The 57,671-nt window shown below is 65.9% G+C and carries 50 protein-coding genes and 1 pseudogene (1 of these 51 running past the window's edge); 38 read left to right on the top strand and 13 right to left on the bottom strand.

The window, feature by feature from the left end; genetic code table 11:
* The 21 genes from hisB to ABZW74_RS10470 form a co-directional block, all read left to right on the top strand.
* Window positions 1-510 carry the 3' portion of an imidazoleglycerol-phosphate dehydratase HisB gene (gene hisB, locus ABZW74_RS10570; RefSeq protein WP_240855880.1) on the top strand. The gene continues 114 nt to the left of window position 1, outside the view, so the window shows 510 of its 624 coding nt (coding positions 115-624); the start codon falls outside the window, past its left edge; the stop codon is at window positions 508-510.
* Window positions 507-1,145, top strand: a complete 639-nt coding sequence (gene hisH, locus ABZW74_RS10565) for an imidazole glycerol phosphate synthase subunit HisH (RefSeq protein WP_240855879.1) — start codon at window positions 507-509, stop codon at window positions 1,143-1,145. The genes hisB and hisH overlap by 4 nt, the downstream gene beginning before the upstream one ends.
* Entirely contained in the window at window positions 1,142-1,414 is a 273-nt protein-coding gene (locus ABZW74_RS10560) for a hypothetical protein (protein WP_240855873.1), read from the top strand. The genes hisH and ABZW74_RS10560 overlap by 4 nt, the downstream gene beginning before the upstream one ends.
* A 50-nt stretch (window positions 1,415-1,464) precedes the next feature.
* Window positions 1,465-2,208 (top strand): bifunctional 1-(5-phosphoribosyl)-5-((5-phosphoribosylamino)methylideneamino)imidazole-4-carboxamide isomerase/phosphoribosylanthranilate isomerase PriA, encoded by a 744-nt coding sequence (priA, locus tag ABZW74_RS10555; RefSeq protein WP_355276096.1) that lies wholly within the window; start codon window positions 1,465-1,467, stop codon window positions 2,206-2,208.
* Entirely contained in the window at window positions 2,205-3,053 is an 849-nt protein-coding gene (locus ABZW74_RS10550; protein ID WP_240855867.1) for an inositol monophosphatase, read from the top strand. Before priA ends, ABZW74_RS10550 begins: the two co-directional genes overlap by 4 nt.
* Window positions 3,050-3,823 (top strand): imidazole glycerol phosphate synthase subunit HisF, encoded by a 774-nt coding sequence (hisF, locus tag ABZW74_RS10545; RefSeq protein ID WP_240855865.1) that lies wholly within the window; start codon window positions 3,050-3,052, stop codon window positions 3,821-3,823. The genes ABZW74_RS10550 and hisF overlap by 4 nt, the downstream gene beginning before the upstream one ends.
* Before the next feature lie 18 nt (window positions 3,824-3,841).
* Complete coding sequence (hisI, locus tag ABZW74_RS10540; protein ID WP_355276093.1) at window positions 3,842-4,192, top strand: phosphoribosyl-AMP cyclohydrolase; 351 nt, start codon at window positions 3,842-3,844, stop codon at window positions 4,190-4,192.
* Between the two features lie 132 nt (window positions 4,193-4,324).
* Entirely contained in the window at window positions 4,325-4,504 is a 180-nt protein-coding gene (locus ABZW74_RS10535; RefSeq protein ID WP_240855852.1) for a 4-oxalocrotonate tautomerase family protein, read from the top strand.
* On the top strand, window positions 4,501-6,117 hold the full coding sequence (locus ABZW74_RS10530) for an anthranilate synthase component I (protein WP_240855850.1): 1,617 nt from the start codon (window positions 4,501-4,503) through the stop codon (window positions 6,115-6,117). Before ABZW74_RS10535 ends, ABZW74_RS10530 begins: the two co-directional genes overlap by 4 nt.
* The gene (locus ABZW74_RS10525) at window positions 6,114-6,932 is read left to right on the top strand and encodes a TIGR02234 family membrane protein (protein WP_240855848.1); all 819 of its coding nucleotides are present in this window, start codon (window positions 6,114-6,116) and stop codon (window positions 6,930-6,932) included. The genes ABZW74_RS10530 and ABZW74_RS10525 overlap by 4 nt, the downstream gene beginning before the upstream one ends.
* Window positions 6,933-7,125: 193 nt before the next feature.
* A complete protein-coding gene (trpC, locus tag ABZW74_RS10520) occupies window positions 7,126-7,944 on the top strand; it encodes an indole-3-glycerol phosphate synthase TrpC (protein ID WP_240855846.1) in 819 nt (272 codons plus the stop codon).
* A 55-nt stretch (window positions 7,945-7,999) separates the two neighbouring features.
* Window positions 8,000-9,313: a tryptophan synthase subunit beta gene (trpB, locus tag ABZW74_RS10515; RefSeq protein ID WP_355276090.1), complete on the top strand. Its 1,314-nt coding sequence runs from the start codon at window positions 8,000-8,002 to the stop codon at window positions 9,311-9,313.
* The gene (gene trpA, locus ABZW74_RS10510) at window positions 9,310-10,110 is read left to right on the top strand and encodes a tryptophan synthase subunit alpha (RefSeq protein WP_240855842.1); all 801 of its coding nucleotides are present in this window, start codon (window positions 9,310-9,312) and stop codon (window positions 10,108-10,110) included. Before trpB ends, trpA begins: the two co-directional genes overlap by 4 nt.
* Before the next feature lie 84 nt (window positions 10,111-10,194).
* Complete coding sequence (gene lgt / locus ABZW74_RS10505; protein ID WP_355276087.1) at window positions 10,195-12,072, top strand: prolipoprotein diacylglyceryl transferase; 1,878 nt, start codon at window positions 10,195-10,197, stop codon at window positions 12,070-12,072.
* Between the two features lie 453 nt (window positions 12,073-12,525).
* Complete coding sequence (gene gltB / locus ABZW74_RS10500) at window positions 12,526-17,097, top strand: glutamate synthase large subunit (protein WP_355276085.1); 4,572 nt, start codon at window positions 12,526-12,528, stop codon at window positions 17,095-17,097.
* Window positions 17,090-18,595, top strand: coding sequence for a glutamate synthase subunit beta (locus tag ABZW74_RS10495; RefSeq protein WP_240855826.1), 1,506 nt, complete (start codon window positions 17,090-17,092; stop codon window positions 18,593-18,595). The genes gltB and ABZW74_RS10495 overlap by 8 nt, the downstream gene beginning before the upstream one ends.
* 131 nt (window positions 18,596-18,726) lie before the next feature.
* The gene (pyk, locus tag ABZW74_RS10490; RefSeq protein WP_355276083.1) at window positions 18,727-20,160 is read left to right on the top strand and encodes a pyruvate kinase; all 1,434 of its coding nucleotides are present in this window, start codon (window positions 18,727-18,729) and stop codon (window positions 20,158-20,160) included.
* 114 nt (window positions 20,161-20,274) lie between these two features.
* On the top strand, window positions 20,275-21,150 hold the full coding sequence (locus ABZW74_RS10485; RefSeq protein WP_240855819.1) for an acyl-CoA thioesterase II: 876 nt from the start codon (window positions 20,275-20,277) through the stop codon (window positions 21,148-21,150).
* 65 nt (window positions 21,151-21,215) lie between these two features.
* Window positions 21,216-21,794, top strand: coding sequence for a hypothetical protein (locus ABZW74_RS10480; RefSeq protein WP_240855817.1), 579 nt, complete (start codon window positions 21,216-21,218; stop codon window positions 21,792-21,794).
* A gap of 164 nt (window positions 21,795-21,958) precedes the next feature.
* Window positions 21,959-23,893, top strand: a complete 1,935-nt coding sequence (locus tag ABZW74_RS10475) for an ABC transporter ATP-binding protein/permease (protein WP_308221002.1) — start codon at window positions 21,959-21,961, stop codon at window positions 23,891-23,893.
* A 518-nt stretch (window positions 23,894-24,411) separates the two neighbouring features.
* Entirely contained in the window at window positions 24,412-26,247 is a 1,836-nt protein-coding gene (locus tag ABZW74_RS10470; RefSeq protein WP_240855815.1) for a long-chain fatty acid--CoA ligase, read from the top strand.
* Here the strand turns inward: ABZW74_RS10470 and ABZW74_RS10465 are convergent.
* The gene (locus ABZW74_RS10465) at window positions 26,205-26,930 is read right to left on the bottom strand and encodes a DUF998 domain-containing protein (protein WP_240855814.1); all 726 of its coding nucleotides are present in this window, start codon (window positions 26,928-26,930) and stop codon (window positions 26,205-26,207) included. The two genes, ABZW74_RS10470 and ABZW74_RS10465, sit on opposite strands and share 43 nt — an antisense overlap.
* Before the next feature lie 210 nt (window positions 26,931-27,140).
* Here ABZW74_RS10465 and ABZW74_RS10460 point away from each other — a divergent pair, with 210 nt between their 5' ends.
* Both ABZW74_RS10460 and ABZW74_RS10455 read left to right on the top strand, forming a co-directional pair.
* Complete coding sequence (locus ABZW74_RS10460) at window positions 27,141-27,587, top strand: DUF6325 family protein (RefSeq protein ID WP_240855812.1); 447 nt, start codon at window positions 27,141-27,143, stop codon at window positions 27,585-27,587.
* 60 nt (window positions 27,588-27,647) lie between these two features.
* Entirely contained in the window at window positions 27,648-27,962 is a 315-nt protein-coding gene (locus tag ABZW74_RS10455) for an SHOCT domain-containing protein (RefSeq protein WP_355276079.1), read from the top strand.
* 59 nt (window positions 27,963-28,021) lie between these two features.
* Here the strand turns inward: ABZW74_RS10455 and eutC are convergent, their stop codons facing one another.
* From eutC to eat, 3 genes are read right to left on the bottom strand one after another with little or no spacing between them, the layout of a single operon-like run.
* Window positions 28,022-28,792, bottom strand: a complete 771-nt coding sequence (gene eutC, locus ABZW74_RS10450) for an ethanolamine ammonia-lyase subunit EutC (protein ID WP_355276078.1) — start codon at window positions 28,790-28,792, stop codon at window positions 28,022-28,024.
* Window positions 28,789-30,198: an ethanolamine ammonia-lyase subunit EutB gene (locus ABZW74_RS10445; RefSeq protein ID WP_240855806.1), complete on the bottom strand. Its 1,410-nt coding sequence runs from the start codon at window positions 30,196-30,198 to the stop codon at window positions 28,789-28,791. Before ABZW74_RS10445 ends, eutC begins: the two co-directional genes overlap by 4 nt.
* Window positions 30,195-31,637 carry an ethanolamine permease gene (gene eat / locus ABZW74_RS10440; RefSeq protein WP_240855804.1) on the bottom strand — a complete coding sequence of 481 codons (1,443 nt, stop codon included), beginning with the start codon at window positions 31,635-31,637 and terminating at the stop codon, window positions 30,195-30,197. Before eat ends, ABZW74_RS10445 begins: the two co-directional genes overlap by 4 nt.
* Before the next feature lie 1,651 nt (window positions 31,638-33,288).
* Between eat and ABZW74_RS10435 the strand changes: the two genes are divergently transcribed.
* The 6 genes from ABZW74_RS10435 (at window position 33,289) to ABZW74_RS10410 (ending at window position 39,978) form a co-directional block, all read left to right on the top strand.
* Entirely contained in the window at window positions 33,289-34,080 is a 792-nt protein-coding gene (locus ABZW74_RS10435) for an enoyl-CoA hydratase-related protein (RefSeq protein ID WP_240855802.1), read from the top strand.
* Window positions 34,081-34,109: 29 nt separating this feature from the next.
* Complete coding sequence (locus tag ABZW74_RS10430) at window positions 34,110-34,859, top strand: SDR family oxidoreductase (protein WP_240855800.1); 750 nt, start codon at window positions 34,110-34,112, stop codon at window positions 34,857-34,859.
* 105 nt (window positions 34,860-34,964) lie between these two features.
* Window positions 34,965-36,665, top strand: coding sequence for an AMP-binding protein (locus ABZW74_RS10425; protein WP_355276075.1), 1,701 nt, complete (start codon window positions 34,965-34,967; stop codon window positions 36,663-36,665).
* Window positions 36,662-37,885, top strand: a complete 1,224-nt coding sequence (locus ABZW74_RS10420; protein WP_240855796.1) for an acyl-CoA dehydrogenase family protein — start codon at window positions 36,662-36,664, stop codon at window positions 37,883-37,885. Before ABZW74_RS10425 ends, ABZW74_RS10420 begins: the two co-directional genes overlap by 4 nt.
* Before the next feature lie 22 nt (window positions 37,886-37,907).
* Window positions 37,908-39,053, top strand: coding sequence for an acyl-CoA dehydrogenase family protein (locus ABZW74_RS10415; protein WP_355276073.1), 1,146 nt, complete (start codon window positions 37,908-37,910; stop codon window positions 39,051-39,053).
* 250 nt (window positions 39,054-39,303) lie between these two features.
* Window positions 39,304-39,978 carry a TetR/AcrR family transcriptional regulator gene (locus tag ABZW74_RS10410; protein WP_240855786.1) on the top strand — a complete coding sequence of 225 codons (675 nt, stop codon included), beginning with the start codon at window positions 39,304-39,306 and terminating at the stop codon, window positions 39,976-39,978.
* On the opposite strand, the gene ABZW74_RS10405 is transcribed toward ABZW74_RS10410, so the two are convergent.
* Window positions 39,960-40,565, bottom strand: a complete 606-nt coding sequence (locus tag ABZW74_RS10405) for a TetR/AcrR family transcriptional regulator (RefSeq protein ID WP_240855785.1) — start codon at window positions 40,563-40,565, stop codon at window positions 39,960-39,962. The two genes, ABZW74_RS10410 and ABZW74_RS10405, sit on opposite strands and share 19 nt — an antisense overlap.
* Window positions 40,566-40,635: 70 nt before the next feature.
* On the opposite strand from ABZW74_RS10405, the gene ABZW74_RS10400 reads away from it, so the two are divergent.
* Complete coding sequence (locus ABZW74_RS10400) at window positions 40,636-41,481, top strand: alpha/beta hydrolase (RefSeq protein WP_355276071.1); 846 nt, start codon at window positions 40,636-40,638, stop codon at window positions 41,479-41,481.
* Window positions 41,482-41,573: 92 nt separating this feature from the next.
* Window positions 41,574-42,364, top strand: a pseudogene (locus ABZW74_RS10395) (SDR family NAD(P)-dependent oxidoreductase).
* A gap of 17 nt (window positions 42,365-42,381) precedes the next feature.
* On the opposite strand, the gene ABZW74_RS10390 reads toward ABZW74_RS10395, so the two are convergent.
* Window positions 42,382-43,224 (bottom strand): MBL fold metallo-hydrolase, encoded by an 843-nt coding sequence (locus ABZW74_RS10390; protein ID WP_240856033.1) that lies wholly within the window; start codon window positions 43,222-43,224, stop codon window positions 42,382-42,384.
* A gap of 62 nt (window positions 43,225-43,286) precedes the next feature.
* Window positions 43,287-43,508, bottom strand: coding sequence for a dodecin (locus tag ABZW74_RS10385; protein WP_355276069.1), 222 nt, complete (start codon window positions 43,506-43,508; stop codon window positions 43,287-43,289).
* 156 nt (window positions 43,509-43,664) lie between these two features.
* Here ABZW74_RS10385 and ABZW74_RS10380 point away from each other — a divergent pair, with 156 nt between their 5' ends.
* On the top strand, window positions 43,665-44,072 hold the full coding sequence (locus ABZW74_RS10380) for a YchJ family metal-binding protein (RefSeq protein WP_355276067.1): 408 nt from the start codon (window positions 43,665-43,667) through the stop codon (window positions 44,070-44,072).
* A gap of 5 nt (window positions 44,073-44,077) precedes the next feature.
* On the opposite strand, the gene ABZW74_RS10375 is transcribed toward ABZW74_RS10380, so the two are convergent.
* The 4 genes from ABZW74_RS10375 to ABZW74_RS10360 form a co-directional block, all read right to left on the bottom strand.
* Window positions 44,078-46,201, bottom strand: a complete 2,124-nt coding sequence (locus ABZW74_RS10375) for a glucose PTS transporter subunit IIA (RefSeq protein WP_240855777.1) — start codon at window positions 46,199-46,201, stop codon at window positions 44,078-44,080.
* Between the two features lie 467 nt (window positions 46,202-46,668).
* Window positions 46,669-47,301 (bottom strand): DUF2461 domain-containing protein, encoded by a 633-nt coding sequence (locus ABZW74_RS10370; protein ID WP_355276064.1) that lies wholly within the window; start codon window positions 47,299-47,301, stop codon window positions 46,669-46,671.
* A gap of 50 nt (window positions 47,302-47,351) precedes the next feature.
* A complete protein-coding gene (locus ABZW74_RS10365; protein WP_355276062.1) occupies window positions 47,352-48,254 on the bottom strand; it encodes an NmrA family NAD(P)-binding protein in 903 nt (300 codons plus the stop codon).
* Between the two features lie 4 nt (window positions 48,255-48,258).
* On the bottom strand, window positions 48,259-49,683 hold the full coding sequence (locus tag ABZW74_RS10360) for an FAD-binding oxidoreductase (protein WP_355276060.1): 1,425 nt from the start codon (window positions 49,681-49,683) through the stop codon (window positions 48,259-48,261).
* A 73-nt stretch (window positions 49,684-49,756) separates the two neighbouring features.
* Between ABZW74_RS10360 and ABZW74_RS10355 the strand changes: the two genes are divergently transcribed.
* The 6 genes from ABZW74_RS10355 (at window position 49,757) to ABZW74_RS10330 (ending at window position 55,692) form a co-directional block, all read left to right on the top strand.
* The gene (locus ABZW74_RS10355) at window positions 49,757-51,364 is read left to right on the top strand and encodes an alpha/beta fold hydrolase (protein ID WP_355276058.1); all 1,608 of its coding nucleotides are present in this window, start codon (window positions 49,757-49,759) and stop codon (window positions 51,362-51,364) included.
* An 85-nt stretch (window positions 51,365-51,449) separates the two neighbouring features.
* Window positions 51,450-52,292, top strand: coding sequence for a DUF5995 family protein (locus ABZW74_RS10350; RefSeq protein ID WP_240855769.1), 843 nt, complete (start codon window positions 51,450-51,452; stop codon window positions 52,290-52,292).
* A 127-nt stretch (window positions 52,293-52,419) separates the two neighbouring features.
* Window positions 52,420-52,686 carry a BatC protein gene (locus ABZW74_RS10345; RefSeq protein WP_240855766.1) on the top strand — a complete coding sequence of 89 codons (267 nt, stop codon included), beginning with the start codon at window positions 52,420-52,422 and terminating at the stop codon, window positions 52,684-52,686.
* Window positions 52,687-52,711: 25 nt separating this feature from the next.
* Window positions 52,712-53,974, top strand: a complete 1,263-nt coding sequence (locus tag ABZW74_RS10340) for a cupin domain-containing protein (RefSeq protein WP_355276056.1) — start codon at window positions 52,712-52,714, stop codon at window positions 53,972-53,974.
* Entirely contained in the window at window positions 53,974-54,864 is an 891-nt protein-coding gene (locus ABZW74_RS10335; RefSeq protein WP_355276054.1) for a sucrase ferredoxin, read from the top strand. Before ABZW74_RS10340 ends, ABZW74_RS10335 begins: the two co-directional genes overlap by 1 nt.
* Window positions 54,865-54,945: 81 nt before the next feature.
* The gene (locus ABZW74_RS10330; protein WP_240856030.1) at window positions 54,946-55,692 is read left to right on the top strand and encodes a glutamine amidotransferase; all 747 of its coding nucleotides are present in this window, start codon (window positions 54,946-54,948) and stop codon (window positions 55,690-55,692) included.
* 16 nt (window positions 55,693-55,708) lie between these two features.
* Here the strand turns inward: ABZW74_RS10330 and ABZW74_RS10325 are convergent, their stop codons facing one another.
* On the bottom strand, window positions 55,709-55,996 hold the full coding sequence (locus ABZW74_RS10325; protein WP_240855761.1) for a hypothetical protein: 288 nt from the start codon (window positions 55,994-55,996) through the stop codon (window positions 55,709-55,711).
* 847 nt (window positions 55,997-56,843) lie between these two features.
* A partial coding sequence (locus tag ABZW74_RS10320; RefSeq protein WP_355276052.1) for a DUF5685 family protein occupies window positions 56,844-57,671 on the bottom strand: 828 nt, incomplete at its 5' end.

The following is a 57,671-nucleotide window of genomic DNA, read 5'->3' as shown; positions in this document are numbered from 1 at the left end:
GCGTTCTTCGACCACATGCTCAACGCATTCGGCCAGCACGGCAGCTTCGACCTCACCGTCAAGGCGCAGGGCGACGTCGACGTCGAAGGCCACCACACGATCGAGGACACCGCGATCGTGCTCGGTCAGGCGCTCCGCGAGGCGCTCGGCGACAAGAAGGGCATCCGCCGCTTCGGCGACGCCTGGATTCCGATGGACGAGACCCTCGCGCAGGCCGTCGTCGACGTGTCCGGCCGGCCCTACTGCGTGCACACCGGCGAACCCGACCACATGCTTGCCGCGGTCATCGGCGGATATCCCGGTGTGCCGTATTCGACGGTCATCAACCGGCATGTGTTCGAGTCGATCGCGCTGAACGCCCGGATCGCGCTGCATGTACGGGTCCTCTACGGCCGCGATCAGCACCACATCACCGAGGCCGAGTTCAAGGCTGTCGCGCGGGCGTTGCGCGCGGCCACCGAATACGACGCACGAGTCAGCGGCGTGCCGTCGACGAAGGGCGCCCTGTGAGCCCAAACGTCGTCATCCTCGACTACGGGTCGGGTAACCTGCGCTCGGCTCAGCGGGCGCTCGAACGGACCGGTGCCGACGTGACGGTGACCTCCGACTTCGATACCGCGCTCAACGCCGACGGACTCGTCGTCCCGGGCGTCGGAGCGTTTGCGGCATGCATGGAGGGCCTACTCGCGGTGAAGGGCGACCGCATCGTCGGACGACGACTCGCCGGCGGGCGCCCGGTGCTGGGCATCTGCGTCGGCATGCAGATCCTCTTCGACCGCGGGGTCGAATTCGAGGTCGAGGCCGACGGGTGCGGCGAATGGCCCGGCACGGTCAGCCGACTGCCGGCACCCGTATTGCCGCACATGGGCTGGAACACCGTCGAGGCACCCGCAGACTCTGTGCTGTTCGCCGGCATGGAAGCCGACACCCGCTTCTACTTCGTGCACTCCTACGCCGCGCAGACCTGGGAGATGGACAACGTCGGCTCGCCGCTGGCCTCGCCCAAGCTGACCTGGGCCGAACACGGTGGGCCATTCCTCGCCGCGGTCGAGAACGGTGCGCTGTCGGCGACCCAGTTCCACCCCGAGAAGTCCGGCGACGCCGGCGCGCAACTACTGCTCAACTGGGTGACCTCGCTGTCATGACCGACCGGTCCCGTCCCCGCTTCTCCATCGCCAAACTCGCCTTCTACTCGCTGGGTGCCGGGGTGATCGTCCTGGTGGTCTCCGTGCCGATCATCGCGCTGGCCGCACACTGGAACCCGATCGCCGGTCTGGTCGCCGTGCTCCTCGCGGTTGTCGCCGTGATCGCCGCGATCGGTACTGTGTCAACGCGCATGGTCAACGCCGTGCGCGACGAGCATCTGGCAGCGCTCGACGAAGCGTCCCGCGTCGACCCTCCGCACGCGCAGTGACCGCCACCCGGACATTCGAAACCACACGACAGACAGGACAACCGACACTGATGGGCACCACCCTTGAACTCCTTCCCGCAGTCGACGTCGCCGACGGGCAGGCGGTCCGTCTGGTGCAGGGCGCGGCCGGCTCGGAGACCTCGTACGGGTCCCCGCGCGACGCGGCGCTCGCCTGGCAGGCCGACGGTGCGGAGTGGATTCATCTGGTGGATCTCGACGCCGCGTTCGGGCGTGGCGACAACCGCGAACTGCTGGCGCAGGTCGTGGGGGAACTCGACGTCAAGGTGGAACTCTCCGGCGGCATCCGCGACGACGATTCCCTTGCGGCCGCGCTCGCGACCGGCTGCACCCGGGTCAATCTCGGCACCGCTGCGCTGGAGAACCCGGAGTGGTGCGCCCGCGCCATCGCCGAACACGGTGATCGGATCGCGGTGGGACTCGACGTGATCCGCGAGGGTGAGTCCTACCGGCTGCGCGGTCGGGGTTGGGTCACCGACGGCGGCGACCTCTGGGAGGTGCTGACCCGGCTGGACCGCGACGGATGCGCGCGCTATGTCGTCACCGACGTGTCCAAGGACGGCACCCTGAAGGGCCCGAACCTCGACCTGCTGTCCGAGGTCGCCGCGGCCACCTCGGCGCCGATCGTCGCCTCCGGCGGGGTGTCGGCGGTCGCCGACCTGGTGGCCATCGCCGGGCTCGTCGACCAGGGCGTCGAGGGCGCGATCGTCGGCAAAGCCCTCTACGCAGGCCGGTTCACCTTGCCCGAGGCATTGTCGGCCGTCTCGGGCACATGACCTCGGTCGCCACCCTCGACTACCCGAGGCTTCTCGACGTCGCCGGGTCGGTGCTCGACGCGGCGGCCGACGATTTCGTGGCCGGAGTGGGCGCTCCCAGCGCGGTCACCAAGAGTCCCACCGACTTCGCCACCCAGGTCGACCTCGACCTCGAGCGCCGGATAGCCGCTGAGCTCGCCGAGACCACCGGACTGCCGGTACACGGCGAGGAGTTCGGTGGCCCACCGGTCGACGAGGGCGTGGTGTGGGTGCTCGACCCCATCGACGGCACCTACAACTACTCGACCGGTGTGCCGCTGACGGGCATCCTGCTGGGGTTGCTCGTCGACGGTCATCCGGTCCTCGGTCTCACATGGCTGCCGCTTCAAGGGGTGCGGTACGCGGGTCACGTCGACGGTCCGTTGCTGGTCGACGGTCGGCCCGCACCGCCGCTGCGTGACGCCGAGCTGGCCCGGGAAGCCATTGCCTACGGGCCGTTCAACGCGTCGCACGGCGGTCGTTACGCCGGTGCGCGCCGCGCCGACGTGATCCGGGCACTGAGCAGTCGGGCCGCCCGATTGCGGATGACCGGCAGCACCGGGGTCGACCTCGCCTACACAGCTGCCGGGATCTTCGGCGGTGCCATCGCCTTCGGGCGTCATGCCTGGGACAACGCAGCCGGAGCCGCCCTGGTGCGTGCCGCCGGAGGCGTCGCCACCGATCTGGGTGGGACACCCTGGACAGCGCGATCGGTGGGAATCGTCACCGGGTCTCCCGGGTTGCACGACGAGTTGATGGCGGTCATCGCCGAGACCGTCGGCGACGAATGGGAGACGCGACCAGAAGAACTCGGAGGACCCCGATGACCCTTGCGACCCGAGTGATTCCCTGCCTGGATGTGGACGCCGGCAGAGTGGTGAAGGGCGTCAACTTCACGAATCTCCGCGATGCGGGGGACCCGGTCGAGCTGGCCGAACGCTACGACCGCGAAGGCGCCGACGAACTCACCTTCCTCGACGTGACCGCGTCGAGCGCAGGTCGGTCGACGATGATCGAGGTCGTCAAGCACACCGCCGATCAGGTGTTCATCCCGTTGACCGTGGGTGGGGGCATCCGCACCGTCGACGACGTCGACGCCATGTTGCGCGCCGGTGCCGACAAGGTCTCGGTCAACACCGCTGCCATCGCTCGCCCTGAGGTCCTCGGCGAGATGAGTCGCCGGTTCGGCTCGCAGTGCATCGTGCTGTCGGTCGACGCCCGGACGGTTCCCGCCGACGGCAAGCCGACGCCGTCGGGCTGGGAGGTCACCACCCACGGTGGACGTCAGGGAACCGGGATCGACGCGGTCGAGTGGGCTCGTCGCGGCCAAGAGCTCGGAGTCGGGGAGATCCTGCTCAACTCGATGGATGCCGACGGCACCAAGCAGGGCTTCGACCTTCGGATGCTGACCGCAGTGCGTGCCGCGGTGTCGGTGCCGATCATCGCCAGCGGTGGTGCCGGAGCGCGTGAGCACTTCGCGCCGGCCGTGGAAGCCGGCGCCGATGCGGTGCTCGCCGCGTCGGTGTTCCACTTCGGTGAACTCACCATTCCCGACGTCAAGGCGGCCATGAAGTCCGCGGGAATCACCGTTCGATGAAGGAAAGGAAGTGTCGCGATGAGTCTTGACCCCGACCTCGCTAGCCGTCTGAAACGCAACGCCGACGGCCTGTTCACCGCGGTCGCCCAGGAGCGCGAGACCGGGACGGTGCTGATGGTCGCGTGGATGGACGACACCGCGCTCGAGCGCACCCTCGCCACTCGTCGCGCGACGTACTTCTCGCGGTCGCGGCAGGAGTATTGGGTCAAGGGCGAGACCAGCGGCCACACCCAGTACGTGCACGATGTGCGGCTCGACTGCGACGGCGACACGGTGCTGCTCGTCGTCGACCAAGTGGGTGCTGCCTGCCACACCGGCAACCACAGCTGCTTCGACACCGAGCCGCTCCCGCTGGCCGACCCGACCTGACCCGACCCCAAACCGTTGACTGGGCGTCCCAAACCGTTGACCGTGCGCCCGACCGCGCGACCCCGGCCGCGAGCGACAATGGGAGACGGCGAACAATGGCCGTCGGATACCGAGCAGAAAGGCGATGCATCCATGCCACTCATCCAGATCTCGCAGACCCCAGGCCTGAGTGACCGGATCAAGCGGGAGACGATCGCGGCCGTGACCGAGGCGTATGCCAAAGCGACCGGTAAGAACCCGGACTCTGTCTGGGTCACCATCAACGAGATTCCTCGTCAGCAGTGGGGTGTCGGCGGCGAGCCGCTCGGATGAGCACGGCTTCGGAACCCGACAGTTCGAACCCACACGCAGAGGCCGACACCACCACGCTTGCAGAGTTCCTCGACCTTGCCCGCGACCATCGCGTCGTCCCGGTGACGCGCAAGGTTCTTGCCGACTCCGAGACCCCGCTGTCGGCCTTCGCGAAACTCGCCGGCGAACGGCCCGGCACCTTTCTGCTCGAGTCCGCCGAGAACGGCCGCTCCTGGTCGCGGTGGTCGTTCATCGGTGCTGGATCGCCGTCGGCGCTCACCGTCGTCGACGGACAGGCCCGCTGGTGGGGCACCGTGCCCGCCGGGGCGCCCGAGGGTGGTGACCCGATCGAGACGCTCGCCGAGTCACTCCGGCTGCTGGCGACCGACCCGCTCCCCGACATGCCGCCGCTCACCGGCGGTTTTGTCGGCTTCCTCGCCTACGACATGGTCCGTAGGCTCGAACGGCTACCCGAGACGACGGTCGACGACCTCGGCCTGCCCGACATGATGATGGTGCTGGCCGCCGACCTGGCCGCCGTCGACCATCACGAAGGCACCATCACGCTCATCGCCAACGCCATCAACTGGGACGGCTCCGCCGACCGCGCCGAAGAAGCCTATGTCGACGCCGTCGCGCGCCTCGACAAGATGACCGAGGCGCTGGCCGCCCCGGCGCGCTCGACCGTGTCGCGGTTCTCGCGGCCCGCTCCCGAGTTCACCGAACAGCGAACCCCGGAGGAGTTCGGTGAGATCGTCACCAGCCTGGTCGGCGAGATCGAGGCGGGCGAGGCCTTTCAGGTGGTGCCGTCGATGCGCTTCGAGATGGACACCGACGCCGACCCGATCGACGTCTATCGCGCGTTGCGTGCCTCCAACCCGAGCCCATACATGTATCTGCTGCGGATGCCCGGCGCGGAATCCGACGCCACGGGTTCGGGCGGGCAGACGGCGTTCACCATCGTCGGCAGCAGTCCCGAGGCACTCGTGACGGTGTCCGACCGTCTCGCCACCACGCACCCGATCGCCGGGACGCGCTGGCGCGGAGCCACGGAGGAAGAAGACCAGCTGCTGGGCAAGGATCTGCTCGAGGACGAGAAAGAGAACGCCGAGCACCTGATGCTCGTCGATCTCGCCCGCAACGATCTGGGGCGCGTGTGCGTGCCGGGCACCGTGAAGGTGGGTGACTACCGCCACGTCGAGCGATACAGCCACGTGATGCACCTCGTGTCGACGGTGTCGGGGGTTCTCCGCGACGACAAGCACGCGCTGGATGCCGTCACGGCCTGCTTTCCCGCCGGGACGCTGACCGGCGCGCCGAAGGTACGGGCGATGGAGCTGATCGACGAACACGAGAAGACCCGCCGCGGCCTCTACGGCGGCATCGTCGGATACATCGACTTCGCCGGCAACGCCGACACCGCCATCGCGATCAGGACCGCGCTGATGGTCGACGGTCGAGCATATGTCCAGGCCGGCGCCGGAGTGGTCGCCGACAGCCAACCGGAGTACGAGTACAACGAGGCCCGCAACAAGGCGAAGACGGTGCTCAGCGCGGTCGCCGCGGCTGCGACGATGCGTCGCGTCGAACCATCTACCGGCGGTGGGTCCCAGCCGCGAAACCCACAGTCGTGAAACTCACCGACGAAGACGTCGAGGCACTGCGGCGCAAATCGGTTCGGCGGCGTCAAGGCTTGGCGGCGCTCCTGCTCGTGGCGGCGGCGCTGGCGTTCTGGGCCGCATCGAGGATGACCTGGGCGACGGCGTCCGCCGAAGACGGGCTCGCACCGCAACGAGACTTCGTGGTCAAGGGTGCCGATTGGAGTCCGTGGCTGACGCCACTGGCATTGGTGATGCTGGCGGCGATCGCGGCCGCGTTCTCCCTGCGGGGTTGGGCATTGCGCGTGCTGGCGATCGTGATCGCGGCCGGTGGTGTGCTCGCGGCGTTCCCCGCGTTGTCGTTGATCGTCAACGGTGCCGACGCGATCTATGCCGCCAAGGCCGGTGGCATCCCCGACAAGTACCGCATCCTGTTGGTGACCACCAACAGTTGGGCAGGCGCGGTGGTCCTTGTGGGCACCGTCTGTTCGGTGGCCGCTGCGGTGGCGCTCCTACGGGTGGTCAACGGCTCGGCGATGTCGTCGAAGTATCAGACGCCGGCGGCGCGACGCGACGAACTCGAACGCAAGATCTTCGCCGACTACGAGAAACGCAAAGACCACGAGAACCGCACGGATGCGGAAACGCCGTCCGGACCGTCTGGCAATGCAGCCACCTCGGATGCCGACGCGACCAAGCCCGACGTCCAGACCAAGCCCGACGATGCGACAAAGCCCGATGTCCAGACCAAGTCCGACGATCCGAACCCTCACGGCGCACCAGCCAATGAACGCATGATGTGGGACGCACTCGACACCGGTATCGATCCGACGGATCTCGACAGCAAATAAGACCGTGTCCTGCGATGTCGGTAGCGCTTTGAGCGACGCCGACGATATGCACCACAGGTGATCTGCTCGACACACGAAGGGCAGACCGGGGCCTGGAGACCGGCGTCGATGCTTCGGCCAACCCGAGATCAGGTGTCGCAGGCCCGCGGGCTACCCTGAGGAACACACGACGAGCGAAAGGGAGCCATTCGCCGTGAGCACGCCCACCGTCCTCGATTCGATCATCGAGGGAGTGAAAGCCGATGTCGCAGCGCGTGAAGCAGTTCTCGACTATGCGGCAGTGAAGGCGGCCTCAGCGAAGGCGCCCGCACCCAAGGACGCGATGGCCGCGCTGCGCAAGCCGGGTATCGGTGTCATCGCCGAGGTCAAGCGCGCAAGTCCGTCGAAGGGCGATCTCGCGACGATCGGCGACCCGGCCGAACTGGCCCGCGCCTACGAGTCTGGCGGGGCGCGCATCATCAGCGTCCTCACCGAGGAACGCCGCTTCCGCGGATCGCTCGCCGATCTCGACAGCGTGCGCGCCGCGGTCAACATCCCGGTGTTGCGCAAGGACTTCATCGTCGGCCCGTATCAGATCCACGAGGCCCGCGCGCACGGCGCCGACGTCATCCTGCTGATCGTCGCGGCGCTGGAGCAGAACGTCCTCGCGGCACTGCTCGACCGCACCGAAAGTCTGGGCATGACCGCGCTCGTGGAGGTGCACACCGAGGAAGAGGCCAACCGTGCCCTGGAGGCGGGGGCCTCGGTCGTCGGCGTCAATGCCCGCAACCTCAAGACCCTCGAGGTCGACCGCGACTCGTTCTCGCGGATCGCCCCGGGGCTGCCTACCGAGGTGATCCGCATCGCCGAGTCGGGGGTGCGTGGCACAGCCGACCTGCTGGCCTACGCGGGCGCCGGTGCCGATGCCGTTCTCGTCGGCGAGGGTCTGGTCACCAGCGGCGATCCCCGTGCGGCGGTCAGCGAGCTGGTCACCGCGGGTACCCACCCTTCCTGTCCGAAACCTGTTCGCTGACATCGGTGGTGGGGGGTGCCCTACGCCGTGTGAGCCCGAGAGTCTGTGAGATCTTGTGACAGCTCAACAGCATTCATCGATCCGCGGTGAAACCGAGGTGCCGGCCGCCAGCGTTGGCCTGACCAGTCGTACCTCGATCGAGCCCGACGAGGGCGGGCACTTCGGTGTCTACGGCGGTCGGCATGTGCCCGAGGCGCTGATGGCCGTGATCGACGAGGTCACCACCGGCTACGAGAAGATGCGCAGCGACGAGGATTACCTCGCCGAACTCGACCGCCTGCAGCGCGATTACGTCGGACGGCCGTCGCCGATGTATGAGGCGACTCGCCTGCGCGACGACGCGGGTGGCGCACGAATCTTCCTCAAACGCGAAGACCTCAATCACACGGGTTCGCACAAGATCAACAACGTGCTCGGGCAGCTTCTCCTCGCGCGGCGCATGGGTAAGAACCGCATCATCGCCGAGACCGGTGCCGGTCAGCACGGTGTCGCGACCGCGACCGGGTGTGCCCTGTTCGGCATGGAATGCATCATCTACATGGGCCGTGTCGACACCGATCGGCAGGCGCTCAACGTCGCCCGCATGCGTCTGCTCGGCGCGGAGGTGGTTGCCGTCGACAACGGCTCGGCCACCCTGAAGGACGCCATCAACGAGGCGATGCGCGACTGGGTCACCAACGCGCACAACACTTATTACTGTTTCGGCACGGCAGCGGGGCCACACCCGTTCCCGACCATGGTCCGCGATCTTCAGCGCGTCGTGGGGCTCGAGGCCAGGGCACAGATCCTCGATGCGGCGGGGCGACTGCCCGACGCCGTTGTCGCGTGCGTGGGCGGCGGCTCCAATGCCATCGGCATCTTCCACCCGTTCATCGACGACGCCTCGGTGCGCCTGGTCGGCTACGAGGCCGCCGGCGACGGAGTCGAGACCGGGCGGCACGCAGCCACTTTCACGGGCGGAACACCCGGGGCCTTCCAGGGTGCCTACTCGTACCTACTGCAGGATGAGGACGGCCAGACCATCGAATCGCATTCGATCTCAGCGGGTCTGGACTACCCGGGGGTGGGCCCCGAGCACGCGTATCTCAAGGACACCGGTCGTGCCGACTACCGGCCGATCACCGACACCGAGGCAATGGACGCGCTCGCTCTGCTGAGTCGACGCGAGGGCATCATCCCGGCGATCGAGTCGGCGCACGCGGTGGCCGGCGCACTCAAGCTCGGACGCGAACTCGGCGAGAACTCGATCATCGTGGTGAGCCTGTCCGGGCGCGGCGACAAGGACGTCGACACCGCAGCCCGATGGTTCCATCTGTTCGACCCGCCACCCTCGCAGGACGAAGCCGCCGAACCGGGAGCCGCCCGATGACCGTCACCGCCCCGCCGTCGAAGTTGGGTTCGGTGTTCGCGCAATGTCGCAGCGAAGGCCGTGCCGCCCTCATCGGCTATCTCCCCGTGGGCTATCCGACGGTCGACGGCTCGTTGTCGTCGTTCCGCACGATGGTCGACGCGGGCTGCGACATCATCGAGATCGGCGTGCCGTATTCCGACCCGGTGATGGACGGACCCACGATCCAGGACGCCGCCGACCTCGCCCTGACCAACGGGGTCCGGGTGCGCGACGTGTTCACGGCTGTCGAGGCGATTGCCGACGCGGGTGGCCACTCGGTGGTGATGAGTTACTGGAATCCGGTCCTGCAATACGGGGTGGACCGGTTTGCCCGCGATCTGGCCAATGCCGGTGGCGCCGGTCTGATCACGCCGAACCTCATCCCGGAAGAGGGCGCGGCATGGCATGCGGCGTCCGACGAACAGGAACTCGACCGGATCTACCTGGTTGCACCGTCGTCGACGACCGAGCGCATCGCGCTGACCGTCGACGCATCGCGCGGATTCGTCTACGCCGCGTCGACGATGGGTGTGACCGGCGCACGCGACGCGGTCTCGGATGCCGCACCCGAACTGTGTGCCCGCGTGCGCGCCTACTCCGACATCCCGATCGGCGTGGGTCTCGGCGTGCGCAACCGCCAGCAGGCAGCCGAGATCGCCGCATACGCCGACGGCGTGATCGTCGGTTCGGCCCTGGTGACCGCCGCTCACGCCGGTGACGACCATCTTGCCGACCTCGTCACCGAACTCGCCGAGGGCGTTCGATCGCCTCGGTGACCATTGCCGACTTGCGCGCGCTGTTCGTCCGACATCGCCGAGGATGGTGTGAGGCTGTGTTCTGGTGTCGGTTAGGGTGACAGCGTGACGCTGCCGACCGCCCTGGACGGGCCGACGACAACGATTTTGGCGTACATACCGAGCCCACCTCAGGGTGTGTGGTACGTCGGTCCTTTCCCAGTCCGTGCCTACGCGCTGTGCATCATCGTCGGCATCGTCGTCGCCGTCTGGTGGGGCAATCGACGGTGGATCGCACGCGGCGGCCAGGACGGTGAGGTCCTCGACGTCGCGATCTGGGCGGTGCCGTTCGGCTTGATCGGCGGTCGGATCTATCACCTGATCACGGACTGGCAGACGTATTTCGGTGACGGACCCAAGTCGCCGATCGACGCCGTGAAGATCTGGGACGGTGGTCTCGGGATCTGGGGTGCGGTGTTCTTCGGTGCCCTGGGCGCGTGGATCGGTGCGCGACGCTGCGGCATCCGGTTAACCGCGTTCGGTGATGCCATCGCGCCGCCGATCCTGTTGGCCCAGGCCATCGGCCGCCTCGGAAACTACTTCAACCAGGAACTGTACGGCCGAGAAACCACGGTGCCCTGGGGCCTGGAGATCTACGACCGCGTGGACTCCGCGGGCCACCGCGACCCCGGCTTGATCTCCGGTGTCTCCAACGGCGACGTGGTTGCGGTTGTCCATCCCACGTTCCTGTACGAGTTGCTGTGGAACGTCGTGCTGGTCATCGCGCTGGTACTGATCGATCGGCATTTCCGCATCGGCCACGGCCGACTGTTCGCGCTCTATGTCGCGGGTTACTGCCTGGGTCGCTTCGGCGTCGAACTGCTGCGTTCCGATCCGGCCACCCTGATCGGCGGAATCCGGATCAACGTGTTCACCGCGGCAATCGTATTTGCCTGTGCTGCCGCCTATTTCGTGATCGCACCGCGCGGTCGTGAGCAGGGCCTGGAGATGTACCACCCCGAACGCGCGGCCGAACTCGAAGAGCGCGGCATCGCCGGCTACGTCGACGACTGGTACGACGAAGACCTCGACGACATCGACGAGACCAAAGATGATCGCGGCACGGCAGTTGCCGGTGCGGCAGTCGCCGGCGCAGCGGTCGTTGGCACGGCGGCGCTGGTCGGCGACGACGACGGTGACAAGGCCGACGATGAGTCTGTTGCCGAAGACGCCGAAGTCGCCGAGGACGCCGACACCAGGGACGCCGAAGTCGCCGAAGTTGCCGAGGACGCCGAAGACGAGACCGACGATGGTGACGGTGACGAAGTCGCCGACGCCGAGACTTCAGCGGATGAAGACGGCGACGAGGACGAACCCGAGGACGTTGTCGGCGCCGCGGAGGAAACCGATGGCGCGAAGGAAACCGCCAGCAGCACGGCCGAGGACGAAACCGCCGACGATGGTGACTCGGCAGTCACCACTGCAGACGAGGACGAGGCAGAGCAGTCTGATGGCGAGCAGGCGGAGGTCGGCGACGATCTCGAAGAGGAGGCCACCGACGAGCCCGAGGTGACCGACGGGGAAACCGAGACCGACGGGGAAACCGAGACCGACGGGGAAACCGAGACCGACGGGGAAACCGAGACCGACGCAGACACCGAGACCGACAGCGACGCCGAGACCGACGCCCAGACCAAGGACGACGTCGCCGAGGAGATCGCCGAGGACGAGGACGAGGTCGAGGCGACGGGGGAGTCCGGCGACGAACCCGACAGCTCCAGTGCGACCGAAGGCGTCGAACCGGAACCGGACGAGGTGGACGAGGTGGACGAGGAAGCAGGCGACACCCCCGACGTCGCCGATGAGCCCACCGCTGAGGCCGATGCCGGTGAGGCTGACGCTGAGGCCGATGCCGGTGATGTCGCCCCGGAGGCCGATGCCGGTGAGGCTGACGCGGACTCGACGGGTACGAACGAAGCGCAATCCAAGTCCGACGCTGATTGATCCGATGAGGCGGGCAACCGACCCGCTGACCTGGGCAAATGCGCTCGGGTCCGCCAACAAAATCTAGGGGAAGAACTTCTTCCCCGGGGTTCGTAGTCGTCCGCGAGAAATTTCTGAGGGAAGACACCAAGGGTAGGGGAAGAAGTTTCTTCCCCTACTTTCTTGCGCCCGACAGGCCCGCGGCGCCGACGACGTCGACGGTGGGTCGCCGTGAGCACGGACATCGGCTCGGTCGCCAAGATCACACGCGTCCCACGTGCGACCCCGATCCGCAGTTCCAACGTCTCGGGTTCGGTTCAGATAGACTTGAATTTCGCGACGCGCGACGATCACCTCGATGCAGCCCATGTCATCGGCCGGTCGCCTGCGCGACGCATATGTGCTCCACGGGCCAACGCTGTCCCAACGGACATCCAGCGTGCGATTCGTCTCGGATCGAGTGTGGAGGTAGTGATGCTGTTTTCTGCGCTTCCGGCCAAGCAGGGCCTGTACGACCCCGAAGCCGAGGTCGATTCCTGTGGCGTGGCAATGGTTGCCGACATTCACGGCCGCCGCTCTCATTCGATCGTCGCCGACGGTCTGCTCGCCCTCGAGAATCTGGAACATCGCGGCGCGGCCGGAGCCGAGGTCAACAGCGGTGACGGCGCGGGAATCCTGATCCAGCTCCCCGACGAACTCCTTCGCGAGACCGCGGGCTTCGACCTTCCCGCACCATCGGCGGACGGCGCCAACACCTACGCCGCGGGCATCTGTTTCCTCCCCGCCGACGCCGGTCTTCGACAACTGGCCATCGAGCGGGTCGAGGCGCTTGCCGACGCCGAGGGTGTCACGATCCTCGGCTGGCGCGAGCTTCCGGTGGATGCCGTGCGTGCCGACATCGGCGAAACCGCGCTCGGCTGCATGCCGCACATGATGCAACTCTTCGTGACCGTCGAGCCGGCCCCCGGAGGCACGCGACTCGCCGGCATCGACCTCGACCGGTTCATCTACCCGTTCCGCAAGCAGGCCGAGCGCGTCACCCCGGAGATCGAGGAAGCCGGCACCGGCCTCTACTTCCCGTCGCTCTCGAGCCGGACGATCGTCTACAAGGGCATGCTCACCACGATGCAGCTGCCTCTCTACTACGACGACCTGCGTGACGAGCGTTGCTGGAGCGCCATCGCGATCGTGCACTCCCGATTCTCCACCAACACCTTTCCGTCCTGGCCGCTGGCACACCCGTTCCGGTTCGTCGCCCACAACGGCGAGATCAACACCGTGCGCGGCAACCGCAATCGCATGCGCGCCCGCGAAGCGCTCCTCGACACCGGGCTCATCCCAGGCGACCTGGCCCGCGCGTTCCCCATCTGCACGCCGGAGGCGTCGGACTCCGCATCGCTCGACGAGGTGCTGGAGTTGCTCGTGCTCGGCGGCCGCAGCGTGCCGCATGCCGTGATGATGATGGTGCCCGAGGCATGGGAGAACGTCCCCGACATGGACCCCAAGCGCCGCGCGTTCCTGCAGTTCAACGCATCGTTGATGGAGGCCTGGGACGGTCCCGCGTGCGTCACCTTCACCGACGGCAGCGTCGTCGGCGCCGTCCTCGACCGCAACGGACTCCGCCCAGGACGCTGGTGGCAGACCCGCGACGGACGGGTGATCCTGGCGTCGGAGGCAGGTGTGCTCGAGGTGCCGGTCGACGACGTGATCTCCAAGGGCCGCCTCGAACCGGGCCGCATGTTCCTCGTCGACACCGTGGCGGGCCGGATCATCCCCGACGAAGAGGTCAAGGGCGACCTGATCGACGCCGAGCCCTACGACGAGTGGCTGCACGCAGGGCTGCTCGACATCGCCACCCTGCCGGACCGTCCGGTGTACAAGCCCAACCACGACACGGTGGTCCGACGCCAGGTGTCCTTCGGCTACACCGAGGAGGATCTGCGCGTCCTCTTGACCCCGATGGCCGCCTCCGGCTACGAACCGCTCGGTTCGATGGGTACCGACACGCCGGTTGCCGTGCTGTCCAAGCGATCCCGGCTTCTCTACGACTACTTCGTCGAACTTTTCGCGCAGGTCACCAACCCGCCGCTGGATGCGATCCGCGAGGAGATCGTCACCTCGATGGCACGCGTGATGGGGCCCGAGCAGAATCTTCTCGACCCGACCGCCGCGTCGTGCCGGCAGATCCTGCTGCACTGGCCGGTGATCGACAACGACGACCTCGCCAAGCTCGTCCACATCAACGACGACGGCGACAACCCCGGTCTGTCCGCCAAGGTCCTCAGCGGTCTCTACGAGGTCGCCGAAGGTGGCGCGGGTCTGGCTGCTGCGCTGGAGGATCTCCGTAACCGCGCGAGCCAGGCGATCGCGGAAGGCCATACGACGCTGGTGATCTCGGACCGGCATACCGACCGCGAGCACGCACCGATCCCGTCGTTGTTGGCCACGTCGGCGGTCCACCATCATCTGGTCCGCACCAAGGAGCGGACCAAGGTGGCGCTGGTCGTCGAATCCGGTGATGCCCGCGAGGTGCATCACATCGCGCTGCTGATCGGATTCGGTGCTGCCGCGGTGAACCCGTATCTGGCGCTGGAGACCATCGAGGATCTCATCGCCGAGGGTGAACTCATCGGGGTGGCGCCGTCGAAGGCGGTCCGCAACTATGTCGAGGCGCTCGGCAAGGGCGTGCTCAAGGTGATGAGCAAGATGGGTATCTCGACCATCAGCTCCTACACGGGCGCACAGGCTTTCGAGGCCGTCGGGTTGTCGTCTGAGGTGGTGCGAGAGTATTTCACCCGCACGGTCTCGAGGATCGAGGGTGTGGGGCTCGACGAACTGGCCGAGGAGGTGCGGCTGCGCCATCATCGTGCCTTCCCGGAGAACGCCACCGAGCAGGTGTACCGCCGGCTCGAGGTGGGCGGCGAGTATCAGTATCGTCGCGAGGGCGAGCTCCATCTGTTCACCCCGGAGACGATCTTCCTGCTCCAGCACGCGACCAAGACCGGACAGACCGAGGTCTTCCAGAAGTACTCCGACGAGGTGAACAAACTATCCGCCGAAGGCGGCACGCTGCGCGGCCTCTTCGAATTCGATCTCGCTGCGCGCGAACCGATCCCACTCGACGAGGTCGAGCCCGCCGAAGACATCATGAAGCGGTTCAACACCGGCGCGATGAGCTACGGTTCGATCTCCGCAGAAGCGCACGAGACCATCGCCATCGCGATGAACCGCATTGGTGCGCGGTCGAATTCGGGTGAGGGCGGCGAGGACGTCGACCGCCTGTACGACCCGGAACGCCGCAGTGCCGTCAAGCAGGTGGCGTCCGGCCGATTCGGCGTGACCAGTGATTACCTCACCAATGCGACCGACATCCAGATCAAGATGGCGCAGGGCGCGAAACCCGGTGAGGGCGGCCAGCTTCCGGCCTACAAGGTGTACCCGTGGATCGCCAAGACGCGTCACTCGACGCCGGGTGTCGCGCTGATCTCACCGCCGCCGCATCACGACATCTACTCGATCGAGGACCTGGCGCAGCTGATCCACGACCTGAAGAACGCCAACTCCGACGCACGTATCCACGTCAAGCTGGTCAGCGCAGTCGGTGTCGGGACGGTGGCGACCGGTGTGTCGAAGGCGCACGCCGACGTGGTGCTCATCTCCGGCCACGACGGCGGTACGGGCGCATCACCACTGACGTCGCTCAAGCATGCGGGCACCCCGTGGGAGATCGGGCTGGCCGACGCGCAACAGACGCTGATGCTCAACGGACTTCGCGACCGCATCACCGTCCAGTGCGACGGCGCCCTGCGCACCGGCCGTGACGTGATCATGGCGGCGCTGCTGGGGGCGGAGGAGTACGGCTTCTCGACCGCGCCGCTGATCGTGACCGGCTGCATCATGATGCGGGTCTGCCACCTCGACACCTGTCCCGTCGGTGTGGCCACCCAGAATCCGGTGTTGCGGTCGCGCTTCACCGGACAGGCGGAGCATCTGGTGAACTTCTTCCGCTTCATTGCCGAGGATGTTCGTAAGTACCTCGCGCAGTTGGGGTATCGGACGCTCGACGACGCGATCGGGCAGTCGCAGCGCCTGCACACCGACACCGCGCTCGCGCACTGGAAGAGCAAGGGACTCGATCTGAGTCCCATCTTCCGCAAGGTGGAGGACAAGGGGCCGAGTCGGCGCGTGCGCGGCCAGGACCACGGCCTCGACAAGGCGCTCGACCAGACGATGATCCAACTGGCCGAAGGGGCGCTCGAAGACGCGCATCCGGTGACGCTCGAACTGCCGGTGCGCAACGTCAACCGCACCGTCGGCACGCTGCTCGGTTCAGAGGTGACTCGTCGATACGGTGCCGAAGGCCTGTCCGAGGACACCATCACGGTGAAGCTGAACGGCTCGGCGGGGCAGTCCCTCGGTGCCTTCCTCCCGCCGGGCGTGACCATCAAACTCAGCGGTGACACCAACGACTACGTCGGAAAGGGCTTGTGCGGCGGCAAGATCGTCGTCGCGCCTGATCCCGACGCCTGGTTCATCGCCGAGGACCAGGTCATTGCCGGCAACACGATTCTGTACGGTGCGACGTCGGGCGAGGTGTTCCTGCGCGGGCGGGTCGGCGAGCGGTTCTCCGTGCGCAACTCCGGTGCGACTGCCGTCGTCGAGGGTGTGGGCGACCACGCCTGCGAGTACATGACCGGCGGCCGGGTGGTGATTCTCGGCCCGACCGGCCGAAACATGGCGGCCGGCATGTCGGGCGGGATCGCCTTCGTCTACGACCTCGACCCGGACAAGGTGAACAAGGCGATGGTCGAGTTGATGCGTCCCGACCCCGACGATCTGGGGTGGCTACGCGAGACCATCGCCAAGTACACCGAGCTCACCGGCTCGGCGATCGGTGCGTCGATGCTGGCCGATTGGCCACGACGATGCCTCGCCTTCACCAAGGTGATGCCCACCGATTACAAGCGCGTACTCGACGCGGCCCGCATGGCCGAGGCCGAGGGACGCGACGTCGATTCAGCGATCATGGAGGCGGCACGTGGCTGACCCGCGCGGATTCCTGGAGATCCGGAAGAAAGAAGCAAAGTACCGCCCGGTCACCGAGCGCGTCGCCGACTGGGACGACGTCTACGTGCACGCGGAGAACCCGCTGCAGATCCTCGACGAGGTGTCCACGCAGGCCCGACGCTGCATGGACTGCGGAATTCCGTTCTGCCACTCCGGAACTGCGGGGTGCCCGCTGGGCAACCTGATCCCCGAGTGGAACGACCTGGTGCGTCGTGGTCGGTGGGACGCGGCCAGCAGCAGGCTGCATGCCACCAACAACTTCCCGGAGTTCACCGGGATGGTCTGTCCGGCACCGTGCGAGGCGGCCTGCGTGCTGTCGATCTCCGAGCCCACCACCGGTGGCAGCGTCACGATCAAACGCATCGAGAAGACCATCGCCTACGAGTCGTGGGCCGAAGGCATCATCGGGCCCGAGCCGCCCGCCGCCAAGTCGGGGCGTTCGGTGGGAGTGGTCGGATCGGGTCCGGCCGGACTGGCCGCCGCCCAGCAGCTGACCAGAGCCGGCCACGACGTGACGGTCTACGAGCGCGACGACCGGCTCGGCGGACTGCTGCGCTACGGCATCCCCGAGTACAAGCTGCAGAAGTCCGACATCGACCGCCGCATCGCCCAGATGCGGGCAGAGGGAACCGAATTCGTCGTCAACTGTGACGTCGGTACCGATCTCACCGTCGAAGAGCTCAAGTCCCGCCACGACGCGGTCGTCCTCGCGATCGGCGCGATGGAAGCCCGTGACAATCCGGTGCCGGGACGCGACCTCGCCGGCGTGCACCTGGCCATGGAGCACCTCGTGCCCGCGAACAAGGAATGCGAGGGCGACGGTCCGTCGCCGATCACCGCGGCCGGCAAACACGTGGTCATCATCGGTGGCGGCGACACCGGAGCCGACTGCCTCGGCACCGCGCACCGGCAGGGTGCGGCGTCGGTGGTGCAGTTGGACTACAACCCCGAGTTGCCCAGCGACCGCGACGACAATCGGTCGCCGTGGCCGACCTGGCCGCTGATCATGCGCACATCCAGCGCACACGCCGAGGGCGGCGAACGGCGCTACCAGGTGGCCGTGCAGCGATTCGACGGTGACGAGCAGGGCAACGTGAAGACGATGGTGCTCGCCGAGGTGGCGGTCCAGCGTGAGCCCGACGGTCGTCGTGTGGTCACACCGGTTGGCGAGGAGTTCGAGATCCCATGCGAACTCGCCTTGTTCGCAATCGGTTTCGCGGGTGTGCGGCGTTCGCCGTTGCTGACGGATCTGCAGATCGAACCCAACAAGAGGGGATCGTTGTCCTGTGGAAGCGATTGGCAGACCGACGCGCCGGGCGTGTTCGTGTGCGGTGACGCCCATCGCGGTGCGTCTCTGGTGGTGTGGGCGATCGCCGAAGGGCGATCCACTGCGCGCGCGGTCGACAAGTTCCTGATGGGGGCGTCGGATCTGCCTTCGCCGGTCCGGCCCGCCGCGTTGCCGCTGTCGGTGCGCTGACCCGCGTCGGTTTCGTTGATTTCTCCGGTCAGCCAAGATGGCCGCTCTACCAGCACGAACACCAGATGCACGAACGGTGACCGTTATCCGCATGCATAGAGAAGCACCGACGACGGGACTAAGGTGAGGTTGTGACACGGCGAACCAAGATTGTCTGCACCCTGGGCCCGGCCACCGCGACCGACGAGCGCATCAAGGAACTCGTCGAATGCGGCATGGATGTGGCACGCATGAACTTCAGCCACGGAAGCCACGAAGACCACGCCGAGGTGTATGCGCGTATCCGCAAGGCTTCCGACGCCACCGAGAAGGCTGTCGGCATCCTCGCCGATCTGCAGGGCCCCAAGATCCGGCTCGGCAAGTTCGAGGATGACGGCGCCCTGAACGGCGAAGTGCTGTGGGACACCGGCGAAAAGGTCCGCATCACCGTCGACGACGTGGTCGGTACCCACGACCGGGTGTCGACGACGTACAAGCAACTGTCCCGCGATGCCAGCCCCGGCGACCGACTCCTCGTCGACGATGGCAAGGTCGGTCTCGTCGTCGATTCGGTCGACGGACCCGACGTGCTGTGTACGGTCACCGAGGGCGGACCCGTCAGCAACAACAAGGGGCTCTCGCTGCCCGGCATGAACGTCTCGGTGCCTGCCTTGTCGGCCAAGGACATCGCCGACCTCGAGTTCGCACTGAAGCTCGGCGTCGACATGATCGCGCTGTCGTTCGTGCGCAGCCCGTCCGACATCGAACTCGTGCACGAGGTGATGGACCGCGTCGGCCGTCGCATCCCGGTCATCGCGAAGCTGGAGAAGCCGGAGGCCATCGACAACCTCGAGGCCATCGTGCTGGCTTTCGACGCGATCATGGTCGCCCGTGGTGACCTCGGCGTCGAACTCCCGCTCGAGCAGGTGCCGCTGGTGCAGAAGCGGGCCATCCAGATGGCCCGCGAGAACGCCAAGCCGGTGATCGTCGCCACCCAGATGCTCGACTCCATGATCGAGAACTCGCGCCCGACTCGCGCAGAGGCCTCCGACGTCGCCAACGCGGTGCTCGACGGTGCCGACGCGGTGATGCTGTCCGGTGAGACGTCGGTCGGCAAGTTCCCGATGGAATCCGTGCGCACGATGGACAAGATCGCCCGCGCCGTCGAAGGCGGACCTCGCGACGTTCCGCCGCTCTCACACGTCCCGCGCACCAAGCGCGGCGTCATCTCGTATGCCGCACGCGACATCGGCGAGCGGCTCGAGGTGAAGGCCCTCGTGGCGTTCACCCAGTCCGGTGACACGGTTCGACGCCTGGCCCGGCTGCACTCCCGACTGCCCCTGTTGGCGTTCACCCCGACGCAGGCGGTACGCAGCCAGCTCGCCTTGAGTTGGGGCACCGAGACTTTCATCGTCAACCATGTCGACACCACCGACCACATGATCGATCAGGTCGACCACCAACTGCTGCGCATCGGGCGGCTCGCGGAAGGTGACGTCGTGGTCATCGTCGCCGGCGCGCCACCCGGCACCGTCGGCTCCACCAACATGATCCACGTGCACCGCATCGGCGAACAGGACCACTGAGTCTCCATCCGCTCCCTGGGGAGTCTTCCCGCCTCCATCGTGTGTTTCCCTGGCCGTGCCCCACAACGGCGGGCCGCAGGCCGTGAAGTGGCGCCCGCACCATAGGGTTGGGGGATGACCGACCAATCCGACGACCTCGGACAGCTGCTCGCCTTGCTCGACGTCGAACGGCGGGACGAGAACCTCTTCCTCGGGCAGCATCCTGAACAGAAGACGGCGCGCACGTTCGGCGGGCAACTTCTCGGCCAGGGTGTGGTCGCCGCCGCACGTACGCTCACGCGCGGCAATCCGCCCATTCACGCTCTGCATGCCCACTTCATCCGCGGCGGCGATGTCGCTCTGCCGATGGAGTATCACGTCGCCCGTTTCCGGGACGGCAAGTCGTTCGCGAATCGTCAGGTCACCGCGATCCAGAAGGGCGAGGAGATCTTCACGATGCTCGTCGCATTCCAGGACAACGCGGCCGGCCTCGAACACGCCGTCGAGATCCCGCAGGTGCCTTATCCCGAAGAGTTGCCACCGCTCGGCGAGCATTTCAAAGGATTCGAGGATCGCATCGCGACCTTTGTGAATGCCTTGCACCCCATCGACATTCGCTTCGCCAACGACCCCACGTGGAAGGTGCGGGAGGCGGGGGAGACCCTCAAGGACAACCGGGTCTGGATGAAGGCCGACGGCCAGATGCCCGACGATCCGATCATGCATGTCGCGGCGATGTGTTACGCGTCGGACACCACGGTGCTCGACTCGATCATCACCACCCACGGGCTGTCCTGGGGCATCGACCGATTGTTCGCCGCGACGGTCAACCATTCGATGTGGTTCCACCGCGAATTCCGCTTCGACGACTGGCTGCTCTATGCCACCCGTTCCCCGGTCGCCACCGGGTCGCGCGGCATGGGCTCGGGCCGGTTCTGGATGCGCGACGGGACCCTGGCGACGTCGGTGGTCCAGGAAGCCCTCATCAAATACTTCCCACCGAAGAACTAACTGGCAGAACCGACCGGCCACCCGTCCGGCGCATCACGACGGCTCGCTTTGGCAGACTGGTCGCCATGACGACCGGCCCCACCGATCAACGAGCCTCGGGTCAACACGGCACGGGCAGTTTTCCCGCGGCCGGATATCCCGGCGCCCAGCCGCAGTTCGGTTCCTCCATGGGTTGGGCACCACAACCCACCGTCGCTCCCGAGTTCTGGCTCGACCCCGGGCCCGCGTTGCCCCGACGAACGTGGCAGCGTCGCACACGCCCGTGGATCATCGCGGCCAGCGCCATCGGGGCGACCATCTTCGCGACGATCGCGATCCTCGCGCTTCTCGTCGGATACCTGCTCTCGAGTGCGTTCGACGCGAAGGGCGGCGTCGCCGTCGACTGCACCACCAAGACCGCGACCACGCCTGGCGGAATCATCAGCGCGGGCACACCGGTGCGGATCTACGACGATCGGGGCCGATCGGTCGGCGAGACCCAGTTGGGCACCATCGATCGTGACGGCAGCACCTGCACCCTGCCGTTCGAGGTGCGCGACGTCGACTCCACCGGCGGCGACTTCGTGGTCCAGATCGGCAGCGTGTACACCCAGACGGTGTCCGAGAGTGCGCTGTCGGCCGGGGTCGTATTGCGTCCGCTCTGACCGACGACTCTGACCTCCGGTCGACGCGCGAGTCGGCGCGACGCGGATTCTTGGCCGGGTTAGACTGCGATCTCGCTTTCTGGGGGAGCTGCAATAGCGCGACACCACGACCGCGCACATTCGCCGGTCGGTCCGATCGCGCGCGAACGTGAAGGGTTTCCGGAGTGGAATACAGCATCGACTGGGGCAACGAGGTCTGGGCCAGTCTGTGGTGGATGGCGAAGGCCTTCGGCATCACTGTTTTGAGCGTGGCCATCGTCGGAGCGCTGTTGGTGCGCTTCAGCCGGTGGGGCAAACCGTTGTGGCGAGTGATCGGCGGCTTCTTCCATGATCGCGAGACCCGAGTCATGGCGTGGTTGCTCGTCGTCGCACTGACGTTGCTCACGCTCTTCGGCGTGCGGGTCACCATTCTCTTCTCGTACTGGAGCAACGACCTGTACACGTCGCTCCAGATCGTCGCCGAAGGACTCGGTCAGGGCGGACCCGAAGGTGCCGCCAACGTCGACGCCGGCAAAACCGGGTTCTGGCACTCGATGATCGTGTTCGGCATTCTCGCCACGCTGCACGTCCTTCGCACCATGGTGGAGATCTACGCCGGTTCGGCATTCCAGATCAAACTGCGCTGGTGGCTCACCGAGCACGCCACCGAAGACTGGCTCGAAGGTCGGGCGTTCTATCGCAATCGATTCGTCGACCTCGGACCGTCGAAGTTCTTGAAGACCCGAGGCAAACGGCACGACATCCACCCCGGGGTCGACAATCCGGACCAGCGCATCGAGGCCGACATCACCAACCTCGCCGAGACCGGACAACGACTGTTCTGGGGGTACGGCGGGTCGTCGACCAACGGAGTCATCTCGGCCACCACCTCGATCGTCGCGTTCTCGATGATCCTGTGGGACCTGTCCGGTCCGATCACGCTCGGCGGCATCGAGATCCCACGCATGATGGTGTGGCTGGTCCTCATCTACGTTCTGGTCGCCAGCGTCGTCGCCTTCGCAATCGGCCGACCGCTGATCCGCCTCAACTTCTGGAAGGAACGCCTCACCGCGAACTTCCGTTATGCGTTGGTCCGCGTTCGCGACGGTGCCGAGAACGTCGCGTTCTACCGCGGCGAGCAGGTTGAGCATGTCGGACTGATGGCGCGCTTCCGTGCTGTCGTCGACAACTTCTGGCGCATCGTCTACGTGAACTTGGGCTTCGTCGGCTGGAACTTCAGTGTCAGTCAGCTGTCGGTGGTTTTCCCGTACATCGTGCAGGCGCCGCGCTTCTTCACCGGTCAGATCAAGCTCGGTGACATGACTCAGACGGCCTCGGCGTTCGGCGAGATGCACGACGCCCTGTCGTTCTTCCGAAACTCCTACGACGAATTCACCGAGGTGCGCGCGTCCATCATCCGTCTCGACGGTCTTGCCGACGCCGACGCGAAGTCTCGGAAACTTCCCGCGATGGCGACGCTCGACGGCGATCGCACCGTGAAGTTGGCCGACGTACGCATCGCGACCCCCGATGGCACCGACCTGATCCGAGCACTGAACCTAGAGCTGACCCCCGGCGAGGCATTGGTCGTCAAGGGGCGATCGGGAGCCGGGAAGTCCACGCTGCTGCGTGGCCTGGCGGGGCTGTGGCCATTTGCGGAAGGTCAATTCACCCGCCCCGCCGGAAACGAAACCCTTTTCCTGTCGCAGATGCCCTACATTCCGCTCGGCGATCTGCGGACCGTCGTCGCCTACCCGGCGCTGCCCACCGAGATCGGCGACGACGCGATCCGCACGGCGCTGCAGGCGGTGTTCCTGCCGCACCTCGTCGACCGCCTCGACGAGGAAGAGGACTGGGCGAAGGTACTCTCGCCGGGCGAGCAGCAGCGTGTGGCCTTTGCCCGTATTCTGCTGACCCGGCCACGGGCGGTGTTCATGGACGAGGCCACATCGGCGGTCGACGAGGGTCTGGAGTACGCGCTCTACTCGCTGATCCGCTCGGAGTTGCCGGAAGTGATCCTGGTGTCGGTGAGCCATCGCAGCACCACCGATCAGCATCACACCGAGGTTCTCGAACTCATCGGTGCCGGTGACTGGACGCTGTCACCGGTGGCGCGATAGCGCACCGCTATGACACCGGGGTAGAGGTTTCGACCCTCCCGCAGGCTTTCCCCAGCAGACCATCACCGTGCGACCGAACGCCGTCGCTTTGCGCACGGTCGGAGGCATCCAGGAGATCACCTGGGCCGAGTACGGACAGCGCGTCGAGGCGACCGGTGACATCGGGACCCTGGACGACGAGGGGTTCCTGACCATGTCAAGCGGTTCACCGTCATTCCCACGGCCTGGGATCCGGGTGGTGACGAGCTCACCCCGACGATGAAGTTGCGGCGCAAACCCATCGCCGACAAATTCGCCGAGCGCATCGTGGCGCTCTACGACGAGGAACCGAGCGCCATCGTCGTCGACTTGCGCTGAACAGCCGATCTAGCTGCGTTCTTTACCATTCGATTACCGGTTGCGCGGAACCGTTCCGGTGCTGATGTCCGCGCAGTACTGTGAGGCACGGACGAGCGAAGCGACGGGGCACTTCGCCGTCATACCTGGCCGATGCATGTGCAGAATCGAGGACAACCATCGTGTCCGATCCGGAGCTGATCACCTTCCCCCACGAGACGGGTGTCGCGGTCTCGACCCTTCCGCAAGCCTTTCAACAGACCATCACGGTGCGCCCCGACGGGGTGGCATTACGTACCGCCGGCGGGATCCAGGAGATCACCTGGGCCGAGTACGGACAGCGTGTGGAGACCATCGCTGCGGGGCTCGCCGCGCTTGGAGTGAAACGTGGCGACACCGTCGGCATCATGCTGACCAATCGGCCGGAGTTCCATCTGGTCGACACTGCCGCACTACATCTGGGCGCCATCCCGTTCTCGATCTACAACACCAGTTCACCGGAACAGATCGAGTACCTGTTCGGCAACGCCGACAACGCGGTGGTCGTCACCGAGCAGGTGTTCTTGCCGCTGATCCAGGCCGCATCGACCAACGTGACGACGACGATCGTGGTCGACGGTGTGGCGTCGGATGCTGTTTCGCTGGCCGATCTCGAGCAGACACCGGCGCCCGACGGCTTCGACTTCACCGCAAGCTGGCAGGCCGTCGAGCCGGGTGATCTCGCCACCCTGATCTACACCTCCGGAACCACTGGGCCACCCAAGGGCGTGGAGATCACCCATCGCAACATGATCGCCGAACTCGCCTGTCTCGCAGACGAAGTCGAGGTCGGTTTCGACGATCGGGTGATCTCCTATCTGCCTGCCGCACACATAGCCGACCGCGTCTCCTCGCACGGGGCGAACATGGTGCGGGGTATCCAGGTGACCACGGTGACCGATCCGCGCGAGATCGCGGCCGTCTTGCCGGAAGTGCACCCGACCTTCTTCTTCGGAGTGCCACGCGTGTGGCAGAAGATCCGGGCCGGTATCGAGGCCAAGATGGCGCAGGAGACCAGTCCGGTCAAGAAGAACCTCGCGTCCTGGGCGCTGGGTGTCGGCGCAGCGGCGGCGCAGGCCCAATTGGACGGAAAGCCGCTGGGAGCACTCACACGTGCCCAGCACGGGCTGGCCGACAAGTTGGTCCTCCACAAGGTGCGCGCCGCGCTCGGCATGGACCAGATCACCTTCGCCGGCTCCGGTGCGGCGGCGATTCCGCCCGAGGTGCTGTCGTTCTTCCTCGGACTCGGCATACCGGTGCTCGAGGTGTGGGGGATGTCGGAGACGACAGGTGTGTCGACCATGAACACACCGGACGCGATCAAGCTGGGCAGCGTCGGCAAGGTCGTCCGGGGTGTCGAGGCGAAACTCGCCGATGACGGCGAACTGCTCATCCGGGGCCCGGTGAACATGCGCGGCTACCGGAATCAGCCGGAGAAGACTGCCGAGACGATCGACCCCGACGGGTGGCTGGCGACCGGTGACATCGCCACCATCGACGACGACGGCTTCGTGACGATCGTTGACCGTAAGAAGGAACTGATCATCAACGAGTCGGGAAAGAACATGTCGCCCACCAACATCGAGAATGCGATGAAGGCGGCGTCGTCGTTGATCGGTCAGGTGGTGGCGATCGGTGACGGCCGACCGTACATCTCGGCGCTGGTGGTGCTGGATCCGGATGCCGCGGCGGTACGGGCGAAGACGCACGACATGTCCGACGCCGACCTGGCGACGGTGTCGGCTCATCCGAAGGTGGTCGAGGAGATCATCACGGCCGTCAAGGTGGGCAACGGGAAACTGTCTCGGGTGGAGCAGATCAAGCGGTTCACCGTCATACCCGCGGCCTGGGATCCGGGTGGTGACGAGCTGACCCCGACGATGAAGCTGCGGCGTAAGCCCATCTCGGACAAGTACGCCGAGCACATCGTGGCGCTCTACGACGAGGAAGTCAGCGACATCGTCATCGACCTGCGCTGAGCAACCATGCGTTCACAGGCGACGGCGACACCCCACAGGATCAGCCACACCGACATCCCGCCCACCTGGATGCGCTGCGCGAGACCGAGACGGTAATTGCCGGACAGATTGTCGGCGATCAGCATCCACGCTGTGGCGAGAACGACGATCGCGAACACCACCGCACCGACCCGGCGCATCAGCGGCCACGACGGACTCCGCAGCGCGACCAGCGTGACCGCGATCATCGTGGTGAAGATCGAGAACACCGCGAGGGTGCTGGTGAGGGCATGAACGTGGTGGAGTTGGGGGAGCAGGCCACTCGGGTCGGGCCGGCATCCGGGATCGACGCCGGCGATGCATTCGATCGGAAGCAGTGCGTCGGCCATCGTCGACGCGCCGAACGCGGCCAGCGCGACGAAGGCCGTGACTGCGATCTTGCCGTGGGCGAGCGGTCGGGGGACGAGTCCCAGCAGGCCCGCGACCAGTGCGCAGGCGCTCGTCGTGAGGTCACCTGCGACGTAGACCTGGCGATGAGGTCGATGCGCCGCGTCGAGCTCACTGAGAAAGGTCCGCATCGGATCCAGGGGGCTCGACCAGAAGAACTCGAGCACCCACGACGAGTAACAGATCCCGGCCACCGCGATGAGAACGCCGACCACGATCGCGCGGGCGGACCATCGACGTGGGCTGAGTTGGGGCATCTCGTCAGGCTAGCCGTCCGCGCCATGTCGTCCTCCTCGGGTGAAACGGAATCGGCTTGGGTCGATCGCGGGCACCTGTGCTGGACGCGCGCCTACAATCGATTCCGGTCTCGCGATGAGCAGACGGCGCCGAGCGCGTGTGGTGATCATCGGGGAAGATCTATCCGCCCGGACTGAGCCGGGCCAGACATCGAGGAGCACTGAGAAGCAGTGACCACCAGCGACGTGACAGACGGCGCCCCCGAGCGCGATCTCGGTCCTATCGATTACATCGTGATCGAGTGGACCTCCGGCAAACCGACCGGCGAAGCGATTCCGCATCTGATCGATCTCGTCGACCGCGGCATCGTGCGAGTGATCGATGTCGTGTTCGTGGCCAAGTCGGAGGACGGCATCGTGACTCGGTTCGCGCTCGACGAACTCGGTGCCGACTTCGAGGTATTCGACGGAGCCGCAACGGATCTGATCGGTGACGACGACGTGTCCGAGGCGGCGGCGGCCATCGCGCCGGGCACGGCGGCAGCGATCTTGGTGTGGGAGAACCTGTGGGCAGCCCCGTTCGCGACCGCCGTGCACAACAATGGGGGAGAGGTCGTCGCGTCCGGCCGGATTCCGGTTCAGGATCTCCTCGAGCGCCTCGAATCCGCCGGTGCCTGACCATTCCGCCTGACCCTGTCTTTTCTTCCTTCATCACATCTCACAACCAGGAGTAACCACATGCCAGGTTTGATTCGCGGCGTCGCCCGCACTGCCGTCATCGCCGGTACCGCCACTGCCGTCAGCAACCGTGTGTCGCGACGACAGGCCAATCGGTGGTCGCAGCAGGCCTACGACCAGGAGGCACGCGCCGCCTCCGAGCAGCAGCAGTACGCCCAGCCCCAGCAGCCGCAATACCAGCAGCCCGCACCTGCACCCGCCGCGCCGGCCGCAAGCACCGTCGACCAGCTCAAGGAACTTGCCGCGCTGTACCAGCAGGGCATCCTGACCGAGGACGAGTTCGCTGCGCAGAAGGCCAAGATCCTCGCGTCCTGACGTTCGTCGCCGACTTCGTAGCAATAGATGGCGCCCAGCGCCTCCTATTGCTACCGATCTCAACCCTCGACGGTCAGCGTCTCGGCCGCCTCGACGGCCGCTCGAGACGTGTCCTTGAGGGCCACGCCCGACTTGCCCAGCCGACGTGCGCCGGATACGAGACCCGCGGTGATGTGTGCCGCCGCTTCGTAACCCAGTCCGTCGGGTGGGTGAATGTTGGAGATGCAGTTGCGGTCGGCATCGGTTCTGCCCGGTTCGGGGCGATGCGTGATGTAGATGCCCAGGCTGTCGGCCACCGACAGACCCGGGCGTTCGCCGATCACGACGATGAGCGTCAGTACGCCGAGCGCTTCGCCGATGTGATCGCCGAGCGCGACGCGCGACTGGGTGGCCACCACGGGCGGCGCGATCCGATACGTTCCGTCGAATTCGGCGATCAGTGCGGCGAGCATTCCGTGGCCGTGATCGACCAGAGCCCGGGGTGACAGGCCGTCGGCCAAGACGATGCCGATGTCGGCCTCGGTTGTCGGCACCTGCGACAGATCGTCGGGCAGGCGGCCGAGGTCGGGGCGTCGCAGATACTCACTGCGGGTCTCCGCGCGGCTCCGCACATGCACGGCGTCGCCGATGTCCAGATCGGTGAGACTATCGACGAAAGCTTCGATGTCGAGCGGGTCGTGGACCGCGTCGCGAGCCGCGGCGTGTGCGGCCTGGAACTCGAGAACGCGTTGTGAGGGAAGGGAATTACCCGCCCTGCCGAGGCCGATCCGGGCCTGGGTGGTGCGCCGCAGATCCGACCACACATCTTCGATCGGGCGATCCTCGGTCATGGTTGGGCCGCCAGCGAGAGCAGGGGAGAGGTGGCCGGATCGACGGGCAGTACGCGTCCGTTGCGGTCGGCCATGCCCAGCCGCGACAGCCAGTCCTCGAATTCGGGCGCCGGCCGTAGACCAAGTGCCTCGCGGACGTACAGGGCGTCGTGGAACGACAGGCTCTGATACCCGAGCATGATGTCGTCGGCACCGGGCACGGTGATGACGAAGGCCGCGCCCGCGACACCCAGCAGGGTGAGCAGCGTGTCCATGTCGTCCTGGTCGGCTTCCGCGTGATTGGTGTAGCAGACGTCGACGCCCATCGGCAGGCCCAGGATCTTTCCGCAGAAATGATCCTCGAGGCCGGCCCGGATGATCTGCTTGCCGTCGTAGAGGTATTCCGGCCCGATGAACCCGACGACCGTGTTGATCAGCAAGGGTTCCAGCGCACGTGCCACCGCATAGGCCCTGGTTTCCAGTGTCTGCTGGTCGACCGGTTTGCCGCCGGTACCCAGGTGCGCGCCGGCAGAGAGGGCCGAGCCCTGTCCGGTCTCGAGGTACATGACGTTGTCGCCGACCGTCCCGCGATGCAGCGACCGCCCGGCTTCGTTGGCCTCCAACAGCATCGGCACGGTGACACCGAAACTGGTGTTGGCGCCCTCGGTGCCGGCGATCGACTGGAACACCAGGTCGACCGGGACGCCCTGTTCGATGAGTTCGACGGTGGTCGTCACGTGCGAGAGGACGCACGACTGCATCGGGATCTCGAAACGCTGCCGGATGTCGTCGAGGAGATGCAGCAGATCCGCGGTGGCGTGCGGCGAATCGGTCGCCGGATTGATGCCGATGACCGCGTCGCCGCAACCCATCAGCAGACCGTCGAGGGTGGCGGCGGCGATCCCCCGTGGATCGTCGGTCGGGTGGTTGGGTTGCAGTCGGGTCGCGATGGTTCCCGGTACACCGATCGTGGTGCGGAAGGCCGAGCGGACCGTCGCCGACTTGGCCACCAGGATCAGATCCTGGTTGCGCATGATCTTCGACGTCGCGGCCACCATCTCCGGCGTGAGTGCCGGCGCAATGGAGCTGATCCGTTCGGCGGCGTCCGGGCGGGTCACGTTGGCAAGGAGCCAGTCGCGGAATCCGCCGACCGTCAGGTGGGAGATCTCGCCGAAGGCGCTGCGATCGTGGGTGTCGATGATGAGGCGGGTCACCTCGTCGGACTCATAGGGGACAACGAGTTCCTCGAGGAATGTCGACAGTGGCAGGTCGGCCAATTGCCATGCGGCCGCGGCACGTTCGGCGTCGGAGTCGGCGGCGCAGCCGGCCAGTTCATCGCCGGACCGGGCGGGGGTGGCCTTGGCCATCAGTTCGACGAGCCCATCGAAGGTGTAGGTGGTACCCGAGATGGTCTGGCTGAACTTCATCGGACCTCGTCCTCGGCTTCGGCCAGCGCGGCGAACTCCTCGTCGGGGGAGTTGGCCACGAGCCGATGGCGGCTGTACAGGGCGAAGTACAGCATGAACAGCGCGAACACCACGAGACAGCACAGCGCTGCAACCACGTCGACCAGGAATGTGGCGATCACCGCGATCGCGGCGATGATCAGCGCGAAGCCGGTGGTGATCACGCCTCCGGGGGTGCGATAGTGCCGGACCATGTTGGGCTCGCGGACGCGCAACACGATGTGGCTCACCATCATCAGCACGTAACTGAGCGCGGCGCCGAATACGGCCATGTTCAGCAGGAGTTCGCCCTTGCCGGTCAGCGACAGCGCGAACCCGATGACGCCGGGCACGATGAGCGCCAGCATCGGGGCCTTGCGTCGGTTGGTCACCGACAACTGTGTCGGTAGGTAACCCGCGCGTGACAGGGCGAAGAGCTGCCGGGAGTACGCGTAGATGATCGAGAAGAAGCTGGCGATGAGCCCGGCAAGGCCGATGTAGTTGACCACCTTGGCCGCGGCACCATCACCGAGCGCCTCGACCAGTGGATTTCCGGCTTCGGACATCTCGTTCGCACCGCCGGCACCGGTTGTGAGGAGCAGTACCGCAGCGCAGGTGATCAGCAGGACGCTCATCGCGGCGATGATGCCGCGCGGCACATTGCGCTCCGGATTGGCGGTCTCCTCGGCAGCCAGCGGCACGCCCTCGACGGCCAGGAAGAACCAGATGGCGAACGGGATGGCCGACCAGATACCGAGATAGCCGAACGGCAGGAACTCCGACGCTCCGGCGGCATCGGTGGGAGCGATGTTGGTCAGGTTTCCGGCGTCGAAGTGTCCGATCGCGGCAATCGAGAAGACGACCAGTCCGACGAGGGCGATCGCGGTGATCGCGAACATCACCTTGAGTGCTTCTCCGACACCGGCGAGGTGGATGCCGATGAAGATCGCATAGGCCGCCAGATACACCCACCAGCCGTCTTTGATCCCAAATATGTTCAGCGACTCCACGTAGGCGCCGATGAACGTGGCGATCGCTGCCGGTGCAATGGAGTATTCGATGAGAATGGCTGTGCCGGTGGCGAATCCGCCCCACGGTCCGAGTGCGCGTCGGGCGAAGGTGTAGCCGCCACCGGCCGCGGGCAGGGCAGAGGACAGCTCGGCCATGCCCAGCACCAGTGCGAAGTACATGGCGGCGATGATGACCGCGGCGATCAGCAGGCCGCCGAAGCCGCCCTCGCCCAGCCCGAAGTTCCAGCCCGAGTAATCACCGGAGACCACGTAGCTCACGCCGAGGCCGGCCAACAGAAGCCAGCCTGCACTGCCGCTCTGCAGTTGCCGCTTGCTCAGGTACGACGCGGATTCATCGTGGCTGTCGACGCCGCCGGCCAGATGATGCTCATGATGTTCGTCAACCGCCATGGTCACTCCTAGAATCGACGGCCCCGACGGTCAGGTGTCGTCAGTGTAGGACCGCAACTGCACGTGCGCATGACTTCGCCATATGGATGAGCTTGAGCGATCTGTCCATTCAATTCCTCGAGTCGGCGACCACCCGCCGACGTCGTCGACGATCATGGAGGCGGGAAGTGGGGGGGTAGGGCCGGTGGGCAGGATCGGGCCCATGACGGTGGTCGTCCGGGAACATCCCGGAAGCGGAGGCTGACGGGCCCGACCCCAGTCACCGATTGTCGGTCGTCGCGTCCCGGCGAAGGCGACACCTTCTGCTACAACGTCGGCTGGACGGCTCAACCCTTGGCACGATTGTCACCCAACCCATCGCTCCGCAGACGAGTACCCACAAAGGTTGCAGTTTGACGCGGCATCCGCGTCAAACTGCAACCTCTGGGTGAGCTCGTCCATCCAGTCGTCGGATGATAGGTGCCGGCCGCGCATTTTCCCAGGTCACAGCGTCGGTCACCGAACTCTTCGGATCAGGCCCGGGGCCTCCGCGCGGCTGGCGCCCGCGACAACTGGAGCCGAATTGGAGAACGCGAGTGCTGCAGCACTCGCGTTCTCCAACTCAACTCGAGTTCTCGCAGGACGACGCGGGACACGGCCAGACCGAAGCCGAGGCCGCTCTGGGCGGTGATGTGCCATGGGTGGCCTCAGACCACACCCTGTGTAGAATCAGGTCAACCGGGTGCTGCAGTACACAGATCCTCCAACAGGACACAGAGTGTCAGGAGCGACTCCTCGACAAGCTACATTTGCCCAGGTCAGAGCGGTGGTGACCTAACTCTTCGAGTCAGCGACGCACCCGCCGCCTGCGGCGGCGATCGTGGAGGCGGGAAGAGGGCCGTGGAGCGCGGCTCGGCAACGATGATCCACGAAAAATAGGGGAAGAAACTCGTCCCCTACCCCTGGAGTCCTCCCCGCGAATTTTCTCGCGGACGACTCAACAAGCAGGGGCAGAAAGTAGGGGAAGAACCTTCCCCTACTTTCAGTGGTCCGGTGGCTCGCTGACGTGGCCCGTTCGCCTGCCCTTCGAGGCATCCCTCGGCCGGCGCCTCGGGCACCTCAGAGAGCGGTGGGGTGGTGGACGCTTATGCGCAGGCCAGAGCGCCAGTCACCGAACTCTTCGGATCAGCGACTCACCGTCGGCGTTGCCGACGATCATGGAGGCGGGAAGAGCGCGGCCTCGTCGCATAAACCGCATTGGTCGCCAGAAACCGCTGGTGTGGCCAGAAACCGCTGGTGCGCCTCGGGTTTCTGACCAGACACGCGGTTTCTGAAACCACGACTCGCCGGCGACGCGCCTCGGGTCGGCGAAGTGGCCGTAACGGACCACCCATCACGGAGACCTCACTTGTGGTCAGGGACCGTCGGCAGTTCCGAAGGTCTCTGACCAGAAATGAGGTCCCTGTCGACGCGCGGGGTCCTCGCGCCCCCGACACCACGTAAACCCAGGTCAGAGCGTTGGTCGCAGTACTCTTCGGATCAGCGACCACCCACCGACGTCGTCGGCGTTCCGCGCTCGCCTCCGCGTGATCCTTGACACCTCGGTTGAGTGAATATACATTCATTCACCATGAAGGGTCAGTCACAAACGCTAGCAGCAGGGAGCGCCACCATGGACTACGAGGACATCGACTACACCGTCGAGGGGCCGACCGCGATCATCACGATGAACCGGCCGCACCGATACAACGCCTTCCGGGCGAAGACGGTCGAGGAGATGATCAACGCGTTCCGTCGGGCCTGGGCAGACAAGAACGTGCAGGCGGTCATCCTCACCGGCGCGGGCGAGAAGGCGTTCTGCACCGGCGGAGACGTCAAGCAGCGCGCCGAGACCGGCGACTACGGGCCGAGCGAGAGCGGAATGTTCGAGATCGGCAACCTGCACAAGACAATCCGTGACATCCCCAAGCCGGTCATCGCCGCCGTCAATGGGCTTGCGATCGGCGGTGGGCATGTCTTGCACGTGCTGTGCGACCTGACGATCGCTGCCGACACCGCACGCTTCGGCCAGTCCGGACCCAAGGTCGGTTCTTACGACGCCGGCTTCGGCTCGGCCTTCCTCGCCCGTATCGTCGGCGAGAAGCGCGCCCGCGAGATCTGGTACCTGTGCCGCCAGTACGACGCCGAGACCGCCGAGCGCTGGGGTCTGGTCAACTGGGTCGTCCCGGCCGCCGACCTGCTCGACGAGGCCAAGAAGATCGCCGCGGAGATCGCCGAGAAGTCGCCGACCACACTGCGCTTCCTCAAGCAGAGCTTCAACGCCGACACCGACCATCAGGCGGGGCTGTCGAACCTCGCGATGAGCTCGCTCGATCTGTTCACCCACTCACCCGAGGGACTCGAGGGCGCCGCGGCCTTCGCGGAGAAGCGTATGCCCGAGTTCAACAAGTACGTCGGCGCCTGACCGCTGCGACCCAACGAGAAGGAATCATCATGAGCACCAACAGCATCGCCGTCGTCACCGGTGCCGCATCGGGCATCGGCAAGGCCATCGCACTCGCGTTCGCCGAGCAGGGCACCACCGTCGTGGCGGCCGACATGAACCTCGACGCCGCCAAGCAGACCGCCGCCGAGAACTCCAACATCGTCCCGATGTCCGTCGATGTCGCCGACCGCGCCAAGGTCGACGAACTACGCGACGCCGTCAACGCGGAGGTCGGTGTGCCCGACATCCTCGTCAACGCGGCCGGCTGGGACCGCACCGACCAGTTCCTCAACGCAACAACGGAATTCGCCGAGAAGGTGGTCGCGATCAACTATCTCGGGCCGGTCCACATGGCCAGCGCGTTCCTCCCCGGCATGGTGGAGGCATCCAAGTCCGACGGCTGGCAGGGCGGTCGGGTTATCAACCTTGCCTCCGACGCAGGCCGGGTTGGCAGTGCCGGAGAATCCATCTACGCCGGCGCCAAGGGCGGCGTGATCGCGCTCTCCAAGTCGCTCGCCCGCGAGATGGCGCGCTACCAGATCACCGTCAACGCCGTCTGCCCCGGACCGACCGACACGCCCCTGTTCCAGGCGCAGCCGGACAAGCTCAAAGAGGCTCTCGTCAAGGCGATTCCATTCCGCCGGCTCGCCCGGCCCGACGAGGTCGCCGCACCCGTCCTGTTCTTCGCCTCACCCGCGGCGTCGTTCATCACCGGCCAGGTGATCAGCGTCAGCGGCGGACTCACCATGGCCGGCTAGGCGGACGTGACGAACATGCAATCAGAACTGCACTTGCCGAGCCGGCCATCCTCATCGACACAGACCGGCTGAGTCGTCAACCGGATCGATCATCGGAGATCAGCAATGAGCGACACACAAGAGTATGTGTACGACGCACACCAGTACCGTGCCTTCTTCGAGCACGAGTTCACCTATCTGAACGGATTCCGCCGCAACGTATCCCGATACGCCAATGCGATTGCGATGATCGACCCGCTGACCGACACCGAGTGGACCTACGCCCAGCTCGGCGCCGCGGTCGACGCGATCGCCGCTGGTTTGGCGCAGCGCGGTGTGAGCGAGGGCGACGTGGTGGCCTACCAGCTGCTCAACGGTCCGGAGTTCGCGCAGCTCTACCTCGCCTGTCAGGCGGCCGGGGCGGTCGGCTCCCCGGTCAACTTCCGGCTCGCGGCCGGAGAGACCGCGGTGATCCTGGACGTCAGCCGGCCCAAGGTCTACGTGTACGACACCGACTTCACCGCGATGGTCACCGATGCGATCGAACGCGCCGACCACACACCGGAGATCCTCGTCGGCGTCGGATCCGGTGATCTGGTACCGGGTTCGGTGTCCATCCGGTTCACCGACCTGCCGTCGGATGGCCCCGTCCCGACCGTCGCGCGCGGGGTGTTCGACGAGACGACCCGTCTCTACACGTCGGGCACCACCGGCATGCCCAAGGCGGTGCCGATGAACAGCGCCATCGAGATCTTCTCCGCGCACGACGTGATCATGCACTTCCCGCTGTCGCCGGAGGATCGGACGCTGAACATGACGCCGTGGTTCCACCGCGGCGGACTCTACTGCGCGGGACCCAATCCCACCTTCTACCTCGGTTCGTCGCTGGTGCCGATGCGCACCTTCGACCCGGAGCAGACACTCGACTGGGTGGAGCGCTACCGGCTGACCTTCCTCATCGGGGCACCGACCAACCTGGCGATGCTGGCCACTGCGCAGCAGGCGAGGCCACGAGACCTGTCCAGCCTGCGTGGCATCGTCACGATGGGTGCGCCGCTGGAACGCGAAGCCGCACTGCACTATCAGGACGTGCTCACACCGCGGATCTTTAACGGCTACGGCAGTACCGAGGGATTCTGGAACACCTTCCTGCGTCCCACCGATTTGCCCGATCATGCCGGCACCGCGGGGCGTGCGTGCCTCGACGACGACGTCCGCGTGGTGAAGGTGCACGACGACGGGCATCTGGCCGACCCCGACGAGATCGTCGCCCGCGACGGCAACGAGGTTGGCGAAGTGATCATCAGGTCGCCGAAATGCGCTGCCGCCTACTACGACTCGCCGCTGCAGGAGAAGGCGAAGTACCACGGCAGCTGGCTGCACATCGGCGATCTGGCGACCTGGGACAGCGACGAGTACGTCACCATCGTCGGCCGCAAGGACGACATGCTGATCTCCGGTGGTGAGAACGTGCATCCGGTCCAGGTGGAGGAAGCCCTCAACGGCCATCCCGACGTGGCGGATTCGCTGGTCGTCGGGGTACCCGACGAGCGCTGGGGCCAACTCGTCGTCGCCTACATTCTGCCGGTCGACGGAGCAGCGCCGACACCGGAGGATCTCGACAGTTACTGCCGTAACCATCCGATGCTCTCGCAGTTCAAGCGACCGCGCGCCTACCGCATCATCGATGCGCTGCCGGTGTCGGCCACCGGAAAGAAGCTGCACTACAAGGCAACCGAATCCGCGGCCGGAGAGATGGCCGCCGGCGCGTTCAGTGCGCCCAAGACAACCCAGGCAACCCAGACAACCGAGGGAGTCACCCGATGAGCACCGTCACCACCACACCCAAGTTCTCCGTCGCCGATCCGCTGAATCTGGACCTCGGATATTCCGACGACGAACTCGCGCTGCGCGATTCGGTTCGCGGATTCCTGGCCGAGAACGTGACCCCGCACATCGCGGAGTGGTTCGAGAACGGTGGCATCCCGATCGCCCGCGATCTGTTCAAGGAGTTCGGTCAACTCGGAGTGCTCGGTATGCACCTCGACGGATACGGCTGCGGTGGAGCGTCATCGGTGCATTACGGGCTGGCCTGCCTGGAACTCGAGGCCTCCGATTCGGGCATCCGATCGATGGTGTCGGTGCAGGGCTCACTCGCGATGTTCTCCATCTACAACAACGGCAGCGAAGAGCAGAAGCAGCGGTGGTTGCCGTCGATGGCCGAAGGCACCACGATCGGTTGTTTCGGTCTCACCGAACCCGACGCGGGCAGCGATCCTGCGTCGATGAAGACCCGCGCCCGGCGCGACGGGGACGACTGGATCCTCGACGGCCGAAAGATGTGGATCACCAATTCGCCCATCGCCGATGTCGCCGTCGTGTGGGCCAAGACCGATCTCGGCGACGGTGACGTCGGTGTTCGCGGATTCATCGTGCCGACCGACACCCCGGGAGTCAGCACGCCGGAGATCAAACACAAACTGTCCCTGCGCGCTTCGACGACCGGCGAGATCGTTCTGGACAACGTCCGGCTGCCGGCCGACGCGCTGATGCCCGGCAACGATGACCTCCACAAGGGCAAGGGGATCAAGGCCCCGCTGTCGAGCTTGTCGGAGGCACGTTACGGCATTGTCTGGGGCGCGATCGGTGCGGCGCGCTCGGCCTGGGAGGCAGCGCGTGACTATGCGGTGCAGCGCACCCAGTTCGGACGTCCGCTGGCCGGATTCCAGTTGACGCAAGCCAAACTCGCCGACATGGCGGTCGAATTGCACAAGGGGCAGCTGCTTGCACTGCACCTGGGCCGGCTGAAGGACACCGTCGGGTTGCGCCCCGATCAGGTCAGCTTCGGCAAGCTCAACAACACCCGCGAGGCCATCGAGATCTGCCGGACCTCCCGCACCATCCTGGGTGGCAACGGAATCTCCTTGGAGTACCCCGTGATCCGGCACATGGTGAATCTGGAATCGGTGCTCACCTACGAGGGCACACCCGAAATGCACCAGCTCGTGCTCGGTCAGGCCCTCACCGGCGAGAACGCCTTCCGCTGAACAGCACCACTAAGGACGACTGATGAGCACCCTCACACACGACATCGAGCACAAGCACTTCCGGGAGACCGTCGCGAAGTTCGTCGACGACCAGATCACGCCCGCACACGAAGACTGGGAAAAGGTCGGCCAGTGGGACCGAACTCTCTTCACCGAGGCAGGTAAGAACGGGCTCCTCGGATTCCCCGTACCCGAGGAGTTCGGCGGCCCCGGCGTCGACGACTTCCGGTACCACGCAATCGTGATCGAGGAGACTGCGCGAACCGGTGCCGCGGCCGAGGCGATCGCCTTCTCGCTGCAGAACGACGTCGTACTGCCGTACCTGGTCGAGCTGACCAACGACGAGCAGAAGGCGCGCTGGCTTCCCGGTGTGGTCAGTGGCGAGACCGTCCTCGGCATCGCGATGACCGAACCCGGTGCAGGCAGCGACTTGACGGGTATCCGCACCACCGCCGTTCTCGACGGCGACCACTATGTCGTCAATGGGTCCAAGACCTTCATCTCTAATGGGCGCAACGGCGACCTGTTCGTGGTGGCCACCCGCACCGGGACCGACAAGCACAAGGGCCTCACCCTGCTCGTCGTCGAGGCCGACACCCCGGGGTTCGAGCGTGGCCGCAAACTCGACAAGATCGGCCTGCACGCGCAGGACACCAGCGAATTGGCGTTCAGTGACATGCGGGTGCCCGTCGCCAACCGGGTCGGCGCCGAGGGCGAGGGCTTCTACCAGCTCGTCCGCAACCTTCCACAGGAACGGCTGTCGCTGTCGATCGGTGCGGTTGCCGCCGCGGAGGGCACGTTCGCGCGAACGCTGGATTACGTGCGTGAGCGGACGGCCTTCGGATCGCCGATCTCGTCGTTCCAGAACACCCAGTTCGTGCTCGCCGAGATCGCCACCGAACTCGACATCGCACGAACCTTTCTCGACGACTGCATCGCCGAGCATGTCGACGGCAAGCTGACCGCGGCGCGGGCGGCGAAGTTGAAGTGGTGGGCAACCGAGCTGCAGGTCCGCACCGCGGATCGCTGCCTGCAATTGCACGGCGGCTACGGGTACATGCGGGAGTATCCGGTGTCGCGCGCCTTCATCGACGCCCGCATCCAGACGATCTACGGCGGGACCACCGAGATCATGAAGACCATCGTCGCCAAGGATCTCGGGATCTGATCTCCGGAAACCCGCCCCCGCTGCTGAGGTGCTCGGGTCGCCCACCCGCTGCCTGAGCGTCGAAAACTGGAGGTTCCACCCGCTGCCTGAGGTGCTCGGGTCGCCCACCCGCTGCCTGAGCGTCGAAAACTGGAGGTTCCACCCGCTGCCTGAGGTGCTCGAGGCGCCAGCCGAGAGCCTCGAAGGCGCTGGTGAGCTGACCATGTCATAGTGAATGAACGTCGATTCATCCCGCAACCGAGGAGGGCAGATGGCCAAGACAACGGCCGCACGATCGTCGGCAGACCTGGCCGTCGAGGATGCGGTGCGCGCGGTCCGCGTGTCCTCTCGCCGACGGCAGCTGCTCGACGCGGCCGTCGTCGTCATGGGGCGCACCGGGTTTCATCAGATGTCGATGCAGGCACTCGCCGAGGAGGCGCAGGTCAGCGTCGGCCTGTTCTACAAGTACTTCGGCAGCAAAGAGGACATCCTGCTGGCCGCGATCGTCGACATCTTGGAGACGTTCCGGGATCAACTACAGCCGGCCATGGACCGCGTGGGCGACGACCCGGTGGAACAACTGATAGCCGGCTTTCGCCAATACGTGACCATCGTCGACGAGAATCGCGACGCCGTCGTCCTCACGTACCGCGAGAGTAGGACTCTGGACGCCGAGGGCCGCGAACGCATCAAGGAACTCGAGGTCGAGACGTCGGCACCCATGCGGGCCGCGATCACCGCGGGCATCGGCAGTGGAGTGATGAACGACGTCGACGTCGACCTCGTGGTCTTCGACCTGATGATGCTTGCCCACGGATGGGCACTCAAGCACTGGCATTTCGCGCCCGGGTTCGACCTCGACCAGTACATCTCCGCACAGTTGCGCTTTGTCCTACCGGCTCTCGTGAAGGCCGACAAGGTGGATGCCTACCTCGCCGAGCTGTGATCGGCCGACGGTCGAGACTCGTTGACCGGCAAAGTCTTTGCGAAGGCGGCCAGGGCCCGGCCGGTCGCCAGCAGCGGTTCGGTGGATCGGCGGACGCGCGCGGCGATGAACGCGCCTTCGAGTCCCGACACGATGGCGTCGGCCAAAGCGCGCGCATCGGAGTCGCCGAGGCCTCGGGACCGCAGCAGTTCGGCGCCGCTCTCGACCCAACCGGTCATGACACCCGCTGCGACACCACGCAGTTCGGGCTCGGTGTCGGCGATCTCGGCGGCCACCGTGCCCACCGGGCACATGTTCATCCAATCGCTCTCGGCGATCGTCTCGGCGGCGAGTGTGAACGCCGCGATCAGCGCCTCGGCGATGTCACCCTGCGGAGCCAGGAGGGATATGACGAGTTCGCCGTAGGCGGCCCCCGATCGACGCATCGCCTCGGCGGCGACGTCGCGCTTCCCGTTCGCGAAGTGGTGGTAGATGGAGCCGATCGGCGCGTCCGCCGCCTCGGCGAGTTGTTTCATCCCCGTCCCGCTGTAACCCTGGCGGCGCATGATCTCCGCCATGGCCACGACGATGCGATCCTCGGTCTTCATCTTCCCATCCTAGAACGAACACTCTAGAATGGACGTTCTAGTCGGGAAACGCCGCTGAAAGGGTCTGGGCATGCCGGTGGTCGACGTTCCGAGTGGGCAGGTGGAGTATCTCGTCGACGGGGACGGGCCGCCGGTCGTCCTCCTCCACGGACTTCTGATGGACCAGTCGTTGTGGGATCGGGTGATGCCGTTGCTGCCGAGCGGGTTTCGGTACATCCGACCGCTTCTGCCGTTCGGCTCTCACCGACTCCCCATGCATGCGGACGCGGATCTCTCGATGACCGGCATGGCCGGACTCGTCGCCGACTTTCTGGAGGCACTCGACCTCGACGACGTCACCCTGGTGCACACCGACTGGGGAGGTGGTCTGTTCCTGACGGCGATGGGGCGAGACGACCGGGTGGCCCAGCTGGTCATCTTGCCGTGCGAGGCATTCGAGAACTTCCCGCCAGGGCTGCCCGGTCGACTGGTCGCGCTCGCCGGGCGCATCCCGGGTGGCCTGGTGATCGGGATCCGACCGCTGCGGGTGAGCTGGCTGCGTCGGCTGCCCGTCCTGTACGGACAGATGGCGTCGAGCCCGCTACCTGACGCACTGATGCGCCGATGGACCGACCCGGTGCTGCGGGACAAGCTGATCCGCCGCGATGTGCGTTCCTACCTCCGCACCAGGTTCGACGCCGCCGACCTCGTACGCCAAACGGAAGCACTCGCGGGCTTCGGTGGACGTGCCCTCGTGCTCTGGTCGGCCAACAAGGTGATGCCGCTCGACCACGGCCGCCGTCTCGCCGGCCTCATCCCCGGGGCGCAGTATCGCGAGGTGCCCGACGCCGCCGTCCTCTCGATGCTCGATCAGCCGGAGATCGTCGCGGAAGAGATGAGCAGGTTCCTCAGCGCCATTCCGACGTCGTCGTCCTGAGGAGGCCGACGCCGAGCACACGCGGTGTCGACCCGTACCGTGGGGTGGTGTTCGAAGACCTCGCTCTGAACCCACTCCCGTCGCCGAGATCGATGTTGTCCGGATTTCGTGGCGAACCGCGACTCAACCGCACCACCATTGTGTTGACGGGAGCTTCCTCCGGGATCGGCGAGGCGATCGCGCATCGACTCGCCGCACGTGGCGCAACGCTGCTGCTCGTCGCGCGTGACCCCGACAAACTGACTGCGACGTGGCGACGCGATCAATGCCGATGGTGGTACCGCATCGTGGTTCTCCTGTGATCTGACCAAACCGGACGAGATCGATGCCCTGGTCGCCGCCATCGGCGAACGGTTCGGCTCACCCGACGTCCTGATCAACAACGCAGGGCGATCGATACGGCGACGGGCCCGGGATGCCACCGATCGTGTGCACGACTATGAGCGAACGATGGCCCTCAACTACTTCGGCCCCGTGCGTCTGACGTTGGGTCTGTTGCCTGCGATGCGGGCACGGGGAGCCGGCCACATCATCAACATCAGCACGTGGGGAACCACAGCGGGGTGATGCCCAAGTTCTCGGCCTATCACTCTTCCAAGGCGGCGCTGTCGGCGTTGGGCGCAGTCTCGGTGCTGAAGAACGCGAGTCGGGGATCTCGGTGTCCAGCTTGGGTTTTCCGTTGGTCAGAACCCCGATGATCGCACCGACCGCCGACTATGACGCGCTGCCGACCTTGACTCCCGACCAGGCCGCACGCTGGGTGGAGCGGGCCATCGCGACTCGCCCGGTCGAGCTGTATCCCGCGTACGCCGGCTTGCTGCGTGCGGTCTCCGCCGTGTCACCGCGGCTGGCCGACCGGCTTGTCGCGGCCGCCGGGATCTGACCGCCGACGGATCAGGGTCACGCCACCCGCCGGAACACGCCGGGCTCGGCTTCGGCGACCGCGCCGGCACCGATCAGCCGTTCCAGGTGCAATTGCGCCGTCCGTGTCTCGACGGCCTGCACGTAGGGCGCCTGCACGTGTGGGCGGTAGACAAGTCGGTGGCCGACGATGTCATCCATCGTGCGTGGTTCGTCCAGGAACTCGAGCAAACGCTCTTCGCGACTGAGGAGCTTGTCCCGATATGCGGCGAGCCGCGTCCGGAACTCGGCGCGGCCGTCGATCACACCCTTCTGGTGGAAGGTCCCGAACCAACGGGCGTCCACCGCGTCGGCGACCGCGATGGAGGCCAAAAAGTCGTCGACGCTGCTGCCGATGTCGCCGTACATGGGCCCGAACGATGTGAGGTCGATGTCGGCCACATAGAAGAACCCGTCGGGCTCCACCAGTACTCCGCTGTGACCAGGGGTGTGCCCTGGTAGGTGGATCACCCTCGCGGTGCGGTCACCGAGGTCGAAGACGTGTCCGCCGTCGATGCCCTCGACCCGCCGGGTGGGTGCCAGTTCGAACCTGTCGGCCATGTACTGCTCGATCTCAGCGCGGGCCTGCGTGTCGAGACCGTACTGATCCACCATCACCTCGAGCGATGCGACGGCAGCGGCGTCGAGTCCGTGCGTGTACGTGGGTGCCGCAAAATGGCGCACCCCGGCGATGTGGTCCTCATGTGCGTGGCTGATCAGCACCGCGTCGGCGCCCACCGGGTCGCGGTCCAGTGCCAGCGACGGATCTATCACCAGCGTCCCCGACGAACCATGCACGACGACCGAGTTGCCGTAGGGGACGGCTCCGCCGTTGTCGGCCATCAGGACCGAGACACCGCCGTAGCGATGTTCGACGTACCCGGTGGACGGTCGGGTTGGCGGGCTCACGACTCGTCGGCGGTCCCGAGCTTGAAGCCGACTTTGAGGGTCACCTGGAAATGTGCGACCTGTCCGTCCGCGATGTGGCCACGTGTTTCGGTCACCTCGAACCAGTCGAGGTGGTCGAGTGTCTCGGCAGCGCGTGAGATGGCGCTGCGGATGGCATCGTCGGTGCTCGACGTCGATGAGCCGACGATCTCCACGACCTTGTAGACGTGGTCTCCCATGGGTATTCCACCTTCCTTTCCTCGGCCGGCCCCGATCCGGTTCGGTGTTGATACTCCTGAATTTTGTCTACCAGGTCGGCCCGATGATGGCCGTCGAATCGGCTGCGCGATGTCGGCAGTGCGAGGTCGGGGGTCGGCCGGACCTATCATCACGAGATGACCGCCACCGATCGGCCCGACCCGAACTCGCTGAGGTGTCCGTGCTGCTCTGGACTGGTTTTCGGAGAATGCTGTGGACCACTGTTGAGCCGGGTGCGGCCGGCACCGACCGCCCAGGCGATGATGCGTTCGCGTTTCACCGCTTTCGCCCGCGGTGATCGCGACTACCTGCTCGACACCTGGCACCCCGACACCCGGCCCAGGGAACTCGACCTCGCCGACGACCTGCGGTGGTACCGACTGGACGTCGAATCGGTGAGTGCCGGAACCCCTTTCGATTCGGCGGGCGAAGTGGGATTCACTGCCTACTACCGGACGCCAGACGGCCCGGGCACCCTGCACGAACTCAGTCGGTTCACGCGGGTGTCCGGGCGCTGGTACTACGTCGACGGAAAGGTCGGCTGACCCGGTTACTCCTTCGGCGCCGGCTTTTCGACGGCGATGAGTGGATCGCCCACCGACACCTGGCCGGTGCCGATCTGGGTGACCGACGGGAATTTCTTGGTGTTCATGATGACGACGGGTGTGATGTCGGAGTACCCGGCGGCCGCGATCTTGGCCTTGTCGAACGTCACCAGAGGTGTTCCGGCGGTGACCTTCTGGCCGGCCTTGACCTTCACGTCGAAGCCGTCGCCTTTCATCTGCACGGTGTCGATGCCCACGTGGATCAGCAACTCGATTCCGCCGTCGAGGACGAGACCGAAGGCGTGACCCGTCGGCTGTGCGGCCACCACCATGCCGTCGGCGGGCGCGTACACCGTGTCGCCGGAAGGCTTGATCGCCGCACCACTCCCCATCGTGCCCTTGGCGAAGACGGGATCGGGGACGTCGCTGATGGGTACCGCTTCACCCTCGAGTGGGGCGCCGATCTCGGTCACCGGTCCGGCAACCTTGGTGTCGGCGTCTGCTTTGGACAGCGTCGCTGTGGCGCTGTCGGGCCTGTCGATCACCGCTGTGGTCGCTGCCGCCCCGGCCGCAGCTCCCGCCGCCAGCCCGGCGCCGCCACCGCCTCCACCGTCCGGTCCTGAGACCGGAGAGGTCCCCTTGGCTTCGGCTCGTTCCTGCTCTTCCGCGTCGCGGATGGCCTCGAACTCGGCCTGTTGTTCGGGTGTGCGGAAACCAGAGATCATCACCAGAACCATGGCGGTGAAGAACGCCGCGGCAACGGCGATCCCATAGAGAACCACGCTGTCGAAGGCCGGGATGGTCAGCAGCGAGGTGAACACGAACGCGTTGGTCGTGACACCGCCGCCGATGCCGATGATGAGTCCACCGACGAAGCAGCCCACCAGTAATCGCGGGTAGATCCGTTTGAATCGCAGGTGGATGCCGTACAACGACGGTTCCGAGATGCCACCCAGCAAACCGGCGGCCAGCGCGCCCGTCGCGGTCTGTTTCATCTGCCGGTCACGTTGGCGCCAGGCGAGCACGAGCACGCCTGCCGTCGCGCCGAAGCAGGCGAAGTTCCATGCACCCATCGGGCCCTGGATGTAGTCGTAGCCGAGCTGCTGGATGTTGAGCAGCATGATCGCGTTGATCGGCCAGTGCAGACCCAGCGGAACCATGAACGGGTAGGCGAGTGGCACCACGATCGCGAAGATGAACGGCGAGAAATCGTTGATCGACTTCAAGATGTCCGCCAGACCGGCACCGACGTAGACGCCGAACGGCCCGATCAGGAATGCCGTCAACGGGATCATGACCAGCATCGCGAGGAACGGAACAAAGATCAGCTGGACATTGTCGGGAATCAGTTTCTTCAAGAAGCGGGTCAGGTAGCCGAGAACTGCCGCCATGATCAACGGCGGGAACACCTGCGAACTGTAGTCGAAGAAGGTCAGCGGGATCCCGAAGACGTCGACGATCTGGATTTCTTGTCCCGCGACGGTCACCTTGTGCGTGTACTGCTCGAGGTTGGCGAACTGCGGGAGCATCAGCACCGCCATCACCGAGAAACCGACCCACGGGTCGGCGCCCACCTTTTTCGACGCGTTGTAGGCGATCATCAGGGGCAGGAACACGAAAACGCATTGCCAGCACAGGTTGACGAACTGCCAAGACGGTGAGAGTTGCGATGCCTCATCGGGATTCGACCAGTTCGGGATCACGTCGAGCGTGCTCATCAGGGACATGAACGTGATGAACAGCGATGCGCCGAGCAGAGCGCCGAGGATCGGTCGGAAGGAATCGGACAGGTACTCGAACAGTGAGTCGAGCCAGGCGGACTTCCCGCGCGGACCCTTGGAGCGCTCGGCGGCCTTGATGGCGGCCGCGGAGTCGCGGGCCTTCATCTCGGGCAGCGCCATGATGTCGTTGTAGACCGACTCGACAGCGCCGCCGATGACCACCTGATAACGGTTGCCCTGTTGCGGTACGGCACCGAGCACGCCTGGAACCGATTCGACGACTTCTTGATCCACATGCGACGAGTCGCGCAGTTGGAAACGCAATCGAGTTGCGCAGTGGGTGAGGCTTTCGATATTGCCGGGACCGCCAACACTATCGACGATATCGGCTGCGGAGTTCGTGGCCATGACTCTCCTTTGAGTGCCTGAAACCTATGAGTGCCGAAACACGGGTGCGATGCACCTTTTCGTGCACTCACGGGCACCGCAGTTCCACGGTGCCCGTGCACCTTTCTCGATGCTATTACGACGTGTCCGCGCGTGGTGTCAGGTTGAGAAAGACGGCGTTCGAATCGTGATGCGCCGCAATTGCGGCAGCTCCCAACGCCGCCGCTGTCGCAATTGCGGTGGTGAGGGAGTGGGCGCCGAAGCGGGTGTCAGTCGCGGTCCTTCTTGCCCGGGATTCCGATGAAGAAACCGATCCCGATGATCACGCTGGACAACAGAGCAACGGCGGGCATCATCCACATGCTTTCCATGCGTGTGACGATACGATCGCCGAGCCGACCGCGCAGGAGTATTTGGTCCCTTGGTGTTCTCAGCCAGCTGCTTGACGACAGGGTTGGTTTGACGACGGCGCTGGGCACCGACGGAAGTCAGTTCGTTCCGTGCCGGGCGATCCACTCGACGAGAGGTGTTGTCGCCCGCCAGTCGGCACGAATTTTGCCGACGAGCGCGCGGCCGTGGATGACCTCGTCGAAACCGTAGTCCTTGCCGACCGTGAGTGATTTGTGTCGAAGCAGATCGATCCGGGGATGGTCGGAATCCCATCCGCGCGGTGCCGTCTTGAGCCGATTGCCGCCGATTTCCCAGCCGGATGTGTTGAGCTTCTTGAGAATGCGCTCGAGTTGCGGTCCGTGGCGATCGTGGTCGATGGCTTTGCGCAGCGCGGCCAACCGTTCGGCCAGTGCTTCGTAATACCCCGCCCCGACGCGCACTCCGGGTGCGCCGATCTGGACGTAATACCCGGTGGCCGGGCCCACTGCGACAAACGCACCCTGGTGCGTCTTGTAGGGCGTCTTGTCCTTGGCGAACCGGACATCTCGGTAGGGCCGAAAGATCTTGGCCGGACCGAATTCCCCGGCCAGTTCATCGGTGAGAGCCGCCATCGGCGCGGCGACTGCGTTCGTGTAGATCTCCTTGTGCGCTTCCCAGAAGACCTTACTGTTGTCGATCTCGAGATCGTCGTAGAAGTCGAGCGCCGCCTCGGGAAATCCCGCAAAGGTCATGGCACCACGCTACGTCCGGTACCCAAAGGCACGTCAAGCGGCTGACGATCTCAGGTTTGACGCGCGGCCGTGGCAGCCGTGGCAGGTTCGGCGAACGCTGGGGCGTGCATGTGCACCCACGAAGAAATGTCGTGCGCCGGGCGCCCGGTCAGCTCTGAAACCCCATCGGAGACCGCGTCGAACCCGCCGTCGCGAATGACGCCGAACGCGCCGCTGAGCTGAGCAGCGAGCCAGGGTGGCAGGCCGGCGCCCGCAAATCGGGGCGCGGCTTCCTCTGGTGTGAGGTCGTCGAAGACGACGGACCGTCCGGTGGCGATACCGAGGGCATCGGCGACCTCGGCGAAGGTCACCGATTCCGGTCCGGTGAGCGAGTAGCCGGCGCGCAAGTCACGGTTCGACATCAACGCGCCCGCAGCAGACGCGGCAACGTCGCGGACGTCGATCATTGCCGCCCGTGCGCCTGCGGTCGGTGCAGCGAGGTGTCCGGTCGCCGCCACGCCCGGGGCAACCATCAGCAGGTTGTCCAGAAAGAACGCCGGACGCAGGAGGACGTGCGGCACCCCGCTGTCGGCGAGTTCGAGTTCGATCCGCCCGTGCCAGTCGAAGGCGGGCAATGGCGACCCGATGCGAGCGTGCATCGCCGAGAGTTTGACGATCCGCTCGACGCCTGTGCGTTGCGCCGCGGCTATGACGGCGCTCTCGTGTGCGACCTTGTCCGGTCCGTCGGCGGAGGTGAGGAAGACCCGATCGGTTCCGCTCATCGCGGCGTCGACACTGCTGACGTCGTCGAAGTCGCCGAACGCCACCTCGACACAGTCGTCGTCAAGCCATGGGTTGACCGGCCGGGCGGTATCCCGGATCAAGACGCGCGGTCGGACCCCGGCCGCGACGAGGTCGGCGACCACGCGGGAACCGACGTTGCCGGTGGCTCCGGTGACGAGAATTGTGGACATGTGCTCACTCCTTGATTGATGTGTGCCCGGTGGATTCGGGCAGTGCTGGGACGTGGTGGGAGGGCCGGAAGATGTCGTCGGGGTCCCACCGTGACTTGATGTCTCGAAGCTTGCGGAAGTGCCTGTCGGTGAAGGCCGTTGCGGTGAGCTCTGGCCGGGTCAGCAGCGTCAAGAAGGAACCGCCGGTGGCGCGCGCACGGCATATCTGATCGAGACGATCGACCGCAGAGTCGACGCCTTGCCGGTCCGGTGTCAAGTACGGCGCCACCGCGAGGATCGAGAACGGGGTGTCCCGGTGCCCGGCAGGCCCGGCGTCCGACGCCGGCTCGGACATCGCGCCACCCCAATGTCGCAGCTCGATGAACGCATACGGTGAGTCCGGTGCCCGGCCTTCGTCGTCGATGACGCGCGCAATCACGTCGTCGTCGAGGCTGTCGAACAGGTGGATCAGCTGACGGTGTGGCATGGGTGGGGCGTCCGGTCCGTTGGTGGCGGTGCTCGCATTGGCGAACCCGCGCTCGGCGAATCCGTCGTGCAGCGCCGGCCCGGCCGCTTGCAGGACCGCGTGGAGCTGACGACGACCCTCCCGTTCGTCGCACAGTGCGAAGGCCCGCAGCGCGACCACCTGGCGTCCCCGCACCGCGTCGGGAATCGTCGGCGCAGGTGGCAGGCGCATCAGGAGCACCGCGGTGTTCATCCCGTCAGGCTCGTCGAGCGACCAGTCACGATAGGCGCGGAAGATGTCGGCAGCACGCTCAGCAGGGAAGAACGACATCCCGGAGAAGACACGCTGAGCGGGGAACAGCCGGAACGTGAGTGAACTGACGATGCCGAAGTTGCCGCCGCCACCCCGGATCGCCCAATGGAGATCGTCGTGCCGGTACCGGTCGACGGTGACCATATCTCCTGTGGCGGTGACGATCTCGGCTTCCATAACGGAGTCGGCCGCGTATCCGTAGATGCGTGACAGCCAGCCCGACCCGCCGCCGAGGGTGTAGCCGGTGACTCCGACCGTTCCACAACGACCGGAGAGCGATCCGAGTCCATGTGCGGCAGAAGCGCGGTTGACGTCGTTCCAGGTTGCCCCTGGCCCGACGGTCGCGAGCATGCGTTCGGTGTCGACGTGCACGTCGTTCATCGACGACAGGTTGACGAGTAGTCCAGAAGTGCTCGATGTCAGCGTGCCGTGCCCGGTGGCCTGGACGTGCAGCGGGACATCGAGCTCACGCGCCGTTCGCACCACCGCCTGAATGTCTGTGCGGCCGTACGGCATTGCCACAACGTCGGGCGACGCCGTGACGGTGCGATTCCATCCCAGACGCGCGGAATCGTAGTCCGTGTCGGTGGGCGTGATGACGGGACAATCGACGCGTGCGCTCAATCGGGAAACCAGCCTCGTCGAGCGATTGGTTGTGTAGTACGTGCTCATGTCCAATAGGAGATCAGCGCATTCGCCCGAAATGGATGTGGTCTGGATGCGGTGACCGGGTGACACTGGTGATGTGACCGTGATCGGCGTGCTGGGTGGCCTTCGCATCGTCGATGCCGAGGTGACTGCGAGTGCGGCAGGAGAGTGCCGGTTGGTGCTCGAACGCAAGGCGCGTGAGGTGCTGACATTGTTGGCACTTCACCGGCCCGCCACGCTCTCACTTGCCGAGATTGCCAATGTGCTCTGGGATGATCCACCGCCGTCGGTGGCGAAATCCGTACGCGCCCACATCTCGCGCATCCGACGAGCATTGGGCGATGCCGGCCTGCCCGACGGGATCGTGACCGTCGGGAATGCCTATCGCCTGGACGTCGCCACCGACCTCAGCGAGGTTCGCGACCTCCGGGAGCGGGCCCGACACCTGGTGCCCACCGAATCTGACTCGGCTGCAACGATTCTCGCGGATGCACGAGCGCGCTGGCGAGGTGATCCGGAGTTGCCCGCGACTCGTGGCGGACAGGCACTGCTGGTCGGTTGGCAACGTGAGCGTACACAACTGGTGCGCGAGCATCTGGCGTCCCTGGCTCGCGGCGATCACCCCGACCGTGCGCTCGGAGAGTTGGCAGCGATCACGGCTGCCGATCCGGTCGATGAGTCGTCGTGGGTGGACTACGTTGTCGCCCTGAGCCGTTCGAACCGGCAAGCCGAGGCGCTGGCGGCGGTGTCCCGTGCACGCGCTGCGCTGCTCGACGTCGGACTCGACCCAGGACCCGCATTGGTCGCTGCGCACGCGCGGGTTCTGGGTGGGCTGGAGCCGCCCGCCGAGTCGAGCGTCGAACGCGGGGGAGGGCCGCCGACAGTTACTCGGTACACCGCCGACGGCGCCACGGCCTACGTCGCGCTGTCGGACGCGGGGCCCGACGTCCTGCTGCTCAATCCCGCCATGATCACGATCGACGGGATTCTCGACGAGCCGCATGTGCGCGCCGCGCACCGCGACCTCGCTTCGGTGGCCCGACTCGTCTGTCTCGACCGACGTGGGGTGGGTTTGTCCGAACCACTCGACCGACGCTCGCCCCTCGACGTCTGGGTGCACGACGTGGAAAGTGTCGCAGAGTCGGCCGGCCTGCAGAGGCCAATCCTGGTCGCCAACTTCGACACCGGTCTGATCGCGCTGGAGTATGCGGCGCGGCACCCGGCCGACATCGCTGGGTGCGTCTTGGTCAACTGCTACGCGCGCTATCAGCGAGGTCCGGACTACCCACATGGCCTCGATCCGATGACGGCGCGAGATCTCATCGACGAGACGGTTGACCCGGCGCGAACTCAGCCGGTGGACACAGCCTCGCTGGTGGCACCGAGTTTGGCGGCCGACCCTGGATTTCGCGCATGGTGGGAAAGGATCGGTCGTCGTGGGGCGGGGCCGGGAACCGCGCGGGCGATTCGACTGGCCGCGACGACCACGGACCTTCGAAACAGGCTGTCCGACATAGAGTCCCGTGTCCTGGTGATTCATCGTCGAGCCTGCACCAACGTCGATCCGGGTCATAGCCGCCACCTGGCCGACCACCTGCCGAACGCGACTCTTCAACTCGTCGACGGCGTCGACGCGGTGTGGTTCGCCGCCGCGGACACGGTGACCGGCCACATCAAGCGGTTTGTTCTCGACCAGACACGTTGAGCCGCACCACGCTGAGTCGGTTCATCAACCGACTCGGCGGCGTCCACACTGTCGCAATGCCACCGAACAGCCGACAATCGGTTTCATGCCCCCGAATGTGGCGCAAGCTGTTCCGCAGCCGGTCCCGACCGTCACCACCATCGACGACGTGGTGGCGGCACTCGACGGCATCCTCGAATGGGCCGGTGCCGAGGCCAGCCGTCTGGGCTATTTCGCCGCGCTGTACAAGCGGATCACGCTCGCCGTGGGCAAGGCCATCGACGACGGCGCATTCGACGACGGTCCGCGATTGGAACGACTCGACGTCGCCTTCGCCGCCAGGTATTTCGACGCGTTCAACGGATACTTCCATCCGAGCGAGTGCCCCAAGCCGACGCGGTCGTGGCGCACCACGTTCGACCACGCGAGTGATGTCAAACCAATCGTGGTGCAGCACATGCTCTCTGGTATCACCAGCCACATCGTCCTCGATCTCGGGATCGCCGCGCTCGACGTGACGGGCCGGCGCGGCCTACGCGCGGTCAAGCATGATTTCGACGTCATCAACGCGGTGTTGGCGAGTCAGATCAACGGGGTCGTCGCCGACATCAACGACATCTCGCCGGCACTGGCCGACATCTACGCGGTGCTCCGGGACAATCAGATCTTCGTGATCAACCAGGCGATCAAGGCGTTGCGGGACAGTGCCTGGCGATTCGCGACGGTCCTGGCCCTCGAACCGTCGTTCGCGCGACGCCCGACGATCCTTGCCCGCGATATTCAAGTGTCGCGGCAGTGCGCGTCGGTGTTCGACCCGCCGGGCATCGTCGGTGTGCTCGACGCGGCAATCAAGGCCATCGCCGACCGAGAGAGCCGCGATGTTGCCGCGAACATTCGAATCCTCGACGATGTGGCGTCCTCTCCGTCGGACATCATGACCGAACTCTGATCGGAGCGGATTCGCGTGACGAATGAGACGCGAATCTGGTCAAACCAACGAAACCTCAGATGGATCTCGCCATATTGGAGAGAGGAGTCCGGTTCCGCGCGACTCCGACATGACGAGAGGATGTCCGATGGCAATCGAAGATGATGACATCGAAACAGGTGGTACGGGCGTCGGCGAACCCGGTGAAGGTGTGGCCGACGGTGGTTCCGACCCAGGGGGTCACGACGGTGGCGCCGATGGCAGCGCCGCACCGGGTGAGGGCGTGGCCGACGGTGGTTCCAACCCCGGGGGACACGACGGTGGCGCCGACGGCAGCGCCGATCCCGGCGAAGGTCCGGCCGATGGCGGGTCGAACCCCGATGGTCACGATGGCGGTGCCGACGGAACTGCCTGAACCGCAACGTAATCACTCGAGAACGATGCTGAGTCGCTGCATCAGCACCGATGCGAACGTGTTCGCGCGCGAGGTCTGGGGTCGACGTCCGCTGCTCACTCGTTCTGCGGCGCTGCCCCGTGATTTCGGCGATCTGCTGTCGTCGGAGAACGTCGACGAACTGATCGCCGAACGCGGGGTGCGCACGCCGTTCATCCGGATGGCCAAGGACGGCGATCTCATCTCGCGCGACTGTTACGCCGGGCCGGCCGGATTCGGTGCCGAGATGCCCGACCAGGTCGATTCGGCCAAGGTGCTGGCCGAATTCGCGGCAGGCGCCACGATCGTGCTGCAAGGCCTGCACCGACTGTGGCCCCCGATCATCGATTTCGTGCGTGGACTCATCGACGACCTCGGCCACCCGGCGCAGGCGAACGCGTACATCACGCCACCGGCAAATCGAGGTTTCGATCCGCATTACGACGTGCACGACGTCTTCGTCCTGCAGGCCGACGGCCGCAAACGGTGGACGGTGCACGCGCCGGTGCACACCGATCCGCTTGTCTCACAACCGTGGACCGATCATCGCGAAGCGATCGAGGATCGCGTCCGCGACGAGCCGATCCTCGACACGGTCCTCGAACCCGGGGATGCCCTCTATCTGCCGCGCGGTTGGGTGCACTCCGCGAAAGCGCTGGGACACACGTCGATTCACCTCACAATCGGTGTCGCGGCGATCACCGTCTTCGATGTCGTCCGAGCGGTCACGGACAAGCTCGCAGCCAACTCCGAACTACGGAGCTCGCTTCCGATGGGCGTCGATCTCACCGACCCCGATGAGACCACGGCGATCGCCACCAAGGCGGTGGCCGGGTTGATCGACGTTCTTCGGGAGCGCGAGACCTTCTTCGATGAGGCGGTGGGCGCAAAGGTCACCGCGCGCTTCTCCGAACGAACTCGCCCCGCGGCCGTGCGACCCATCGCGACACTGCGTGAGGTCTCCGCCCTCGGAGACGACACTGCCGTGCGATGGCGGCGCGGGCTCATCGCGTCCGTGCGGGTACACGGCGAACGAGTCGAGTTGCGGCTACCTGACCGCGTGGTGACCTTCCCCGGGCTGTGTGCCCCAGCTCTGCGAGCACTGCAGACTGGTCATGTGTACACCGCGCCAGAACTACCCGGCCTCGACACCCACGACGCCCTCGTCGTACTACGTCGACTCCTGCGTGAAGCGGTGGTCGTGGTGTCCCGGCCCGCGGAATCGGCCTCGTCTGACTCGTTTGCATCCGGCGATTCCGAGCGCAGCTGATGGCTGAGCGCCGCCCGTGCAGTGACCAGTCCATCGATCGTGCTGACCCGATGTACGGGACGGCCTCGGCGGGAGTTTCCTGGGTGCTGCTCGAGCTGTCGGGTCCGTGGGGGCACTCCGCGTTCCTGACGTCACCCACCACCATCGACCCCGACCTGGGCTGGTCGATTGTCCGCCGCGTCGAGACCGCCAAGATGCGTATCGTCGCCATCCGCCGACCCGGTCGACGTGACGCCACCCCGCGCTGGCGATGGTTCATCGCGCACGCCGAACCGGGTGCGGAGGCGGTGTTCGGTGGCGAGGTCGCCGGGCCCGAGGGCTACCTGGATCTGGCCCTGGACGGGTCGGACGGCGAACCATCTGCCGATCCGGTGATCGCCGTATGCGCTCACGGGAAACACGACCGGTGCTGCGCGGTGCGCGGACGGGCTGCGACGGCGGCGATCGCCGCCGCATACCCGGAATGGACGTGGGAGTGTTCGCACCTGGGCGGTGACCGATTCGCCGCGACGATGATCGTGCTGCCGCACGGCCTGTGCTACGGCCGCGTCGACACAGCGGCGGACGCCGCGGATCTGATCCGACGCTATACCCAAGGGCGGCTGAACAATTCCCTGCTTCGTGGCCGAACCTCGCTGCCCCACGCGGTACAGGCGGCACAGTATTTCGTGCGGCAAGAGACCGGTGACGATCTGATCGATTCCCTTGCGCCGCTCGCGGTCACGCACGCCGATCATCAGATTCAGGTGCGGCTCGCCGGGAAACTCGGCCCGATCGACGTGGTGCTCGGTGAGCAGTTCTCCGAGCCCCTGTTGTCGACGTGCACGGCCGGGATCGCCGGCCGGGTGCGCCAATTCGTTCTGGTCGACATCGACCTCACGGTCAGATGACTTTGGGTCAAAGCGCGGGTTTCCGCCCGCGGTCTTGGTGTCTGGCGGGGTGGCGACGTAGGTAGTGTGCCGTACATGACGATGTCCAACCTGCCGTTTCTGCTGCTGTCGATCCGCGCCGAGACCGAAGCGGCCGACGATGAGTACCGGTCGGTCATACGCCTCGGTGGCCTCGCGCCGGCAGACATCGCGGCCGTCAACCTCACACAACGTTCGCTTGGGTCGATCGATCTGGACGACTGGTCGGCCATCATTCTCGGCGGCGGTCCGTACAACGTGAGCGACCCGCAGGACACCAAGACCGACACCCAGCGTCGTGTCGAGGGGGAGTTGCTGGAGTTGGTCGGCCGGGTCGTCGAGGCCGATTTCCCGTTCTTGGGTTGCTGCTACGGAGTCGGTGCGGTCGGTTCGGCGATCGGGGCAACGATCGATCGCGCGTACAGCGAACCGGTCGGGGCGGTGACGGTCAGCCTGACCGACGAAGGTCGGCGTGATCCGCTGTTCGCCGATGTACCAGACACTTTCGACGCCTACGGGGGTCACAAGGAAGCTGCCGCGACATTGCCGGACGTCGCGGTCCACCTCGCGACCTCGCCCACGTGCCCCGTGCAAGCCTTTCGGGTGGGGCACAACGTCTACGCAACCCAGTTTCATCCGGAACTCGACGCCGACAGCCTGTCGACCCGGATCGACGTCTACCGCGAGTTCGGATACTTCGCACCGGAGGAGGCCGACTCGCTGAAAGCCGCGGCCCGCGAACGCGATGCCCGCCACCCAGCCGCGATCCTGCAGCGGTTCGTCGAACGTTACCGCCGCCCGTCGAGCTGAATCCCGTCCCGGCGGTTCACTGCCGGAATCCGGCAACCATCGATTCGACCGCGGCCTTGCCGGCCTCGTCGACGGTGAGACTCATGATCGACGACATCGCGAGCAGGACCGTGAACTCCCGCGGTTTGCGGGGTTTGCCGAACAGCGAGGTGTTCTCCGAGATCTTCAGTTCCCGAAAGGTCGAGACCGGATTACGGGCGGCCTCGTCCTTGCCGTGATGCCGGAACTTGGCGACCGTGAGGCCATCGCAGAGAATCGATTCGCCGTTGGCGCCGTGTACTTCGGATACGGGTGTCTCAGACATGGACCACCTCCTTTTCGACGTGATCATAGTTTCACAGTGGGAGGAGCGCGGTCTCGCCGCAGAAACCGCACTTGTCGCCAGAAACCGCAGGTGTGGTCGGAAACCGCTGGTGTGCACCGGGTTTCTGACCAGACACGCAGTTTCTGCACTCACGCCACGCCGATGTCGCGCCTCGGGACGCCATCTCGCCCGCGCGCAGACACCTCACATCGAGGGCGCTGCCACCTGCCTCGTCGAGCCCGCGCATTGTCGACCGACGCGTCCCGTCGAACGCTTCACACGCTCGCGGCACCCACGAAAAGTAGGGGAAGAACTTCTTCCCCTACCCTTGGTGTCCTCCTCCAGAAATTTCTCGCGGACGACTGTGAAACCCGGGGAAGAAACTCTTCCCCTAGATTTTGCGGGCACGGCACCGACGCATTTGACCAGGTCAGCGCGGTGGTCACCAGACTCTTCGGATCAGCGACCCACCCGCCGACGTCGTCGGCGATCGTGGAGACAGGAAGAACGTGGCCGCCCATGCGGCCCGGAGCCTCCGCGCGGCCGGCACCCGCGACAACCGGAGCCGAGTTGGAGAACGCGAGTGCTGCAGCACTCGCGTTCTCCAACTCGGCTCGAGTTCTCGCAGGACGACGCGGGACATGGCCAGACCGAAGCCGAGGCCGCCCTGGGCGGTGGTGTGCCATGGGTGGCCTCGGACCACACCCTGTGCCGAATCGGGTCAACCGTGTGCTGCAGCACACAGATTCTCCAACAGGACACAGAGTGTCAGGAGCGACTCCTCGGCCTGCTGCATTTGCCCAGTTCAGAGCGGTGGTCACCGACCTCGTCGATCAGCCGACAGGCGCTAATCGCAGCAGTCGCAACAATCGCAGCAGTCGCAGTCGTCGCACGCGGCGTCTTTCCACTTGTCGCTGCAGTGGTTCCAATGGTCGACGACGCAGGCCTTGCCGAAGCACGAGACACCGATGAACGGCAGGATGCGTTCGTGGAGCTTGCGGTTCGGTTTGAATGGCGGCGGGTAGGGCCAGTCATCGGGATAGTTGGGTGGTCGCATCGGTGGCCATTGGGTGTCGGCGGCGGTCGGGATGCGATGGTGATGGGTTGCGCGACACTCGGATCGGGGTTCGCGCCTGCCGATCGCGCGCTGAAGTCCGCCGAGCAGCAGGACCCTGAGCAACCGGTCGTCGTGGACGGTCAGTTTCGCATAGCGGGTTCGAATCGCGTCGGCGAGCGTGCGACATTCCGCGAGCGCGGTCTCGCGTGACGTGTCCGTGGCCCGGAGAGGATTGAAGCTGCCTGACTCGTGATCGGATTCGTAGTCGTCGATGGCATCGAGGAGATGCGCGATGCGGCCGAAGTCGAATCCGATTGCCGCGAGATGGTCGGCGTTGGCGGGCGTTCCCGACAACTCGGCGGAGGATGCGAACACCTGCGCGCAGGCCTGACCGGATGCCTGGGTGATCTGGTCGAGTTCTGAACTATCACACTCGATTTCGGCCTGGTGAGACAGCGTCTCGAGGATATCGTCGACGCCGAGCTGCATCGCGGTCGACTCGTCTGCGCCGGCACGCGAGCGGAGGCGCCGGCCCGCCTGGCGCAGCGCTGCCGACCGCACCCGAGACCGAGGTGCCAGCGCGTGGTCCTGTTCGGCGGTGACATCGAAAGCCTTTGC

The organism is Gordonia sp. NPDC003585 (genome assembly GCF_040610755.1).
Lineage (GTDB): Bacteria > Actinomycetota > Actinomycetes > Mycobacteriales > Mycobacteriaceae > Gordonia.
The sequence above is the reverse complement of the archived record's forward strand: the minus strand, read 5'-3'. Positions and strand labels throughout refer to the sequence as shown.

Excerpts from the sequence above, each read along its gene's own strand:
- ABZW74_RS10560 (WP_240855873.1), top strand. The coding sequence starts at position 1,142 with ATGACCGACCGGTCCCGTCCCCGCTTCTCCATCGCCAAACTCGCCTTC.
- priA (WP_355276096.1), top strand. The coding sequence starts at position 1,465 with ATGGGCACCACCCTTGAACTCCTTCCCGCAGTCGACGTCGCCGACGGG.
- ABZW74_RS10550 (WP_240855867.1), top strand. The coding sequence starts at position 2,205 with ATGACCTCGGTCGCCACCCTCGACTACCCGAGGCTTCTCGACGTCGCC.
- hisF (WP_240855865.1), top strand. The coding sequence starts at position 3,050 with ATGACCCTTGCGACCCGAGTGATTCCCTGCCTGGATGTGGACGCCGGC.
- hisI (WP_355276093.1), top strand. The coding sequence starts at position 3,842 with ATGAGTCTTGACCCCGACCTCGCTAGCCGTCTGAAACGCAACGCCGAC.
- ABZW74_RS10535 (WP_240855852.1), top strand. The coding sequence starts at position 4,325 with ATGCCACTCATCCAGATCTCGCAGACCCCAGGCCTGAGTGACCGGATC.
- ABZW74_RS10530 (WP_240855850.1), top strand. The coding sequence starts at position 4,501 with ATGAGCACGGCTTCGGAACCCGACAGTTCGAACCCACACGCAGAGGCC.
- trpA (WP_240855842.1), top strand. The coding sequence starts at position 9,310 with ATGACCGTCACCGCCCCGCCGTCGAAGTTGGGTTCGGTGTTCGCGCAA.
- gltB (WP_355276085.1), top strand. The coding sequence starts at position 12,526 with ATGCTGTTTTCTGCGCTTCCGGCCAAGCAGGGCCTGTACGACCCCGAA.
- ABZW74_RS10485 (WP_240855819.1), top strand. The coding sequence starts at position 20,275 with ATGACCGACCAATCCGACGACCTCGGACAGCTGCTCGCCTTGCTCGAC.
- ABZW74_RS10480 (WP_240855817.1), top strand. The coding sequence starts at position 21,216 with ATGACGACCGGCCCCACCGATCAACGAGCCTCGGGTCAACACGGCACG.
- ABZW74_RS10465 (WP_240855814.1), bottom strand. The coding sequence starts at position 26,930 with ATGCCCCAACTCAGCCCACGTCGATGGTCCGCCCGCGCGATCGTGGTC.
- ABZW74_RS10455 (WP_355276079.1), top strand. The coding sequence starts at position 27,648 with ATGCCAGGTTTGATTCGCGGCGTCGCCCGCACTGCCGTCATCGCCGGT.
- eutC (WP_355276078.1), bottom strand. The coding sequence starts at position 28,792 with ATGACCGAGGATCGCCCGATCGAAGATGTGTGGTCGGATCTGCGGCGC.
- ABZW74_RS10445 (WP_240855806.1), bottom strand. The coding sequence starts at position 30,198 with ATGAAGTTCAGCCAGACCATCTCGGGTACCACCTACACCTTCGATGGG.
- eat (WP_240855804.1), bottom strand. The coding sequence starts at position 31,637 with ATGGCGGTTGACGAACATCATGAGCATCATCTGGCCGGCGGCGTCGAC.
- ABZW74_RS10435 (WP_240855802.1), top strand. The coding sequence starts at position 33,289 with ATGGACTACGAGGACATCGACTACACCGTCGAGGGGCCGACCGCGATC.
- ABZW74_RS10430 (WP_240855800.1), top strand. The coding sequence starts at position 34,110 with ATGAGCACCAACAGCATCGCCGTCGTCACCGGTGCCGCATCGGGCATC.
- ABZW74_RS10425 (WP_355276075.1), top strand. The coding sequence starts at position 34,965 with ATGAGCGACACACAAGAGTATGTGTACGACGCACACCAGTACCGTGCC.
- ABZW74_RS10420 (WP_240855796.1), top strand. The coding sequence starts at position 36,662 with ATGAGCACCGTCACCACCACACCCAAGTTCTCCGTCGCCGATCCGCTG.
- ABZW74_RS10415 (WP_355276073.1), top strand. The coding sequence starts at position 37,908 with ATGAGCACCCTCACACACGACATCGAGCACAAGCACTTCCGGGAGACC.
- ABZW74_RS10410 (WP_240855786.1), top strand. The coding sequence starts at position 39,304 with ATGGCCAAGACAACGGCCGCACGATCGTCGGCAGACCTGGCCGTCGAG.
- ABZW74_RS10405 (WP_240855785.1), bottom strand. The coding sequence starts at position 40,565 with ATGAAGACCGAGGATCGCATCGTCGTGGCCATGGCGGAGATCATGCGC.
- ABZW74_RS10400 (WP_355276071.1), top strand. The coding sequence starts at position 40,636 with ATGCCGGTGGTCGACGTTCCGAGTGGGCAGGTGGAGTATCTCGTCGAC.
- ABZW74_RS10390 (WP_240856033.1), bottom strand. The coding sequence starts at position 43,224 with ATGGCCGACAACGGCGGAGCCGTCCCCTACGGCAACTCGGTCGTCGTG.
- ABZW74_RS10385 (WP_355276069.1), bottom strand. The coding sequence starts at position 43,508 with ATGGGAGACCACGTCTACAAGGTCGTGGAGATCGTCGGCTCATCGACG.
- ABZW74_RS10380 (WP_355276067.1), top strand. The coding sequence starts at position 43,665 with ATGACCGCCACCGATCGGCCCGACCCGAACTCGCTGAGGTGTCCGTGC.
- ABZW74_RS10375 (WP_240855777.1), bottom strand. The coding sequence starts at position 46,201 with ATGGCCACGAACTCCGCAGCCGATATCGTCGATAGTGTTGGCGGTCCC.
- ABZW74_RS10370 (WP_355276064.1), bottom strand. The coding sequence starts at position 47,301 with ATGACCTTTGCGGGATTTCCCGAGGCGGCGCTCGACTTCTACGACGAT.
- ABZW74_RS10365 (WP_355276062.1), bottom strand. The coding sequence starts at position 48,254 with ATGTCCACAATTCTCGTCACCGGAGCCACCGGCAACGTCGGTTCCCGC.
- ABZW74_RS10360 (WP_355276060.1), bottom strand. The coding sequence starts at position 49,683 with ATGAGCACGTACTACACAACCAATCGCTCGACGAGGCTGGTTTCCCGA.
- ABZW74_RS10350 (WP_240855769.1), top strand. The coding sequence starts at position 51,450 with ATGCCCCCGAATGTGGCGCAAGCTGTTCCGCAGCCGGTCCCGACCGTC.
- ABZW74_RS10345 (WP_240855766.1), top strand. The coding sequence starts at position 52,420 with ATGGCAATCGAAGATGATGACATCGAAACAGGTGGTACGGGCGTCGGC.
- ABZW74_RS10340 (WP_355276056.1), top strand. The coding sequence starts at position 52,712 with ATGCTGAGTCGCTGCATCAGCACCGATGCGAACGTGTTCGCGCGCGAG.
- ABZW74_RS10335 (WP_355276054.1), top strand. The coding sequence starts at position 53,974 with ATGGCTGAGCGCCGCCCGTGCAGTGACCAGTCCATCGATCGTGCTGAC.
- ABZW74_RS10330 (WP_240856030.1), top strand. The coding sequence starts at position 54,946 with ATGTCCAACCTGCCGTTTCTGCTGCTGTCGATCCGCGCCGAGACCGAA.
- ABZW74_RS10325 (WP_240855761.1), bottom strand. The coding sequence starts at position 55,996 with ATGTCTGAGACACCCGTATCCGAAGTACACGGCGCCAACGGCGAATCG.